We start from the raw sequence: 56,511 nt of genomic DNA, 5'->3' as shown, positions 1-56,511 counted from the left end.
GCTGCGACGGTTAGCGTGAGCTGATTCTGTTGCAGATTCTGCTTGTCATCGAGAAACGTCTGGCGCAGTTTTTCATCAGAGAAGGCTGGCGGTAACTGACACTTCTGGCGCAGATCGTCGGTTATCTGCTGCTGACGCAGTGTAAACTGCAGTGTTTCATACGGCCCGGCGGCCACAAGCATGGGGCATACTGACAGCAGCATAAACAGCGTATTGCGGATCACTTTCATGATGATCTCCTGACTGCTGAGAACAGGAAAGGCTCTTCGGCAGTTTCAGTTGAGTTTAATCGCATTGAGTGATTAGCCTGAGCACAGCACCATCGACCGTGTGCAGCAATGTCGCCACGGTTGACGCAATAATCATAGCAATACTGGCGCGACAGGGAGCTGACATGCAGCCACATTCCACTGAAATTCTTACCGCTGACTGCTGTATCGTTGGCGGTGGCCCGGCCGGCTTAATGCTGGGTTATCTGTTTGCCCGCGCAGGCCTGCGCGTAGTCGTCATCGAAAAGCACGCTGACTTTCTTCACGACTTTCGCGGAGACACCATCCACCCTTCGACGCTGGAAATAATGCATCAGCTCGGACTGCTGGAATCTTTCCTGACGCTGCCGCATCAGCGAGCCGAAAAGCTTGAGGCAGAAATTGCAGGACAAAGCATTACGATGGCCGACTTCTCACGTCTGCCGGTTCAGTGTCGTTTTATTGCCTTCATGCCGCAGTGGGATTTCCTGAACTATATGGCAGAGCAGAGTGCCCGCTATCCGGGCTTCAGCCTGCTGCAGTCGACTGCCTTCGAGTCGCTGATCGAAGAAAATGGCACGGTCAGCGGCGTGACGGCCTCACGCGGCAATCAGCAGCTGCATATTCGCTGCAAACTGGTGGTCGGTGCGGATGGTCGCCATTCGCGCGTGCGCGACGCGGCCGGGCTGATCGGACAGGAATTTGGCGCCGCGCGCGATGTCATCTGGTTCCGCTTAAGTAAGCAGCCGCAAGATCCCGAGCTGGGCATGGGGCATAAAGGGCCGAAGCAGAACTTCATCGTTATCGATCGTGGCGACTACTGGCAGTGCGGTCTGACCATTCCGAAAGGGGAGTTTGAGGCGAAACAGGCCGCCGGTCTCGACGCGTTTAAAGCAGACGTGGCGGCAGTGTCGCCTTTTGAGGCGACGCGCATGTCGGAAATCGAAAGCTGGGAGGCGTTTAAGCTGCTGTCGATACGTATCGACCGGCTGGAGAAGTGGGCGAAACCTGGCGTGCTCTGTATTGGTGATGCTGCGCATGCCATGTCGCCAATAGGCGGAGTTGGCGTTAATCTGGCGATTCAGGATGCGGTGGCGACGGCGAATCTCCTTACCGCCCCACTGAAACGCGGTAAACTGCAGCTGCGCGATCTGGAAAAAGTGCAGAAGCGTCGTCAGTTCCCCACTGTCGCCACGCAGTTTCTGCAGATTAAAATGAGCCGCAACAAAGCCAGAAGAAAACCTGCGGGCAGCAGCAAGGTTCCGGCAATTATCCGTCGCCTGCCGTTTCTGCGTTTTGTGCTGGGTCGCCTGATCGGTCTGGGCTTCAGAACAGAGTCGCCACAGGTTGCGCATATGAAGTCAGCCCGTTAAATGATTTCGACAGCGATCAGATATCGTGCGACACTGTTTCATTGTGAAAGTACTGTCAGATTGAGCCGCTATTTATCTGATAATTGGGCGCTAATTGAGCATTCTTAAGCTAAATTATTTTCGATTTTTGCGCCTGCAAAGGAGAGGTTTCAGTGCATAACGAGCAAAATGGCAGCGACGTAAAACGTCTGAGTGCGATCAAGGCACTTTTGTCGCCGGATGAAGCCCGTGACAGAGTGCTGGAGAGATTCGTGAATCTCGCCAGTCAGGTGCTGGGTATTTCAGGCAGCTTCATTTCGATTATTGACGATCATAATCAATACATAAGAGCGTCACGGAACTTCGATCTAAAACAATCGACCCGTGATGAGTCACTCTGCCGCCACGTCATTGATGGTGAGGGACATCTGGTGGTGGTTGACACCTTACTGGATGAACGCTTTGTTACGCATCCTTTTGTGGAAGGTGACCCGCATATTCGTTTCTATGCCGGTGTGGCGCTGCAAAACCTTGACGGCGCGATGCTGGGAACACTCTGCGTAACCGATACACAACCTCATCCCTTTGCGGATGAAAAACTCGCTACGCTGCGCTCACTGGCCACGCTGGTGACCTCTTTTCTGGATGCCTGGAACAATGCGGGTTTTGCCGACGTTATAACGCATCTGCCAAACCGGCCACGCCTGATTCGTGATCTGCAGCAACTGACCGTTACCGCGCCCCACAGCCGTTTTCGCCTGATTCTTATCGACTGTCTCGACATTATTCGCGCGTATGAGCTTTCCCGCGCAGTGGGCATTGCGCCGATGGAGAAATTGCTCAGGCAGATGGCGCAGGATGCCGCACAGCGGCTTAATCTGCCGGAGAACGAGACGCTTTACACATTTGCTCCTGGCCGTTTCGCCATTGTTCAGCCTTACTCAGGTCGTTATTCAGCGCATAACATGATCGATCTGTTCAAAGGCATGCGGGCCGATCTGGCGGAAAATATCACGCTCGACCTGGATGTTTTTACCGGCGAAACAGAGTTTGTACCGGGACAGATGGATGCCAACGAAACGGTGCGTCAGGCCGTCAGCGCGCTACATGAAGCGATTGATGAGAACATCAGTGCGATGTCGTTTGACGAGAGTTACGACTCGCGGCGCACCGATGATTTTATGATCATGAACGATCTGGCTCAGGCGCTGAAGAAAGATGAAGAGCTGTATCTCGCCTGGCAACCAAAGGTGTGTCTCAAAACCGGTAAAACGGTCGGGCTGGAGGCGCTGATCCGCTGGAATCACCCTGAGCGGGGTGAACTTTTCCCATCAGAATTTATTCCGTTAGCCGGTAAAACCAACCTGATCTCCGATCTGACCAACTGGGTTATCGATCACACCGTTGAGCAGCTTACGCGCTGGAATCACGAGTACGACCTGATTCCGGTCTCGATTAACGTCAGTGAACGCGACTTTGCCAGGCCCGATTTTGCCGATCAACTGGTGGCAAAATTAGCGGCAGCGCAGTTACCTAATTCGATAATGGGTATTGAGTGTCTTGAGAATGAGCTGATCACCAAAAGTGATGTGGCGATCAAAGGGCTGGAAGCGCTGAAATCGCACGGCTTTATGATCTCTCTGGATGATTTCGGCGTTGGCTACAGCAATATCAGCTACCTGCAGGATATCCCGCTGGATGTGATTAAGATTGACCGTTCGCTAATCTCGCGTATGGGCGAGGACGACGCTTCTAAAATCATCGTCAGATGCATCATCGGGATGCTGAAAGAGCTGAATTACACTGTGCTGGCCGAAGGTGTGGAAGCAGAAGCCACGCTGGGACTGCTGAAAACCTACGGCTGCGATCAGATTCAGGGCTACTTCTTTTCAAAACCGCTGCCAGCCAGCGACATCGAACACTGGCTTTATCAGAAGTCACGCTAGTCAACTCGCCCGCAGCACTCGTTGCGGGCGCGCTGATCACTCACTGCCGGTGGCGTAACGCTCAACCGGAGTGATGTGTTTGATCAGCTTGTTATCAAACAAAAACTGCTCATAAGTCTGGTAGCGTGCGCGATCCAGTTTTGCCGGATCGGTGGCGAACAGCGGCAGCGTAACCTGCCATGCCTGATGGTTTAGCGGTGTGTTCAGTTCCGGATGCGCCTGTGCAAACATCTGCCAGCTCTCTTCAGGATGAGCCTGTAACTGTGCGTTCCCCTTCTTCAGTGCCCGCAGAAACTTTTTAATTTTCTCCGAATGCGCCTCATCGCGGTTAGCAACGATAATCAGCTCGTCATAGGCCGGCACGCCATAATCCTCGACGTTAAACACCACCGGATCTTTGCCAGCCAGTTTCATCTCCAGGGCTTCAATATTGCGATAGCCGCCAATCACCGCATCAACCTGCCCGGTCATCAGGGCGCTGGTGAGCTGAAAATTGACGTTAACCAGCTTTACCTGATCGACCCTGATTCCGTCATGGCTCAGCATCGTCGCCAGCGTCGCTTCTTCAATGCCGCTGACGGAATAGCCGATGTATTTTCCTTTTAAGTCCGCTGGTTTTCTCACCGTTTTGTCCAGCGTCATCAGCGTATTCAGCGGCGTATTAATCAGCGTGCCCACCCGCATCAGCGGCAGGCCCTGGTCGGCGAAAAAATGCAGCTGCGGCTGATACGTTATCGCTAAGTCCGCCTGCTTAGCGGCCACCAGACGCGGCGGCAGCGCGGGGTCGGAAGGCGGCACAATGTTAACCTCCAGACCCTCTGTCGCAAACGCTCCGGTTTGCTGCGCCACCATAATGGGTGCATGGTCGGGATTGATATACCAGTCGAGCACCAGCGTCAGTTTTTCCATTGCCTGAGCCTGCGAGGCTATGGTGGCGCTGAACATCAGGACAATCAGGGGCGTTTTAGTCATAGGTTTTCTCATCAGTAGGGTCGTCAGTGTGGCTCGGGAGTCCAGGTAATCAGGCGGCGAAGCAGAAGATCGATGATCAGCCACAGGGTCAGTGTCATCAGCACCAGAATAAACAGGGCGGCGAAACAGAGATCGCTCTGCATGCGGGCGTTGGCATTCAGCATCACGTAGCCCAGCCCTTCAGCCGATCCAACCCATTCACCTATGATGGCGCCAATGGGCGCGACGGCGGCTGCCATCCGCAAGCCCGAACCCAGGGCGGGCAGTGCGGCTAACAGCCGGACATGGCGCAGTTGCGCTGCGCGTGAAGCGTCCATCGTGCGAGCCAGATCGAGATAGCCGGGCGTGACGCGACGCAGGCCATCAAAAAAGGCGGAGGTAACCGGAAAGAAGATCACCAGTACCGCCATTGCGACTTTGGCGCTCATGCCAAAGCCAAACCAGAGCACCAATAGCGGTGCCAGGGCAAATACCGGAATCGCCTGGCTGGTGATCACCAGCGGCATCATCCAGCGCTGTAACCACGACGAAAAGGTCATGCCCAGTGCCAGCACCGCGCCCAACAGCACGCCCAGCGCCATACCGCTGAGGATTTCAGTCAGGGTGATCAGGCTGTGATGGCCGAGATAGCCAGCGTTGTCCCACAGTGCAGTAGCAACCGCAGCGGGCGAGGGCAGCAGAAAGGCCGGAACGGAAGTGAGCGTGGCGAGCCACCACAGCGCAATTAATCCGGCTGAGAGCATGACTCCACGGCGAAGCGCGGCGAAACGTAATCTCATCCGGCCAGCCTGCTTAGCTGTTTCAGCAAGGTGGCCTGACTCTGAATCACGCTAATGTCATCTGCTGCCCGCGGTGGCTGGCCCTGCAGTGGCGGGCAGGTTTCAATGCCTGCGGATCCCATTACCAGCAGGTGATGACCGAGGCGACAGGCTTCCGCGGCATCATGAGTGATCAGCAGCACGGTATGTCCGGCCAGCACCTCTGCCGCCAGGGTCTGGATCTGCGTGCGGGTCAGTGCATCCAGTGCCGAGAAAGGCTCATCCATCAGCACAATCGGCTGACGGGTGTAGAGGGTACGCGCCAGCGCTACCCGCTGACGCATACCGCCCGAAAGTGTCGCAGGTCGCGCACGGGCACAGTGGCTCAGGCCCACCCGCGCCAGCAAATGCTGCGCCAGGTCGCGATCGGCTTTCTCACCTTTCAGACGACTGGCGAGGCAGACGTTCTGTTCCACCGTCAGCCACGGATAGAGCAAATCCTGCTGCCCCATCCAGGCGATGCGCCCGGCCAGCGGCAGACCATCGCTGCCGTTAATCTGTCCCGAAGTGGGTGGCGTCAGACCGGCAATCACCCGCATCAGGCTGCTTTTACCCACGCCGCTGGCCCCCAGTAAAGCGGTCAATGCACCGCCCGCGATTTCCAGATTAAGCTCGCTGAACAGTTGCTGCTGATTAAGCGTCAGGCAGAGCTGGCGAACGGAAATACCCGGCGGCACGGCAGCGTTCAGCCGCGTCATGAGCTGACCTGCAGACAGTCAGCATAATTAAGCCCCATCTGCCAGAATGCCGCTTCCAGTCGGGTTGCGGTGGTAAATATCTCCGACAGTGAGTTAATACGCTGTTCACCGGCGCGCTGCTGAGCCAGAGTTTCAAACAGCATCAGTGAAGAACCGACGCCCGCCAGGTAGGACTCATCACCGTAATTCTCAATCCATGCCGCGTAAGGATTCCCCCCGAAGCGGGTCGCGGGATCCTCCAGCAGCCTCAGGCCGATTTCCGCATAACCGGCGACGCATGGCATCAGCGCCGTCATCAGCTCCAGCGCATCTCCGGTGTGACCCACGTCCAGCACGTAACGGGTGTAGTTGATCGTTTCCATTGCCTCCGTTTCGCTCGCCATCGCCTCTTCGCTGATGCCCCACTGCTGGCAGTAAGCCAGATGCAGCGGCAGTTCGCTGATAATGGCGTTCAGCGATGCCGTCGCGCTGCGTAATGCAGCCGGTTCTGAGAGTTTGCTGATCAACAGACCCCATGCACGGGCGAAGTGCAGCAGAAACAGATAATCCTGGGTGAGATAGTGACGAAAAGCGGCGGGTGGCAGCGTGCCGTGTCCGAGCTGCTGCACAAAATTGTGCCTGACATAATCGTGCCATTGCGTGCCCGCCTGATGGCGCAGACGACCATAAAAGCCGGTTTCGAAAAGCGGATGTGTCATAGGATCTCCAGTAGCAGGGAGATCCGGGCATACGGTCTGGAACAGGGGATAGTGCAGGAGATAGGGCAGAAAATCTGCCGACCCGTCCCTTCGCTGGCATGACCCAGATCAGGTTCAAAGGGTTCGGCTTGCGCCATCTCAGCCCATTACAGGACACCCCTCGGAGACATTCGTTATACGATAATTATTGCCGGAGCACAACGCATGCGTGAGCGTTCTGCTCTGGCCCGGCTGATGCGGAGCAGGGCGCTCAGATATTACTTTTAAGTGACGGTGTCACTCAAGATCTGCCCCGTTACTGGCAATCACTTTCTTATACCACCAGAACGATTTCTTTCGCGTGCGCGCCAGCGTACCGTTCCCAAGATCGTCCCGATCAACATAGACAAAACCGTAGCGCTTGCTCATTTCACCGGTCGAAGCGGCCACCAGATCGATACAGCCCCAACTGGTGTAGCCGATCACCGGGACACCATCCTCTATGGCATCGCCCATGGCGCGGATATGCTCGCGCAGATAGCTGATGCGGTAGTCGTCATTGATCTCGCCATTCGCATCGATTTCATCGCGCGCGCCCAGACCATTTTCCACCAGGAAAAGCGGCTTCTGATAGCGGTCGTACATCATATTCATGGTAATGCGTAAGCCCAGTGGATCGATGCCCCAGCCCCACTCGCTACGTGGCACATGAGGGTTGGTCAGGGATTTCACCACATTGGCCGCGCTGCTGTTCTGTTCGTTCATCTCCGCCGAGGCGCAGCGAGGGGCGTAATAACTGAACGAGACAAAATCGACGCTGTTTTTCAGGATATCGGCATCGCCGTCAGCGATCTCAAGCGTGACGCCTTTTTCACGGAACACGCGCGCAGCATAAGCCGGATAAGCACCGCGTGCCTGTACATCAATAAAGAACAGGTTTTCACGATCTTTTTCCAGCGCTGCCCAGACATCTTCCGGTTTGCTGGACCACGGATAGAAGTTGCCGCCTGCCAGCATGCAGCCGACCTGATTCGTCGGATTGACTTCATGCGCGATTCGCGTGACCAGCGCGCTGGCGACCAGTTCGTGATGTGCCGCCTGATACTTCACCTGCTCCCTGTTTTCATCCGGTTCAAACACCAGACCCGCACCGGAAAACGGGCTGTGCAGCAGGATGTTGATCTCGTTGAAGGTCAGCCAGTATTTCACCAGGCCATCAAACGCCTCGAAACAGCTACGGGCATAGCGGGCAAAGAAGTCGACCATTTTACGATTGCGCCATGAGCCATATTCGGTCACCAGATGCATCGGCACATCGAAATGACAGAGCGTAACCAGCGGTTCGATATTATATTTCCGGCACTCCTCAAACACCGCGCGGTAAAAAGCGATGCCCTCCGGATTGGCCGTCAGTTCATCGCCATTGGGATAGAGGCGGCTCCAGGCAATTGATGTGCGAAACACGCTGAACCCCATTTCCGCCATCAGCGCAATATCTTCCGGATAGCGGTGATAGAAATCGATGGCATCATGGCTGGGATAAAATTCATCATCCCGCAGCGTAAAGCGCTTTTCCAGACCCAGCTTGACCGCCAGTCGGTGTGGGCCATGCGGGATCATATCGACGGTGGTTAAGCCCTTTCCGCCCTCACGAAAACCGCCTTCACTCTGATTGGCGGCTAACGCGCCGCCCCATAAAAACCCTTGCGGGAACCTTGAATCAGACATGCAATCCTCTTTTCCGGGTCAGCGTGACCCTTTCCTTTAGTGGCTATTAATCGCGTTGGTACGTTCGGTAACAGGCGCAGATTGCGCGGCGGGACTGGATTCGGATTTGGTTTCAGTTTGCGCTTCAGGAATATCTTCAAACCCTAACAGCAGCGTCAGCACAAACGACAGCACCACCGACAACACCATGACTGCGCCGACCCAGACGATACTCATGGGATTAGCCGGGTCGAAGAACTGTACGCTGGTGAAGAGGCCAGGCGAGGCCATTGAGTGGCTGGCCAGCCCGCCAATGCCCGCGACCGCGCCGCAGATAAAACCGCTGATCAGACAGGCGATCAGCGGCCGTTTCAGACGAACCGCCACGCCATACAGCGCCGGTTCAGAAATGCCGGCAATGATGGCAGACGCTGCTGCTGCCAGTGCCGTCTGGCGCAGTTCACGATTTTTGGTGCGAAACGCCACTGCCAGCGACGATCCGCCCAGCGACAGGTTGGCACCAATTTCTGACGGCATCACCATGCCCTCTTTGCCGGTTTCTGCAATGGTCTGGATGATGGTCGGCGTGAACACACGATGCATCCCGGTCATCACCAGCAGCGGCCAGATGGCACCCATAATCGCAACCGACAGCCAGCCAAGATAGCCATGGATGGTGTAGACCAGCGCCGAAATACCGCTGCCGATCCAGATGCCGATCGGACCAATCAGCACAATCGCAATAGGGGCAGCAATCAGCACAATCAGCATCGGTTTCAGGAAGTTTTTGGTAACGGCCGGAGTAATGCGATCCACGCCGCGCTCAATGTGCGACAGAATCCAGGTCATCACCAGTGCCGGGATCACCGTGTAGGTATATTTCACCGCGGTGATCGGGATGAAAGCGAACTCGACCGGCTGACCCTGTGCCGCTTTTGCCATCAGCTCAACAAAATTGGGATGCACCAGGACACCGGCGATGGCGATTGCCAGCGACATATTGGTTTTGAATTTCAGCGCCGCAGAGGCGGCCACCATAATCGGCAGGAAGAAGAATGCGCCGTCGCCAATCACGTTGAGGATCACCAGCGTTGACGAGCCTTTTTCAAACACACCCGCCATATCCAGAATCATCGCCAGCAGCTTCACCATCGACCCGCCAATAATTGCCGGGATCAGCGGCGACATGGTGCCCACCAGCGCATCCAGAATGCCCGCGCCGATGCCTCGCAGGGTAATTTTGCGTTTCACCGGTTCAGTCGTTACCGCGCCGGGCGATCCCAGTGCCAGCACCGCCTGATAAGCCTGCGAGACGTTATTCCCGATGATCACCTGGCACTGCGTGTCGTTGTGTACCACGCCCATAACGCCCCTGATCGCTTTGAGGCGGGGATAGTCGACCTGCGTTTCATTTTTCACCACAAACCGCAGGCGGGTCATGCAGTGGGTTACGGCTTCGATATTGGTGAGGCCGCCTAGCGCATCGACAATGGCGCGTGACACCTCGGCATAGTTCATGGGCATGATCGCTCTTCTCTGTAGGGTAAATCGGTTACGTTTTTATATTTTTATCGGCTGCTGACAGGCAAATAGGAAACCGGTTTCATAAAATCATGAAGTGCTTTCAGTGGGCCGACAAGAGGGTAAATCAGTCAGATTTGTTTTTTGTGAACTTCATCACCTCCGGCGGGCCGGGTATCTGCGCCAGCGGGCAGGGTAAATATTTCCAACATTGAGAGGCTTAGGTAGACTGCAGAGCGACGCAGCAAAGGAGCTTCACCATGGCAACGATTCAGGAAGTGGCAGACAGGGCGGGCGTCTCAAAAGCGACGGTGTCACGTGTATTGTCCGGCAATGGCTATGTCGGGCAGGAGAAGCGTGAAAGAGTGTTAAAGGCGATCGCGGAAACCGGCTACCGGCCCAATCTGCTGGCGCGCAACCTGGCGACTAAAACGTCGCAGACTATCGGACTGGTGATCACCAATACGCTCTACAGCGGCAGCTATTTCACTGAGTTGATGGCGCACTCCGCGCGCATGATGGAGCAGCAGGGTCGCCAGCTGATTCTGGCGGACGGCAAACACACCGCTGAGCAGGAAGAAGCGGCGATTCAGTTTTTGCTCGACCTGCGCTGTGACGGCATCATTATCTACCCGCGCTTTCTGAGTATCGACGCGCTGGATGCGATTATCTCCCGCCATAAACAGCCGATACTGGTCATCAACCGACGGCTGCGCGTCAACCAGAGCTACTGCATTTACAGCGATCAGCACGCCAGCAGCGCCACAGCGGTAACCCATCTGCTGAATCAGGGGCATCGCGACATCGCCTTTATCACCGGTTCTCTGGATTCCCCGACCGGCGTCCAACGTCTGTCAGGTTATCACGCTGCGCTGGCCGCTAAGGGGCTGGAAGCGGACGACCGCCGCGTCGTGGCGGGTAAATGGACGGCGCAGAGCGGTATGGCCGCTGTGGACCAGTTGCTGGAACGCAACGCCTCATTCACGGCGCTGGTGGCGAGTAATGATGAGATGGCGATTGGTGCCATCAAGCGGCTGACTGAATGCGGCATCGCGGTGCCCGCTCGGGTATCGGTAATAGGCTTCGATGATATCCCGCTGGCACCCTATATCACGCCGTCGTTATCCAGTATGAAACTGCCGGTGACGGAGATGATCGATGAGACGATTAACCGCCTGCTGACCATGCTGGATGGCGGTGACTGGCACAGTCAGGCGCCTTTTACGGCCAGCCTGATGCTGCGCGATTCCGTTACTCAGGGCCCGTGGTCGGCTTAATTCGCCGCAATCTGTATCACCTCAATGGCCTGTTCCCTGAGCTGCGTGACGGTCCCCGCATCCAGTGTTTCATCGGTAATCACATGGCCGACCTGGTAACCGGATGAGAGCGGATAAGGGTGAATCTGCCCGAATTTAGAGGCATCGGTCAGGGCATAGCTTTCAGCGCCTTTCGCCAGCACCGCATCCACCACGTCACAGCGCAGCATATTGCGGCCGGTGAAGCCGGTTTCCGGGTGCCAGCCATCCACACCGACAAACGCTCTGTGAAAATGCACCTGATGAATGGAGTAACGCGTCAGCGGGCCGACTACCGACTCACTGCTTTTCTGCAGCAATCCACCCAGCACAATCACTTCACAGGTGGCGTCTCGCAGAAGCTGGGCAATATAGTGGCTGACGGTGATCAGCGTCAGATCGGCACGGTCAGCCAGCGCACGCGCCAGCAGCGCATTGGTACTGCCCCCTTCGATGAATACCGATTCACCCGTCTGCACCAGGCTGGCGGCGTGCTGCGCCAGCGCCTGCTTGGTGGAATAGCGGGTGTTCATGCGGGTGCCGACATTGTCACTGTCCAGCGCCAGCGCGGAGCCATGCACCCGACGCAGCAGCCGGTCGCGTTCCAGCAGCGTGAGATCCTGACGCACCGTCACTTCAGAAACACCGGTCAGCTGCGCCAGTTCACTGACCGTTACGTTGCCCCGGCTATTAACCAGTTGAATAATCTGATGATGTCGCGGATTCATAATTGGGTTTCGTCAGGAATAAAACGTGAAGTGTATCAGGGAATCCCCCGCGCTGGTGCACAACGCGGGGTCAGAGTCAGGCTAAATCCAGTGAACGACGTCCGTTAATATTAAGATCTTCCGGCTTAAAACGTTGCTCCCACCCGGCTTCATAATCTTCCGGCGGAAAATCGCCTGGTGAACGTCCCTGCTCCAGCGCCTGCGCAACCTGGCGGGCGTAGACGCGGTTTTTATCACACATTGGCGCAGCGGGGATATACATGACATTGCCCCAGCCCTGCTGATCGTCCACCGGTGCAACGGAATGGATCACATCACAGTGCCACCACACTGAATCGCCCGCCTCCAGAGCCGGGATTGAACAGAGTCCGGCGATCAGGTGCGGATGCCACTGCTCATTAACAGGTAACACCCGACCCGGCGCGACGCCACAGAGTTCATCTTCAGGCACATCGGAAAGCAGCGGGCGCAGCAGGATATACGCCATCGCCTGCGGCACCGGCACCACATGCAGCAGCCCCTGGCCAGGGATCATATCGGAGAGTGCGGTCCAGCCCTGAAATGTGCGGAACACTGAACACTTGGTCGTGCCAGGCAGATCATACTCATCAACCTCGGTACGGTGTGCCGCATCCCAGGGATCGTAAGCGGCAAAATCACCGTGAAACAGCTTGCTGAAAACCTGCTGATAAGCGGGCAGTAACCAGCGTTCCAGCGCGCCGGAGTCGGTATGGGCACCTAATCCTTTCGACGTGGTGCCGGGCAAACGGCGACGAATGCGATCGGGATAGATCACGCTGACATCAGGATCAAACCATTGTTTGCCCTGAGAGTTAAACGTCCATAACCGGTTCAGAAAAGATTGCACATCAGCCATCGCCGTACTCTGCCGCGCTTCCATCTGCGCCTGCGACCAGTAAATCGGGTAGATTTCGGGACGTGAGGCAGCGAGCGTGCCAAAAAAGTCATCACCGGGACCGCGGTACTGCTCATCAAAACGGTTGTGATCCAGGTAGTCGAGCATCGACTTATCCCATGCCATCGCCTGATCACGCGTGAAGTGCTGCTTAATCACGACACAGCCGCGACGTTTAATCAGCGATCGGGTTTCATCCGAAACCTTCCCTTCTGTTATGTCCTGCATCGGCACGACCGGCCAGGCACTGTCGGTTCGCGCTTCGTCCGCTTTTGCCTCTGCAATCGCGGCAGTAATGTTGTCGCACACTTGCCGAAACAGGGCATCCACGTCGCCAATTTGCTGGCGTAGCTGCTGTTTCATTTTGCGGATAGCGCTTTTAACGTCATCAGGCAAAGGTGTTGCTCGGGATTCATTACGCATTTCACACTCCTCAAAGTTCGGGATTGAGTTACGAATGCAATTAAAATAATCTTCATTCGTAAAGTGCGGCTGAGGTTAACATTCTTTTAACGATAAAAAACGTGCGTTGTAACACAACTTCTGAACCGGAACGCTCTGAAAGCCGTTAGCAAAGTCACTATTTGCATTCTCATTAATCCACACAGCGAGTAAGCTTTATGAATCAAATCAATCAGCCGGCAGGACAGAACGGCGAACGTATAGGGGCAGGCGAGATGGCGGTTAAGATGATTGCGGTGGATATGGACGGCACCTTTCTGGACGATAATAAGCAGTACAACGTTCAGCGGTTTTCACGTCAGTATGCGCTGCTGAAGCAGAAGGGCATCCGTTTTGTGGTGGCCAGTGGTAATCAGTATTACCAGCTGCAGCGCTATTTTCCCGACATCAAAGATGAGATTGCTTTCGTGGCAGAAAATGGCGCCTGGGTCTCTGACTGTAATGAAGAGATTTTCTGCGGCGAGTTAGCGCAGGAGAAGGTGCATAAGATCCTCGATATTCTGGCGCATGAACCGGACATCGCGGTAGTGGTGTGCGGACGAAATGGTGCTTATATGCATTCTTCTGCCTCTGACGAGGTGATGGACCAGCTGGCAAACCACTATCACCGTCTGGAAAAGCGCGATGACCTGTATGCCATTGACGACACTATCTTCAAGTTCTCGCTGAAGCTGGAACATGAAGGGGTGGAAGCATTGCTGCAACGCCTGCATGCGCGTCTGGGCGAGCTGGAAAATATCATGCATCCGGTTTCCAGCGGCTTTGGTTTTATTGACCTCATCATTCCCGGCTGCCATAAAGCCCACGGCATCGCGCTGCTGCAGGAAAAATGGGGCATCAGTGATTGTGAAGTGCTGGCGATTGGCGACAGCGCGAATGATATCGAGATGCTGCGCCAGGCTTGCTTCAGTTTCTCAATGGCCAATGCGGCCGACGCTGTCGCCGCCGTGGCGCGCTACCAGACGCAGAGTAACAATGATGAAGGCGCGCTGAATGTGATTGCGCGCGTGCTGGCGCGCGAGTTCCCGTTCGACTAGGACGCGGTAACCTGCATAACGGGCGGCGTTTTATCCGCCACTTTCCTGATGGCTGCGCGCATGATTTTCCATTTCATCCAGCGCAGCCTGATTCTCCAGCCCCCACTGATACATCTGCTCAATCGGCTGTGCGAAGGTATGGCCCAGCGCCGTGAGGCTGTATTCCACTTTTGGCGGCACCACCTGCCACACCTGACGTGACACCAGTCCGCGTTGTTCCAGCTCACGCAGCGTCTGGATCAGCATCTTCTTCGAGATGCCCTGCAGGCTGCGCTCCAGTTCGCCCGTGCGTGCCCGATTGTCCGGCCAGTGAAAAAGCGCATGCAGCACCATTGTGCTCCACTTCACCGAAAACAGTTCCAGCAGGCGGCGCGGCGGTGAGTCCGCATAAAAGCACAGTTTTCCATCAACCCAGACCGGCATAATCACCTCACGATTTTATGGTAACCAAAAGGTAACTACTACCAAAAGGAGCTTCGTGTGTCTATAGTGTGCCGCTTTCTTTACGACCATCAGGTAAGAAGAGGCAACAGATGAAAATTAACGCGCTGGTAGCTACCCAAGCAGGTCAACCGCTCAAGTCAGGCGAGGTTGAGTTACGCGATCTGCAGGCTGATGATGTAAAAATTGAGATTCTCTACTGCGGTGTCTGCCACTCTGACCTGCATATGGCGCGCAATGAATGGGGCGTCAGCCGTTATCCGCTGGTGCCCGGTCACGAGATTGTTGGTCGTGTGGTTGCAACAGGTGACAAAGTCACTAAATTCTCTGTTGGAGAGACGGTTGGCGTTGGCGTGATGGTCGATTCCTGCCGGGAGTGTCACTTCTGCCAGCAGCAAGAAGAGCAGTACTGTGAGGCGGGTTTCACGCCAACCTATAACGGCACCGATAAATATACCGGCAACACGACGTTTGGCGGCTATGCGCAGCACGTTATCGCCGACCAGCATTTTGTGGTCACGGTGCCGGATAATCTGGCGCTGAACGCGGTGGCTCCACTGCTGTGCGCAGGCGTGACCGTCTGGTCACCCTTGCAGCACTTCAACGTCAAAGCAGGCGATCGTGTGGGTGTGGTCGGTCTTGGCGGCCTGGGCCATATGGCGGTTAAGCTGGCCAGCGCGCTGGGTGCGGAGGTAACTCTGTTTACGACCTCTCCGGCGAAAGGGGCGGATGCGCGTCGGCTGGGGGCTAAACATGTGGTGGTCTCGCGAGACGCGGCACAAATGGCCGGGTGTCAGGCGTCGCTCGATATTATCCTGGACTGTGTTGCGGCACCTCACGACCTCGATCCTTATCTCAGCACGCTGAAAACCAACGGTCAGCTGGTGCTGGTGGGGATCCCCGATCAACCGCATCCGTCACCGAATGTCACGCCAATGGTGTTCCGCCGCCTGAGTATCACGGGCACCTCAATCGGCAGCATTCAGGAGACGCAGCAGATGCTCGACTTCTGTGGTGAGCACAACATCACGGCTGACGTAGAGATGATTACCGGTGAAGAGGTGGAGACAGCCTTTGAACGCATGCTGACCAGCGATGTGAAATATCGTTTCGTTATCGATATGCAGAAAACCTGCTGGTAACGCGTTTGGCCCGCGGTGAAAGCGGGCCTTCAGGCAGCGTTCAGTAAGTTGCAGTGTAAAAGGTGGAAGTTATATATAGTTACAACATACTACTTGCTGTCAATTCGCCTTTCTATTCGTCTCGGTGCAGCAAAAGCTATATAGCGAAAACGTCTTTTAGCAACCAAAAAAATACCCGACTCACTGGCCGGGTATCTGCTTTAACGTCAGGAAAAGTCATTAATCCTGCTCTTTATCCGCGTTACTCTTTTCGGATTCGTCTTTTTCAACAGCATGAACAAAGGGTTTAAGCAGCTGGATATCCAGAATGACATAAACCATGGTGCTGATGAAAAGCGAGATGACACTGCCAAACACGCCGCTGGTGGTAAAAGTAAGATAGTTATAAATCACCAGCCAGGTCACACAGATAAACAGTGCGAGCGAAATAGAAAGATTGGGTACAGAGTAATTGCTCGTGCCACCGCCCTGAGTATGAGTGGCTTTAAACAGGTTACCGATGGCGTACTTCTCCAGCACCAGAATACTTTTTTCCCAGTTATGCTGCTTACGCGCGCTGGCGCGGGTCAGGAAGAGATAAAGAATGGAGATGAAGAAACCGGAGAAGGCGATGAGCACCGGAATCGCTTCCAGCGCATATTCGATACTCTTATGCGCCGTGCCCGTGGTGCTGAGATCCAGCGTCAGCGAGGCCCCCAGCGCAGCATATAAAAAGAGAAACAGCAGCAGAAAAGTCAGGCTGCGCTTCCAGTCGCTGTCTGCCTCTGCACTTTTTTGCTGAATGGCCAGCTGAAGCGATTGCTGAATGTGTTGTGCCTGAAGTGAGTCTGTATCAAAGGTGTCGCAGGGTGCAGCAAAGAAGTTGTGCATAAACAGCTCATCTTCTTTGTGAATAGTGATTTTCATCAGAAACCTGTGTGCGGGAAATTTTCTCTATTTTAATCAGCATGGGATGAATTAACAGTAACTTCGCCCTTAAACCCGCAGCCCATGCTGACTTAGCGGGATAACAGACCCAGAAGAGAGCCGAAAAGCGAATCCGTTGCAAAGTTCTGCGCAGCGTTACGCTCATCGTGACGCAACTGCTGATAGCGCAAAAGCGCTGCATCAGCGTTATCGGCATTGATCACGTCCCACACCACTTTGTAGCCTTCAGCTGCTAACATATTGTGCCGATCCTGGCTTTCATGATTCACGGCCCTGACTGTCTGGTCCTTCTGAAACACGCGATAATCTGGCATGCTTATTTCTCCGCAGGGTTATCCAGCGCTTTAAACTGTTTAATCGCTTCATTGATATTGTTCGTTTCGACGGTCGCAATACAGCGATCGCCGTTAAAAACTTCATAGCGGGCATTATGCAGCTGAAATAATAAATCGCGGCCACGAAAGTGTATACGTTTCTGCTTAACGCCAATCCCATGCCGCCGTAATAACGCCTGTGACAGGCGATCGGTCTCTTTAATCATTCCTTCAGCTCCTCGGCAGTACGTGGTCACTACCAGTAAACCTGATGAACATTAGTTTTATATTAAGAGATAACCTTATTTTTAACAGGGCTAAGGCGCGTCTTTCAGAGAAACTACCTGATAGCAGGGACGTGGGGGAACATGAGCCTGCAGAACGGTTGCCATTCGCTGCGTTAATGGGCCCTGAATGCGGTACACTTGACCGGACAACTTGCCACAGGACACGCCGCTATGAGCGATAAGAAGATGATTTCCATTGATCAGTTCAGTGCTGATGAACGTCTGGCCGTCGAACAAACCTATAAAGGGTTGGCTGAAAAGTACCGTCAGCGAACCGGTAAAGAGCCGGATAGTAAAAAAGATAAAGAATTCAACAGTGAAGCACGGCAGATAGTGATGGCCAGTAAGCTGGAGAAGGAGAAAGCAAAGGCCGAAAAGGAGAAGAAAAAACCGCTGCGTAAAAAGAAACCTGAGTCACTTACTGCCAGTGAAGTCAGCGATTTCAACTGGTCGGCCTCAGTCATTAAAGGCCGCAGATAATCTGCTACCGCGCGCAATAAGGCGCGCGGCAATAATCCGCCCAAACTTCTCTGTGAACAAATATGATCAGCATCTGTTGATTAAGCTGACAGGCTATAAGAATATTCTGTAAAAAAATTACCCTGATTCACTTAATGCCGATAAACTGCCGTAACCTGTCGCTGCTTCACTCCGCCTATGAATTATTATACTCCCGACGATATTCAACTGAAGCGCCGCTCGACGCGATTTGTGCGACGAATGTTTATGATGCGCCAGCTCGGCACCTTTCTCTGTTTTCTGCCTATTCTTTCGGTTCTGATGGAGATGGGAAAAAGCGCGGCACTTTGTGCTCTTCTGTTTACTAATGCGTTTATCTGGCCTTATGCTGCCTATCGAATGGCATTGCGGTCGCGCGATCCGACCGGTTTTGAGCGTAAGAATCTCACGCTGGATGCCGCTTTTGGCGGCGTCTGGGTTGCTGCGATGGCACTGAGTCCGCTGCCTTCAATTATTATCATGGCGGTACTGATCTCCGATCGCTACTCGGCAGGCGGCTGGGTTCAGCTGAAGTCCGCGCTGCAGGCATTTCTGTTTGCCTTTGTGCTGGTCTGGTCAGCGGAAAAGGCCCCCCTGGTGCTGACGTTCAGTACCCGAACCGTCTGGCTGACACTGCCGCTTGCCAGCCTGTATCTGCTGGCACTCAGCGTAGTCTCGCACAATCTGACCCTGACCCTGCGCCAGAAGAACCGCGAGCTGGAACGCATTGCGCTGATGGACCCCGGTCTGAAAATCCCTAACCGCCGTTTGTTTGAGCGCCGGCTGGAAAGTGAGTTTTTGCGCACGCAGCGAGGCGAGGGCAAAGCCTGGTTAATGCTGCTGGATGTCGACCACTTCAAACAGGTTAACGATACCTATGGCATGAAGCGGGTGACTTTCTGCTGACAGAGATTTCGGCACTGCTGCGTGACAGCGTCGGCATGAAAGATGTGCCCGCCCGCTTTGGCGGCGATGAATTGTGTGTGATCGTACGGGATGCGGATGAAACCAGCATCCTGCTGCTGGCAGAGCAAATCAGGCAGGGGATTGCCCTGTTGCGGCTGCCCGCGTCATCCACCTTTCAGTGTTCGGTGAGTATTGGGATTGCGGCAGCACGTGATGCGGCTTCAATTCATGAGTGGCTGAGATGTGCTGATGAGGCGCTTTATCAGGTGAAGCGCGCGAGCCGCAACAATGTGCAGATATGGCATTCAGGCTCGCTGAACACCCTCAGTGCAGTCAGGAGCAAATGAAGAAAGCAGCCTGAGATCGCGTCTCAGGCTGAGTGATTAAATTGCCGGGTAGTCGCCAGTGCCTTCAGGCCACGGCGTCAGCAGATCGAAACCCTCTTCAGTGACGGCGACGGTATGTTCCCATTGCGCCGAGAGCGAGCGATCTTTGGTAACGACTGTCCAGCCATCTGAAAGCACGCTGGTTCCGGCTTTACCGGCATTAATCATCGGTTCGATAGTGAAGATCATACCGGCCTTCAGGGGCATTCCTTCACCTGGGGTGCCGTAATGCAGCACCTGCGGATCGGTGTGATAAATCTCACCCACGCCGTGCCCGCAATACTCCCGTACTACAGAGAAACCGGCAGCTTCAGCAACACGCTGGATTGCCGCGCCCACATCGCCCAGCGTCGCGCCGGGACGGACAGTTTTGATCCCCGCAACCATCGATTGATAGGTGATATCGACCAGACGTTTTGCACGGACTGACGGCGTCCCGACAAAATACATTCTGCTGGTATCGCCGTACCAGCCATCTTTGATGACCGCCACATCGATATTAACGATATCGCCATCCTTGAGCTTTTTGCTGGCTGGTATACCGTGGCACACCACGTGATTGACCGACGTACAGGTCGTGCGGGTATAGCCGTGATAGCCGATGTTCGCGGGCGTTACCCTGAGTTCATTCACAATGAAGTCGTGGCAGATATCATCCAGCTCTTCGGTGGTAATGCCGGGGCGAATGTGCGGTGTAATCATCGCCAGTACCTGCGCCGCAGCCTGCCCGGCTGCGCGCGCCATCTCAATCTCCGCGGCGGTATGAATTTTAACGGTGTTCATGACACGTCTCCTTGTGTGGTGAGGCTCTCTTTATGGAGCATATTGCGGATATCAGCGCTGCCGTCCAGTTCAAGCCGGATCAGCATCTGCGCCAGTTGGTGTTGGGTCTGCTGCGGATAGAGTTCTGCCAGCATGCCGAGTTTCAGCCAGTGTTCAGCCTGTGCATTAATCGAGCGACTCATCGCCTGACTGGCGATGCGCAGATTTTCATGCATCAGGTCGGAGATTTTTACGATACCCATATGAGCCTTATATGAAACGTATATGTTTCGTATAGAGTAACGCGTGCGGGCCGATTTGCAAAGTGATGAAATGTTTACCTGCCTGGATCGGCTCTGGATCCAATAAATGCCTCCGCCAGCAGGGACGCCTTAACTGAAAACTGAGCAAGTTATTCCTCACTAAAGAGACTATTTAGCGGACATAAGTCCTGTAAAACTGCCCATAACTGGCCTCATCAGTTCCTGCATCCGCCTTTTTTAACATTGATTGTTCAGCCTGACCCTTCGAAGCCAGTGTCACACTCTAAGGCGGTGGAGGACACTGCTCAATGTCTGTTCATCCATGCGCTGGCCTGACGCCTGACAATAATTACAAGCCAGCTTTCACATACTTCCTGACATCCTTCTTTTCGTTTTGCTGACATACATTTTATTGCTGATTAATTAAACTGCATGCTGAGAATGAACGTTCATTACAGGATTTTTATGAGAAACTTTCAGCGCAGTATCATCGCCGGACTTGTGATGATTGTGGCGGCCTGCGATCAAAACAGTCAGCAGCCAAATGGAAACATGACCACAGAAGTCGGTGTGAAAACATTGCAAACCGAATCTGTGACGCTGGATAGTCAGCTGGCCGGACGCGTAACGGGCAGTATGACGTCAGATGTCAGGCCCCAGGTGGATGGCATCATCCAGAAACGCCTGTTTAGAGAGGGTGATGAAGTTAAAGCCGGGCAGATTCTTTACCAGATCGATCCCGCCAGCTATCAGGCCAGTTACGATCAGGCCCTGGCACAGCTGAAGAATGCTCAGGCGCTGGTGAAAAGCAGTAAATTAAAAGCCGAACGCTATGCTGCGCTGGTTAAAGAGAATGGTGTGTCACGGCAGGATGCTGATGATGCCCAGGCAACGTATCAGCAGAACGTCGCTTCTGTCGACCAGTATCGCGCTGCCGTGGAAAGTGCCCGTATCAGTCTGAACTACACCCAAATCAAAGCACCGATCAGTGGTCGTATTGGGATCTCATCGGTGACGCCAGGTGCACTGGTCACCGCCAGCCAGACTTCTGCACTGGCAACGATACGCGCGCTCGATCCCATCTACGTCGATCTCACCCAATCCAGTGTGCAACTGCTGAAACTGAAGCGCCAGCAGGCGTCGCTGCAGCAAAGTGCCGATGCCGTTCCCGTGACGGTGAATCTGGAAGATGGTACTGCCTATGAGCATCCCGGAAAGCTGGAGCTGACCGAAGTCTCAGTGGATGAAGCCACGGGTACAGTAACGCTGCGCGCGATCTTCCCGAATCCGCAACATGAACTTCTGCCTGGCATGTACGTTCGCGCCAGCGTCACCAATGGCGTACAGAGCGATGCAATTCTGACACCGCAGCAGGGAATTACCCGGGATGCGAAGGGCAACGCCACTGCGCTGGTGGTGGATAACGAGAGCAAAGTAGAAAGCCGGGACGTCGTAGCCGACCGCGTGATTGGCAACAAATGGCTGATTACCTCGGGACTGAACCGCGGTGACAAGCTGATTGTGGAAGGCACCGCTAAAGTTCAGCCGGGCATGCGCGTCAAGGCAGTCGAAGTGACGCCAGACGCGAAAGCCGCAACCGGCGAGGGCAAATGATATGCTGGCTCAGTTCTTTATTCGTCGTCCGGTTTTCGCCTGGGTAATCGCCCTGTGCATCATGATGTTCGGCATCCTGAGCATTAACAGCCTGCCGGTGGCGCAATATCCGGATGTGGCACCGCCGCAAATCAGTATTCAGGCCACCTATACCGGTGCTTCTGCTGAAACGCTGGAGAGCAGCGTGACTCAGGTCATTGAGCAGCAGCTTACCGGGCTGGATGGGTTGCTCTATTTCGATGCCACCAGCACTGCTTCCACCGGCCAGGTCAAAATCAACGTCACTTTCCAGCAGGGAACCGACCCGGATATTGCGCAGGTTCAGGTGCAGAACAAGGTTCAGCAGGCCGAGAGCCGCCTGCCGACCGCAGTCACGTCACAGGGTGTGACCGTTCAGAAAGCGCAGAGTGACTTTTTGCTGATCCTGGCGCTGTACGATAAAACCAATAAAAGCAGCTCATCAGATGTCGCCGACTATATGGTGAGTAACATGGAAGACAGCCTGGCGCGTGTGCCGGGAGTAGGCAGCGTTCAGGTATTCGGTGCTGAATATGCGATGCGTATCTGGCTCGATCCCGCCAGGCTGACTTCCTTTTCTCTGATGCCTTCCGACGTCACAACGGCACTTGAGAGTCAGAACACGCAGGTCTCCTCGGGGCAGTTAGGGGCACAACCCGCCAGCAAAGAACAACAGCTGGTGGCGACGGTCCGTTCACGATCCCGACTGCAAACCCCCGAGCAGTTCCGCAATATCGTGCTGAAAAGCCAGGCGGATGGGTCAGTAGTACGACTGAGTGATGTCGCACGCGTTGAGATGGGTAATGAAGATTACAGTTCTAACGTTCTGGCCAACGGTCATCCTGCATCCGGTATTGCCGTGCAGCTGGCGTCAGGTGCCAATGCGCTCTCAACCGCCGAGCAGGTTAAAGCGAAAATTAATGAGTTTCGCAGCACTATGCCTGCGGGCTATGAGATCGCTTATCCGCTCGACAGCACCGATTTCGTTAAAATCTCCATTGAAGAAGTGGTGAAAACGCTCATCGAAGCGGTGATTTTAGTGGTCATCGTGATGTTTGTTTTCCTGCAAAACATCCGTACTACGCTCATCCCGGCGATTGCTGTTCCGGTCGTGCTGCTGGGCACCTTTGGCGTGCTGTCCCTCTTTGGCTACTCGATTAATACCCTCACTATGTTCGGGATGGTGCTTGCCATCGGCTTACTGGTTGATGACGCGATCGTCGTAGTTGAAAACGTCGAACGTGTGATGCGTGAGGAGGGCTTACCCCCGCGTCAGGCGACGGAAAAATCGATGAAGGAGATTACCGGTGCGTTGATTGGTATCGCGATGGTGCTCTCAGCCGTGTTCCTGCCTATGACCTTTTTCAGCGGCTCAACGGGTGTGATCTATCGTCAGTTTTCAATCACCATTGTTTCATCGATGGTGCTGTCGGTGATTGTGGCGCTGACGCTGACGCCCGCACTCTGTGCCACCCTGCTTAAACCGCATAATCACGAAAGCGGCAGCACGGGCTTCTTCGGCTGGTTTAATCGCAGCTATGAAAAAATCCAGGCACGCTATCAGAATGGTGTTGGTCATGTTGTGAACAGTTCAGTTCGTTATCTGCTTCTATATGGCGTGCTGTTGATCGGCTGTGCAGTGCTTTATATGCGCCTGCCCACGGGCTTCCTGCCTACTGAAGACCAGGGGTATATCATGGTGCAGTATCAGCTTGCTCCCGGCGCCACGGAAAACCGGACAAGTGACGTGCGTCGTCAGGTTCAGCACTACTTTGCCACCCAGGAGAAAGATAACGTCAACGTCAGCATGCTGGTCAACGGCTTCAGTTTTGCGGGTAATGGTCAGAACGCCGGTATTGGCTTTATCGCGCTGAAGAACTGGAGTGAACGGGAAGGCAGCGAAAACAGTGCTGATGCCATTGCAGGCCGCGCGATGAAGGCGCTGTCGGGCATCCGCGATGCGCAAATTTTTGTACTCACGCCCCCGCCGGTTTCCGGGCTGGGTCAGTCGAATGGCTTCACCTTTGAACTGCAGGCGCGCGGGGCGACCAGTCGCGACGAACTGCTTAAGTTGCGCGATCAGCTGATTGCCGAGGCCAATAAGGATCCCGACCTCAGTGCCGTTCGCGCCAACTCACTGCCGAGCCTGCCACAGCTGGACGTCGACATTGATGACGCTAAAGCCCAGTCGCTGGGTCTGACGATCAGCGATATTAACAGCACCTTAAGTGCGGCGATTGGAGGGAGCTACGTCAATGACTTCACCGACCGTGGTCGTGTGAAAAAAGTCTACATACAGGGGGAACAGCAGTTCCGCAGCAAGCCGGAAGATATTGATCAGTGGTATGTGCGCGGAACGGACAGCAGCAGTAACACTACGATGGTGCCGTTCTCATCCTTTGCCTCGATGAAATGGGCGTATGGTCCGGATGTCCTGTCACGTTATAACGGTCTGGCGTCTTACGAAATTCAGGGTTCGCCGGCCTCCGGCAAAAGTTCGGGGGATGCTATCACCGCGATGGAAAAGCTGGTGGCGAAGTTACCCGCAGGAAACACCTTTGCATGGAGTGGCCTCTCGTATCAGGAAAAACTCTCTGGCAATCAGGCAATGTCGCTCTATGGCATCTCACTGATTGTGGTGTTCCTGTGCCTTGCTGCTTTGTATGAGAGCTGGTCAATACCCTTTTCGGTCATGATGGTGGTGCCATTAGGCGTGATCGGTGCCCTTCTGGCGACGACGCTGCGCGGACTTGAAAACGACGTTTATTTCCAGGTCGCGTTGCTCACTATCATCGGACTCTCGGCGAAGAACGCCATTCTGATCGTGGAATTTGCTGAAGAGCAATATCGCAAAGGAGAGAGTCTGGTCAGGGCCGCGACGCATGCAGCAACGATGCGTTTGCGTCCCATCATCATGACATCGCTGGCCTTTACCGCAGGGGTGCTGCCGCTGGCTATCTCGACAGGCGCGGGCGCGAACAGTCGTATCGCCATTGGTACCGGCATTATTGGCGGGACCTTAACCGCGACGCTGCTGGCCATCTTCTTTGTTCCGCTGTTCTTTGTGCTGGTCCGCCGTCTGTTTCCGGCCAGACTGCATGAGGAAACACAGTCTTCAGAATCCGCAGTAAGGGTAAGAGAATAATGACAATATCTGCAAAATGTTTAGCGGTGTTTTTGCCCTGCTTCCTTGCGGGATGTGTTTCGCTCGATCCGCATTATGCACGCCCAGATAATGCCGTAGTTGCCGCAACCCCGAGCGGTGAGGCTTACCGCGGCCTGCAACAGAACGCGATTAATTATCGCGATGTGGGCTGGCAGGATTACGTGCAGGATCCCCGGCTTCGTCAGGTTGTCGCAATGGCTCTGGACAATAGCCGCGACCTGCGGGAAGTTGTGGCAAGTGTGAAGTCTGCACATGCACAATATGGTGAGCAGCGGGCTAATCTCTTCCCCACGCTCAGCGCCGATGTGAGTGGAACCCGCTCTCGCGCGCTGACAGGAGAGGGTAATCAGACTGCATTGGGCAACAGTTACTCGGCAGAAGGGAGCGTAAGTTCATTTGAACTGGATCTGTTTGGCAAAAATCAAAGCCTGTCACGCCAGCAGTATGAAACCTATCTCGGCACGCTGGAAGGGGCGCGAAGTACGCGCCTGACCTTACTCTATAACACGGTGGATTACTGGTTACAGCTGGCGGCCGACCGCAGCAATCTTGAGATTGCGAAAGAGACAGCAGAGAGTACGCGGCAATCACTGGAGGTGACACGCAAACGTCTGCAAAATGGCGTGGCTTCAATGGTGGATGTCGCTTCAGCAGAAACCACCTGGCAGTCTGCACTGTCAGATGTAGCCAGCTATACCACCAGCGTGGCGCAGGATAAGAATGCCCTGGACCTGGTTGTGGGTAAAAGCGTGCCTGATAATCTGCTGCCGCAAAACATCGAATCTGTTGGTCAGGCATTGCGTGACGTGCCGGCGGGTGTTTCATCTGAAGCCCTGATTAATCGTCCTGATGTCTTACAGGCTGAGCATAACCTGAAGGCAGCAAATGCCAATATCGGTGCGGCGCGTGCAAATTTCTTCCCGAGCATCTCACTGACGGCGAGCGGTGGCGTCGGCAGTTCCGATCTCTCTTCACTGTTTAAAAACGGAGCAGGGATCTGGTCTTTTGCGCCCAGCATCTCGCTGCCGATCTTTAAAGGTGGCTACAACGTTTCTTACCTGAACTACACCAAAGCGCAAAAAGAGTATTATGTGGCAGCGTATGAAAAGGCGGTGCAAACCGCTTTTCAGGAAGTCGCAGATGCTCTGGCTCGTAAGGGCACCATCACAGATCAGCTGAACAGCCAGCGCAACAATGTTGCTGCTTCACAGACATACTATCATCTGGCCGATCTGCGTTATCAGAATGGGGTGGACACGTATCTGAATGCGTTAACCGCTCAGCGTACGCTCTATACCGCCAGAACCAGTCTGGTCAGCGCTGAGCAGGCGTACTATCAAAATCTGAACACGTTTTACAAGGTGATGGGCGGCGGCACGGCGTTGCAGGAGTCGCAACTGAAAATGTAAAAAAGGGTGCGCATTCAGGCGGGAATGCGCACCCATGTTAAAGCGTAATCTCAGCGTAAATTTCAGGAGATGAGAAGGTGAAATCATCATATCTGATGTCTGAATTTCCGGCTGATATGTTCTCGCACCCCTGCCTCGGTTATCATTGGAGAATTAATATCAGGGCTAGTGTGACGTCAGTTAACAGGAGGTTATTTGAGCAGGTCAGACAGTAAGGATTTCCTGCAGCAGCGACAGCAGCAGATCATTTCGGCAGCGAAAAACTGTTTCAGTCGCTCTGGCTTTCATGGTGCCAGCATGGCTGACATAAGCCATGAGTCAGGTCTGGGTGCCGGGCAGATTTATCGCTATTACAGTAGCAAAGAATCAATTGTCAGTGAGACGATAAAAAGTATCGCAGAAAACTGGCGAATGTTTTTACTGAAAAATCTTCAGCTACAAACCAGCGTCTCAAATATTATCAATACGGAATCCGACTTCTGGCGGGACTGGTCTTTCAGGGATCGTTGTTTACTGCTGGAAATGTATTCAGAGGCATCACGTAATAAATCAGTTCGCGCGTTGCTTGCACATGAAGAACAATTGCTTTTTACAGAGCTGGAAGAGGTTTTTAAGCGGCAGATGCCAGCAGCGACCCCTGAAGAGCGTAGTGACCGTATTCAGTTTTTGCTGATGCTGGTGGATGGTGTGGCCTGTCGTACGTTTGGCGACAAACACCTTAATCAGCAGGAGTTAGCGCGGATTAACACCCTTCTCGCCGGCCATCTTTTCTCGTGAGTCAGGCGACACCGTTCTGATTAATGTCATGACTGATGACATCCAGGAATGACATCACGCGGCCATCGATTTCACGCTGTTTCATATAACGGCGAATAATCATACCGTCTATGATCAGTGACATAATATACAGGCGTGTCTGGATAATCTCAGCATCCAGCGACGGATTAAGCACCTGCTCCTGAGTAATAAAGTTCTCTTTCAAAGTCCGCCAGGCATCGTAAATAATCTGACGGATCCGCTCATTACGTGTGGCTTCTGCAGATATATCAATGAGCAGTACAATGCTTTTTTCAACGTCGACTGACACAACGCCGTGCGCAGAATGGGCGACGTTACCTGCATGAGCAAGATTGTCGAGAGCCTTTTTGAGTGAATCAATCATCCGTTGCACCACGTTTTTAATCAGTGCTTCGATAATCGCTTCTTTATTTTTATAATATTTATAAATCAGACCGACGCTGACATTTGCCTGTCGGGCTATATTCTGAACCGATGTCTGATAAAAGCCTTTCTGTCGCATGCAGTATTCTGCTGCCTCAAGAATTTCCTCGCTACGATTCATAATAACACTCACATTATAAAAATATTACTCTACCTCCTTTCACTTAGCATGGCTATACGTCGACGTTCCCGACTCCCGCATAGCCTGCCGCTATCCGTATGTGCACGTTACGCGCAGAGCCTGATAATCAGCAGGAATCGGCCATTGCGGCGATGCGATCAACACGGCATTAGCCAGGTCTGTTTCAGGTATTTATCCCGCAAAAGCGAATGCCGGAGATGAATGTGATTTAGCGGTGACCACTCTGGTGCAGTCGCTCACTCCGGTACGCTCTCCATTCTTCCCAGCATTTTTCAGGATTGATATCAAAGTATCCGCGGCATTCCGCCATTGTAAAAGCAACATCACGCGCTACTTCAATACAGGTGGCACTATCTTTGATGCTGCTGACTTCCTCCTCTGTAAGCGGGCTTCCTTTCTCATTCTCTTTGTTCAGCAAGAGTGGAATGAGGGCAGGTATATAAACGAGGCTCATTATTTATTTTCCTGATGGTTAAATATCACGCTGTTACTAATAACCGAAATCACATAGCTCCTTAATGACGGGCTGTACATTGCAGTTGCTCAGTAACACCGATCCAACGTCGTTCTTCGGTCGACAGGCTCAGCAAGCAATAATTACTTCCAGGGCAGAGAGGCAAATTTGGGTAATCTGGCTGGCCATCAGCAAAGCTGAACGCCTCGTAGCCCGGGTTATTCGGTTCTCTTCATTTCCTTTACTACATTCTCGACAGCTGGCGCGATATCTTCAGCCAGAAAGTGAATATTTTGATCATGACTTAATCAACGCCGGACTATCCTTATGCCAGGAGGTGCCTATGTGTGGACGGTTTGCGCAGTACAGTAGCCGGGACGATTACTTCGACTCTCTGGGACTGAAGCCCGATGAAATCATTTATGATCCGGAGCCGATAGGGCGTTTCAACGTTGCGCCAGGCACCAACGTGCTGCTGCTCAATGAGCGGGACGATGAATTTCACCTGGACCCGGTTTACTGGGGCTACGGTCCTGAGTGGTGGAATAAGCAGCCGCTAATCAACGCCCGAAGTGAAACAACCCCAACCGGGCGTATGTTTAAGCCGCTATGGGAGCAGGGACGCGCCATTGTTCCTGCCGATGGCTGGTATGAGTGGAAGCGTGAGGGTGACAGGAAACAGCCATACTTGATTCATCACAAAGAAAAGGAACCGCTGTTTTTTGCCGCTATTGGCCGGGCGCCTTACGGTAAGGACTATGGACAGGAGGGATTTGTTATCGTCACTGCGGCGAGCAACAAAGGCATGGTCGATATTCATGACCGCCGGCCACTGGTTTTACGGGCGGACGCGGTTCGGGAGTGGCTCAGTGTTGAAACCTCATCACAGCGGGCGCAGGACATTGCCCATGAAGCCGTATTACCCGAGAAGGATTTCACCTGGCACCCTGTTTCAGCCAAAGTCGGGAACATCCATAATCAGGGCGAGACGCTTATTAAAGAGATAAATCCTGAAGGCACCTGAAGCGCAGGTCAGATATGCACAACGCAATCTGCGATATTGAGCGTTAGTGATTGTCATCACCCAGAAAAACGTTCAGCTTAATGACGTTTTCGATCGCTCATCTTCACACCAAACACACAAAAGCCCAGCAAATCTTTAGCCTCATCTTCCACCCGGGTCACCATGACCAGATCGGACGACCCGTCGGGCAGCACAACCTCATAAGGTGGATAAGGGAGTCCTTTCAATCTGAATTCCTGCAGCCAGAGTAGTTTTTCCGCCTGTGACGGAATAACTTCATAAATATATTTATGGATAAGATCCTGCGGAGCCCAGCCGACCCGTTCGGCAAACGTGTCGCTGGCATCAACAATCACTAATTCCGGATTAAGAAAGCAAATGGACGTGCCGGGAATCGCATACATGGATGAAATCTGATGTGCTCGCTGATCGAGGGAAAGACGCGCAACCCGCCGCAGAGATCCTTTATCCGGTATTGCCTTGAGCATCTGACAGCTCTCTGCTCCTGACACCGGTTTTCCGAACAAATAGCCCTGCGCATAGAGGCAACCTATCCCCCTTAGCATTTCAGCCTGTTCTTCGGTTTCTACGCCTTCCGCGATCACATCCATATCAAGGCTCCGGCCCAGACCGGCGACGCTGGAGATGATTTTGCGGCTGTCCTTTTTGTGCAGCATGGATCGAATAAAACTGCTGTCAATTTTAAGCGTGTTAACCGGTAACTGAATCAGCCAGGCGAGGCTGGAATAGCCTGTTCCAAAATCATCCATTGCAATTGTACAGCCCATACCCGACAACGCTTCAATCTCTGTCCGGGCGGTATTGATATCATTTAACAGGGCTGTTTCAGTAATCTCAATCTTTAGCCTTGCAAGATTAAACTGAAATTCACGGGCTGTATTACTTATAATTTCAGTAAGATACCTGCCATTAAGCTGTGAAGGAGAAACGTTCATTGATAAAAACTGCTGTTCTGGCCATGTGGCAGCAACTTTGAAACCCTGTGCCATAAGGCTGAGCATCAGTTCGTCGAGCAGACCATTTCGCTCCATAGCCGGAATGAAGTCTGCAGGAGGCGTAACGATACCCTCCGGGGATATGTGCCGCGCAAGCATCTCAAACCCCATCACGCGCAAATCTTCCAGAGAAACTATAGGCTGAAAAAACGGGTGAAACTCGCCCAGCTTAATACGCTGCTGCAAAAGTTTGCGCGTTTCATCATTCTTGACACCAGGTTTCATTTCATTCCCGTAAATACATGATTTTCAGCCTGTTAACGATAATGTCTCTGCAACTCAGGCTTTATAAACTCAGCGAACTCTGTCGACGGTCGCATACTATTTTAATCTTTTTTCAGCATAATCATTATGATAACCAGTTTCATATGCTGGCTTACTGTTTAATTCGGCAATATTTTATTACATTCGCTGTGTGTTCATATCTTATGCTGGCGAGTAAGACTACTTACTCACTATCGTTATCGGCCTGGAATTACTTTTCATTACATCGTAATAGCATGACACCGACGCGGGTATTGACCCACATTCAAAATGGTCGCTTAGCTTATAGCAGATGAATAAGATTTAGTGGGAAAAAGTTACCTGTAATCATTTTGATCATAAATAGGGTAAATAACGATGCAGGCTGACAGTGAATATTAGAAAAGGTAATGAGTTCCAAAATCGTAAAAAAGATAAAGGTTTTAATCATTGAAGTTTCAATGTGTGCACAACTGTCAAATAATGAGGTTTCTTAATGACCATTCATATCGTCATCCCGGATGATTATCAGTTTGCCACTCAAAAACTGGATTTTCTCCACAGTAATAACAACTTTCACTGCGCTGCACTGGGCGATCTCAGCAGAGACCCGATGGCAGATGAAAAGCTGTCATCGGCTGAATCATTAATACTTATCCGCGAAAGGACTGTCATTGACGAGGCGTTTCTGCAACGCACGCCACATCTCAAATTGATCAGTCAGACGGGTAAGCTGGCGAGAAATGTCGATATTGATGCCTGTACACGTGCGGGAGTTGCTCTTGTTGAAGGGAGTGGCTCCCCGGTTGCACCTGCTGAGCTGACCTGGTTGTTAATCATGGCCTCCCGCCGAAAATTTGTCTCGTCGGTCAATGCAATGGCCGAAGGGCACTGGCAAACAGAAATCGGATCTGCGGTTCACAATCAGGTCATCGGCATTCTGGGCTATGGAAAAATTGGTAAACGTCTTGCTTCCTATGCCGCCGTTTTTGGCATGCAGGTGCAGGTATGGGGAAGTCTCCGTGCGCAGGAAGAGGCACGAGCAGACGGATGGACGGTCCCCGAAAGCCGTGAGCAATTTTTCGCCACCAGCGATGTGTTAACCGTGCACCAGCGACTGGTGGCTGCGACGCAAGGCAACATCACGCCAGCCGATCTCGCGCTGATGAAAACTGATGCGTTATTTGTGAATACCAGCCGGGCTGAACTGGTTTATGACGGCGCGTTGCAGAATGCCCTGACACAGGGGCGGCCTGGATTTGCGGCACTGGATGTTTACGAAGAGGAACCGCTTTACAACACCCGGCATCCTTACCTGCAGATGCCGAATGTACTGTGTACACCACATCTGGGATATGTTGAAAAGGCCAGCTATGCGCTCTATTTCAGAACGGCATTTGATAATGTTGTGCGTTATTTTAGCGGTGACAGATCGCATGTGATTAATGGCTGAAGCTTTAATGCATGAGATTAGCTTTAATAACTTCTGTCCGGTGAACATTATCCCGTATTGAGCTGATTACTTCCTGTTTCTGCTCCATACCTGACTCTGGCTGTCGGCAGTTGCAACAAAAAGCGTATATGCTTTCATTGGTCCTTATGATGAGGAGTATTACTAATGAGAACGCCTGATTATCCCTCGCAGGATTCAGATAAATGGGCACAGGTAGACGCCTGGTTTTCTAAAAAACTCGCACCACAAGAACCTGAGCTGATTAATGCTCTTCATAACAACGTTAAGCAGGGTTTACCGACACACGATGTCTCTGCTTTACAGGGAAAAATGCTGTCCATCTTCATCCAGATGTCACGCGCTGTGCGCGTTCTGGAAATTGGCACGCTTGGCGGCTACAGCACCCTATGGATGGCCAGGGCTTTGCCGCCACATGGACGCGTAACAACGATTGAGTTCAATAAACATCATGCACAAGTGGCCCGCCAGAATATAAGCAATGCCGGGCTGACTGAACGCGTGATGCTGCACACGGGTACTGCACTGGATATCCTGCCCACTCTTAAAGGCCCCTTTGACCTGATTTTTATCGACGCCGATAAGGTGAATAATCCACATTATCTGGAATGGGCAATCAGATTATCACGTGCAGGTAGCGTTATTGTGGGTGACAACACGATGCGCGGCGGCAGCATTATTGATTCTGAAAGTGATGATCCAAATGTCAGTGGCCTGCGAAATTTTATTGAGATGATCTCTGAGGATAAGCGACTTGATGCCACGGCGATTCAGACCGTGGGTGAAAAGGGCTGGGATGGGTTCGTGCTGGCTTTCGTCAGGACGGCATAGTTCATCTCCGGAAAAATCAAAGTCATCACAAGCTCATAATATTTACTTTCCTGACCAGCCTTTACCTGACGCTATTCTTAGTGATGCAGTTTAATGATATTAAAGGAATTCGCTCTTCACTCCAGGCCCGCCAGATAGCAGCCCGCCAGAATTAAAAGGCGCCTGAGCGCCTTCACTTCACACGCCTTTGCGATAAGGATCTTTAACCAATGCTACGGCAAGCGCGCCAGCCAATAACACGGCGGAAACCGCCAGCAGCGCCCACATAAACTCACCGCTTGACTGCCGGATGTAGCCAATAAGGGACGGCCCGACAAAACCGCCCAGATTTCCGACAGAGACAATCATTGCTAATCCGCCTGCGGCTGCGCGTCCTGTCAGAAAACCGGAAGGCAGCGCCCAGAATGAAGCCTGGAAAGCCAGAATGCCGCTTACGGTGAAACAGAGCGCAATCATCTTGATAACCGGTTGATCCACGATGGCACTCGACGCCAGTGCAACAGCAGCAATAACCAACCCCGCGCTGATCCACCGAATGCGGTTGCCGGATGCATTGGCCCGCTGTGCCCAGAGCAGCATCCCGACCGCGCCACAGATATAAGGTAACGCGGTCAGGAAACCGGTGGCGGTATGACTGACGCCCATCTGCTTAATGATCTGCGGCATCCAGAGGCCCACGCCGATAGAACCGACAATGCCGCAGAAGTTAATAAAGGCCAGCAGGTAAAGCAGGGGATTACGCAGCGCATCGCGCATGCTGGAACCGTGCGCCTTCTCAATTTTCTGCTGCTCATTCTCCAGTCGCCTGGTCAGCAATGTTTTTTCCGCATCAGTTAACCAGTTTGCCTTTGCCGGACGGTCAGTCAGATAGAACAGGCAGATAATGCCCAGGATAACCGCCGGGAAACCTTCCAGCACCAGCAACCACTGCCAGTTACGGATGTGCTCATGCCCGGTGATTTGCATCAACATCCCGGATAATGGCGCGCCGATGATATTCGCTACAGGGATACCCACTAAAAAGGCTGCCGTAATTTTTGCGCGCCAGGTTCCGGGAAACCAGTAGGTGAAGAACAGATAGATACCGGGTGTAAATCCGGCTTCGGCCACCCCCAGACAAAAACGGGCAAAGGCGAAGCTTGTGGGCCCGGTGACGAAGGCGGTCGCCATGGAGATGATTCCCCATGAGATCATGATGCGGGCGATCCAGATACGTGCGCCCACCTTTTGCATGATGAGGTTACTTGGCACCTCAAACAGGAAATAGCCAATAAAAAACATCCCGGCTCCGAACCCGAACTGCTCAGCTGTAATCCCCAGATCGGCATTCATGCCGAGAGCAGCGAAGCTGACGTTGGTGCGATCCAGATAACTCACAACATAACAGATGAAAATAAACGGCAGGATACGACGGAACGCTTTACTTACGGCCCGTTCACTTTGGTCAAAATCGATTTGATTCATTGCATCATGGGGTTCAGACCCGGCTTCCGTCTTAACAGGTGAGTCAGCGCTTACAGATTGCAGATTCATGGGTGCCTCCGCTGCGTTCAGAAACGCAGAATTATTCTCAAAGAAATTCGGTGGAAATAAAGGGCAATGGGTGACCGGGTGTTTTCATCGGGCAGGTAAGAATGCTGCCGCTGACCGATTCGGTAATAAAAAGCTGATGCAGGCTTTCACCACCAAAGCAGAGGTTGGTCGTGGAGCGCCCGGCGGGGCTGGTGAGAATTTCTGCGGGCTCAGCCAGATCGTTAAGCAGCCAGATGCGACCCAGACCAGGGTTGGCTATCAGCAACTCGCCATTGGCGTTCATAGCCAGTCCATCAGGGCCGCTGGGACCGTGTGAGGTAAAATACTGACTGACTTTGCTGACTGAACCATCACGCTGAAGCGGTACGCGCCAGATGGCATTGCCGCGCGTCATCGCGACGTAAAGTACTTTTTCGTCCGGGGACAGAACCAGTCCATTCGGGCTTGGGCAGTTATCCAGCAGCATATCCAGCCGTCCGTTCTGGCTCAGCCGGTAAACACGACCGGTGGGATCGTGTAGTCCTGTTTGCCCCTGGTCGGTGAAATAGAGGTTCCCCTGGCTGTCGGTGGTTAAATCGTTAACACCACGGAAACTCTCGCTATTACGGCGAGCCAGCCATGGCGACACGCTGTGGGTTTTGAGGCAGAGTTTCATGATCCCATGACGATAATCCGTAATCAAAAGCGTATCCGGATCGGCGAGTTTCATGCCATTAGGTTCGCCGTCATATTGCACGACGAGCGCCCAGTTGCCTGTCATATCAACCCGGAATATGCGGCCATAGGGAATATCGGTCAGATACAGACAGCCTGAAGGATGCCAGACCGGCCCTTCAAGGAACGAGTCGGTAAGCTGTCCCCCGCGATTCGCGACGGCCCAGACATTGTTGCTATCCGGTAAGCGAAAACGGTCAGGCAGGCGGGTAAAAACTGATGTCTGCCTGACCTCGGCCTGTGTCAGGTACATCATAAAATAGCGGCCCTTTCATCTGGTCCATTACTCACGTTCACCAGTGAAGGCATACTTCCTTTCATGCCATCGCCCGATAGTCCGAAAGAGCCATAAATTCTGCTTTTTTGGCCAGACTTATCAATAATTGCGACCTGATATTCTTTGTTATGACGGTCGTAATCAGTGCGTTTATGCATAACACAATAATTGTTTAAGGGTTTTTTATAAGCAGACATAGCAATTCTCACGTTTTGTTTTACTTGATACAACCATGTTGTACATGATGAAATTACTATATCTGCCTGCTTCATGAGGGTGCCAGTGTTGCGAGATTGTTTGTGATGTAAATTCGATGTGACTCACAATTCCGTGAAAGTGGTCCAGATGAAACGAGAAGGCGCAGTTTTGGAAAGCGAGACAGAAATATGCAATATAAGCCTGCGGCTTTGATTAACGACTTTAAGGCTGGATCACCTTTTGAATTAATCAAGGTTTCCAGCGTCGTGAGCTTAGCGGGGTTCAGTTTGATGAAAGCTTTAGCCTGCCGGGTCAAACGGAAATAATCTGCCAGAAGAATAACGTTATGCCTGTGGACTTAAGCCCACAGGCTCAATTGTTATCTCGTTAACAACGGTGGAATGGACGGGACTTCGGGCGCTTTATCAATATCACTTTGTGTCATACGAAATGCTTCAGGATAGTGTTCTCGCTCTGTTCTTCTTGCCGGCTCGGTATTACGCCAGGTATATAAACAGTGCTGACATTGATAAACAATCCATACGTCTTTCACTGGTGAGGTCGCCATGGTTTCAATGTGCTCATCAGCACAACGTGGACAGATCATAACTTCTCCTTAATGACGATTGCTTAACAGGGCTGTCAGTTTCTCAACCCAGGCGGCGGTTTCAGGCAGATCTTTGACCGGCTGGCTATAGTGGCCGCGATTATCCGGTGAGACGGGTGTCGTTGCATCTATCACCAGCTTATCGGTGATGCCTGCCGGGCTTGAACCGGGATCTAATTCCAGAACTGACATGTTTGGCAGTTGTACCAGATCACCCGCAGGGTTGACCTTAGAAGAGAGCGCCCACATCACCTGAGACAAATTAAAGGGATCAACGTCCTCATCGACCATGATGACCATCTTTACGTAGCCCAGGCCGTGTGGAGTTGTCATTGCACGCACGCCGACTGCACGGGCAAAACCGCCATAACGTTTTTTGGTTGAGATAATGGCTAACAGACCGTGTGTGTACATGGCGTTGACAGCCTGTACCTCAGGAAATTCAGCTTTCAGCTGCTGATACAATGGCACGCAGGTGGCTGGCCCAATCAGAAAGTCGATTTCAGTCCACGGCATACCAAGATAGAGTGACTCAAAAATGGGTTTGGTGCGGTATGAAACTTTATCAATGCGAACTACCGTCATATTACGGCCACCTGAGTAGTGGCCGGTGAACTCCCCAAAAGGACCTTCTATTTCGCGTTTACGCCCTTCGATTACCCCTTCAAGAATGACTTCCGAACCCCATGGAACATCGAAACCTGTGAGAGGTGCCTTTGCAATCGGATAAGGCTTTTCACGCAGAGCGCCTGCCATCTCATATTCAGACTGGTCGTATTTAAGTGGTGTGGCGCCCATCAGCGTAATGATGGGATCATTGCCCAGAGTAATGGCGACGGGCAGATCTTCGCCTCTCTCTTCGGCTTTATGCAGGTGCAGGGCGATGTCATGCATCGGGACGGGCTGTAGCCCAAGCTTACGCCTGCCTTTAACCTCCATGCGGTAAATGCCGACGTTTTGCTTACCGAAATGCTGAGGATCAAGCGGATCGCGTGACACAACGCACGCTTTATCCAGATAGAAGCCTCCATCACCGTCGTTAAGTCTAAAGAGCGGTAGAATGTCGAACAGATTGATCTCATCGCCATCCACCGTATTCTCGGACCAGGGAGCATTTTCACGTCTCTCAGGTGCTATGGGAAAGGTGTCCCAGCGCTGAATAAATGTCTCTATCTGCTGCCTGACGGGGGTATTCGGAGGAAGCCCCAGCGAAATGGCATGGTTTTGCCATGAGCCTATGGTGTTCATCACCACATGGGCATGACGAAAGCCTTTTATTCTTTTGAAAGAAAGTGCGGGCGCACCGTCACCGATCCTGCCGGTTGCATTTGCCGCAGCCGCGATATCAGGTTCAGGTAATACTTCCTCATCAATTTCAAGAAGCTGCCCCTGTTCATCCAGAGCCTTCAGAAAACTACGCAGGTCATCAAAAGCCATTTTTTTCTCCCTGATGATGGATATGTGAGGATTGTTTAATACCTTCCCAGCGACGAGCTCTCGGTGAGGCGAGGCCAAACTGATCGAGGACACGCGCTACCACGTGGTCAATCACGTCGTCGATCACTGCCGGGTGGTTATAAAAAGCGGGCATGGGCGGGATCATTGAAACGCCCAGGCGTGAAAGTGCGAGCATATTTTCAAGATGGATCGTGCTGAGTGGCGTTTCCCGGGGGACCAGAACCAGTTTTCTGCCTTCTTTGATCGTGACATCAGCGGCTCGACCGATCAGTCCTTCAGCGTAGCCAGACCGGATACCGGCTAATGACTTCATACTGCAGGGAATGATGATCATCCCGTCAGTATGAAAAGAGCCGGATGAAAGGGTCGCGGCCTGATCGGCGGGTCCGTGTACAAAGTCAGCCATATCCATAACTTCGCGTGCTGAATAGGGCGTTTCGAGTTCAACCGTGGTTTTTGCCCATTTGCTTAAAATCAGGTGGGTTTCAACGTCTTCGATCTCCTGCAGGATTTTGAGTAATGCGACGCCCAAAGGTGCACCGGTTGCGCCTGTCATGCCGATGATCAATCTCATAAGATGTACCTCAGTTATTGTTCGTATACGAACGAATTAAACCGTACACTTGCGACGGTCGCGGCGCAACAAGTTTATAGCGTGACTATTTCAAAGCTAATTATGCAGTATCCTGTGCCAATGATTTTTCATCTCTTAATGTTATGATTTAACATCGAGCGACCAGCAGCGGAGAAGAACGGGAATGAAAGGCGTATGAACAATGATTTAGGCAACCTGTTTTTTCATCTTTCCCGGCAGCTTCTTCAGGAACATACAGCTATGTGGCAGCAGAACCTGCCGGATCTCACTAAACAGCAGTTTGCAGTGCTGTGCGCAGTATCAGCCAAACCAGGCATTGAGCAGATGGAATTAATGGAAGCAGCGCTGAGTTCGAAGGCGACGCTGGCAGAATTGCTGGTTCGCATGGAAAAAAAAGCACTCATCAGGCGTGAGGAAGGCGAGAAAGACAGACGCCGGAGATTTATTACGTTAACTGCAGCGGGCGAAAAAATTTTGATCAAGGCGATGCCCCTCGCCGATAAAGTCGACTCGCATTTCCTTAATCGACTGGGGCAAAATCAGCAGAGTGAGCTGGTTTACCTGATGAAAACTTTGCTTAAGCAGAGCAATAAATAACCCCATTAAAATTTCTGAAGATACTACCGCTACAGGAGCGCTCCGCTCACATCGAAAAATATGATGCATCCGTTTGTGATCCGAGCCGGGACAGGAAATAACTGCACAATCTTCATTATTTACTGGTCTACTCAATACAAGAAGAGGATTCAGGAGAATGCGGGTGGTCAGGTTTTTGTGAGGTGGTATTACGGATATGGATTGCTTAGCGTTTAATTAAAAGTGAAAAGAAATTTTCATCTTTCTGTGTTTTATTTCAAAACTATCCGGCTACTCATTTTCTCAAAACAGTGCGGGGACTGGGAGATGCATGATTGCCATCCTGGACTAAAAACTGCATGGCTAACGGTTATTAAGCGGCTGGTTTTCAACGACCTGATCGATAACTGATGCTACAGCGAGAAATTGTTTTGCAGCGTTTTTACACTTCATCAGTCTCTTTTTACGCCATTTTTACGGGCCTCCCGGTTTAATTAACGGCACCGGGCGCTTGTGCGCCTCTTATTGGAAAGCCGTGAATGAAATGCATCAATAAGCCCTGGTCCATACCGGGCTGCCGCGAGGCGGCATTAGCCGATCTTGCTGAGCAGCAGCGCCTTCGCCTTATTTCGCCCCGCAAGTGGTTCCGGGATGCTATTGAGGCCAGTACCGATCCGTCACTGCTGAACTATCGTCTGATTGCGCAATGGCTGGGTACAACGATACCCGACAGCCGCGCGCTGATTCTGGCCCTCAACAACAGCCTCTGCTTCGGGCTTTATCGTAATGGCCGACAAATCGGTTTTGCGCGGGTTGTCACTGACATGGCTGAAACCTGGGTAATCCGGAATCTGTTTATCTCGCCGGAGTATCGCTTTGTCGGGCTTGGATCATGGCTGCTGCACTGCTGTCTTTCTCATCCTGGCGCCAGAGGCTGCCGCCGTATTATTGCCATGGGTGAACCCGTGCCGGATTTTTTTGAGCGTAACGGATTCATCGCCTTTCCCTCACTGCCTGGCGTCTGGGTGACGACTCTGCACGATGGGATTAATGATTCAATCTGCGCCAGAAGCGCCAGCAGGCATTAAGCGGACAGGGCGCGCATTCATGAGCGGTTTTCTCCAGTTTATCCTCCGACCTCAGCTTAACAGCCGCAGGCTGCCAGGCTTGATCGCCTGTCCACAGCCTTCAATCAGGGAACACACCATGTCAGGCCTTATCCTTGTTTCTCATAACCAATCGCAACGCTCGACGCTTACTGCAGTTTATGACGGGATACTCTCCCGGCTGGGCGGCTTCTGGATTAGCTGGAATGGTGAAAGCACGGTTATCTCTCAGGATGCGTCAAGAGCCTATGTTGCGAAGCAGCACGATCAGTATGAAACCGTGACCTTCCCCTATACGCCGGGCGAGCTTAATGAGGGATACCATAATTACATTCATAAAGGGCTCTGGCCTGTTTTCCACCAGCGTCCGGATATGGCCCGTTTTTCCACCAATGGCTTTCAGGAATATAAAAACATTAATAAAGCCTATGCGCGGGCCATCTGTGAAAATGCCACACCAGACGATGTTATCTGGATTCAGGATTATCACCTGCTGGGCTGTGCCCGCTATATCCGCGAAGAGGGCCTGCCCAATTCAGTCGGCATCTTTCTGCATCAGCCTTTCCCGGCTGGCAGAATGTTTGAAACCATACCCGAGTGGCGCTGGTTTACAGAGTCGCTGCTGTGTTGTGACCTGATTGGCTTTCAGACCGCGCAGGATATGAATAACTTCCTCGTCTGGCTGGAGAGCGGATTCCGGCTGGAGCGACTGGAAGCGGACAGCTTTCGTATTCATGGCCGGATCATCAACTTTGGTGTGTTCCCGGTCGGGATCGACCTCGACGACGTTGAGTCTCTGCGAGAGAGTAACAGCTGCGCCTTTATGGAAATTCAGTGTCGCGAAAGTCTGCCCGAAAATAGCGTGCTGAGCGGCGGTCATCTTGATGAGAGTTCAGGACTGCCTTATCGAATCAGCACGCTGGAGGTGCTGCTGCGGAGGCATGATTGTTACCAGAAAAATATCACGCTGTTGCAGCTTGCGCCGCCGGCAGCCGGACACGCACATGATGCGTTACAACTCGGTCACGCTCTGGAAGCGCTATGTGGAGAACTTAATGGTGTGCATGGCACCATGAACTGGTATCCGGTGAACTATCTGACTCACGCTTACAGCCGGGAAGAGCAGGCCGGTATCTATCGTGCCTCACGCGTTGCGCTGGTCACGCCGCTCATGGCGGGCATGAGCCTGATGGCCAAAATGTACGTCGCACTGCAGGACCCGAAAAATCCCGGGGTGCTAATCCTGTCGCAGTTTGCCGGTGCCGCCGGGCAGATGGACGGTGCCATCATCGTCAATCCTTATGATCCTGATGCTATGGCCAGTGCGGTCCATCGCGCCCTGCAGATGCCGTTACACGAACGGCGCTGTCTGCACGCCCGTCTGATGAAAGGCCTGCATATGCACAACAGCCATCACTGGGCTGCGTCATTTTTGCGGATGCTGAACAACGTGCCTGCTGACCCGGAAGCGTTGCCGCCGCAGGCGACTTTTCCACGACTGAGTAGTAGCCGCGCGAGATACTGAGTTGTCAGATTTCATAAAAACCGGCACTTCAGTAACCCGATCTTTGGACGTCAAAAAGTGAGCGTCACCGATGGCAGCCAAAAGGTGATGTCCTTAGATCGGTTCCTGAAATAAAAGTGACCTGTTTGTTAATCCGTTTCAGGCAAAGCTGCTCATCGCATTGCGATGCAGGAACGCCATTTTGCTCAGCGTTTTCAGGCGGACATCCCTGTCGCAGATTGCAAAGCAGGTGAAAGAGTCGCGTGATTTCAGACAATTTACGCGGTTACGACTTGACTGAACCGCCTCTGGCGCCAGGCCTGAAAGCGTGCTTTTTCGCACGCCAGGCGATGACAAACGCAACAGCCATAAAGGCCAGAAGCGCCCAGGGGATTGATTCAGCACCGGCATTATTGAGCAGCAGCCCGCCAGCGACGCCACCGCTGGCAATGGCCAGATTCCATGCGGTCGTTACCATCGCCTGAACGACATCGACATGATTGCCCGCCGAGTCGGCGGCGGCGGTCTGCATCTGGGTTGACGCGCCGCCAAACGACCATCCCCAGACGATGACGGCCAGAAACACAACGACCTGTTCCCGCATGCCTGCTGCAAGCACCCCAGAGACAACCGTCAGGGCCGCAAGGCTGAGCAGAACCAGATTGCGCAGATGGCGATCTACCAGCATTCCGGTAATCCAGATGCCGATAAGTGCCGCAATGCCAAAAACCAGCAGGATAAGCCCCACGTTTGCAGCCAGTCCCGACAGCTGCAGGAACGGGCCGATAAAGGTGTAAAGAATGTTGTGTGCCGTCATCCATAGAAAGATAACCGCCAGAATGGGTGTGACGCCGGGCATCAGGAAAACTTTCCACACAGGAAGGCGACGGCCAGTCTGTTGCCCCGGCAGGTCAGGCACCGCAATCCATGTCCAGATAAACAGAATCACGGCCAGGGCTGCCATAATCCCAAACGGCACTCTCCATCCCATCAGGCTGCCCAGCCATGCGCCTGCCGGTGTACCCAGTGAAAGAGCAACAGGAATACCCATCATAGCAATAGCCAGTGCGCGCCCCTGCAACGCAGCAGGAACGAGGCGGCGTGCATAGCCCGCCAGGATCCCCCATGCCAGTCCGGCTGCCACACCCGACATAAAACGGGCCGCCATCGTCAGCCAGTAACTGGATGACAGGGTGGTAATGGTGTTGAAAATCAAAAAAGTGCCGACGGCAAGCAGCAGCACTTTTTTACGCCACCATCCACTGGTCAGCACCGTTAACGGGATCGCCGCAAGCAGCGATCCCAGCGCATAAATACTGACCAGCTGGCCCGCCATCACCTGGGTAATACCCAGGCCTTCTCCGATTTCCGGAAGCAGACCTGCCGGCAGCGTCTCTGTCAGGATGGCAATAAAGCCTGTCATGGCAAAGGCCAGCAGGGAAGCCAGAGGCAGACCCCGCTGGATTGTGGTTTCACTGAATTCTGAAGTGGTGTGCACGTGAGCCTCTTTTAAATCATTGATAGCGTGAAAACCTTGTGGCAAAAGATTTTCTGATTAATGTATCGATTGGTATATATATGAAACTATAGACCGGCATAAGCCTTGTCAAGCACATATGTATCGATTAGTATTTATATCTGACATGTACAAACAGGAGCGGATATGGCTCAGATGGGACGTCCACGGACATTTGATCGTGATGAGGCCATTCGTCAGGCGATGACCCTTTTCTGGCAATATGGCTACGAGTCCACCTCGCTTGCCATGCTCAAGTCGAACCTTGGTAACGGCATTACTGCACCGAGTTTTTATGCAGCGTTTGGTTCAAAAGAGGCGCTGTTTGAAGAAGTAGTGGAATGCTATGCGTCGACTTACGGCCAGGTTAACGATTGCCTGTGGGATGACACGCCTGAACCTCGTGAAGCTGTCGAACTGGCATTGCGCCGTTCGGCAAAAATGCAGACAGAACCGGGACATCCCAGCGGCTGCCTGATTGCGTTGTCCGTAAATACCTGTTCACCCGCGAATGATCACATCCGTAAAATTCTGGCGGTGCAACGCGAACGGACAAGGGCGGGATTTTTGCGATGCGTCACAAGAGCGAAAGAGGCGGGACAGCTGGCTACCGATACAAACGTGCGGGCGCTGGCCATCACTCTCCACAGTTTTGAACTCGGCCTGTCAACGGAAGCCCGGGATGGGGCAAGCGGTAAAGAGCTGGATGCGGCGGTATCAGCCGTGATGAAAGTCTGGGATGCAAATATCCCTGATGCGAAGAATTGATGAGTAAGATCGTTTTCAGCACACAGCGCAAGTATTAAAGGTGCAGCGATGCAGATGCGTAAAGCCGATTGCCCTGACTATGGAAAAGCATCCTGATGACAATCAGATTTATCGCTGACGCCAAAACGTGGGCGAAAAACATTAAACGGGATGTACACGCGGTATGGCTTGCCGCCCGCGATCCCCGGACGCCGTTGCTGGCTAAAGTGCTGGCGTTGATTGTCGCTGCCTATGCCGTTTCCCCCATTGATTTGATCCCCGACTTCATTCCCATCATCGGCTACCTCGATGACCTGATCATCGTGCCATTGGGCATCATGCTGGTGGTGGGTCTTATTCCAGCAGAAGTCATGCGTGAGCATCGGGAAACCGCAGCGCAGGCCAGCAGACGTCCGGTCAGTCGCATAACGGCAGGCGTGTTTATCGTGATATGGGTGATGTGCGCCGTGCTACTGGTCAGGGCATTTATCTGAAGCGGAGTGAAGCAGGTAAAAGAGCATTAAAACAGGTTGAGATGTCTGGCAATAAGGCGCGGGGGTTAAAGCACGTGAAAATATCACCTGCGGCAGTGTAAGGCGGAAAAGACGGATATCTCTGAAAAGCAACGTTGAGGTGTAATGCGTGGATGCGTGCTGTCAGGCCTGTCACTGCATACTATAGCAAGCCCGCACCGCACGGGCTTTAGCCTGCTTTACAATCCCACCAGCGTAATATGTTTCTTCATCGTCAGGGCTTTATATAACGCGTTCGCCAGGTTGCCTGACGCTATTTCAGGATGAGCGCCGTCTGAATCGGTCCAGAACGATTTAATACGCAACAGGGTATTAATGCTGGTGACGCGCTCCATCTCCAGCACAGCCAGCACAGGGTAGCGCATTTCGCCGAGTTGCTCTGTTGTATCTGCTTCTATCACCGCGGCGCGGGACGCCTGACTGTCAAAGATAACGTGGCATCGTGCGCCGTTCAGATTGAGTATGTCGATAACTTCGTAAAGGCACTCAACAGCCTCTGCACTGTAGGTTGCGGGCACATTAAACATAGCAAATCCCTCTGACGCAAAATGTAGTGAGCAGCCAGCATAGGCGAACTCTAATGAGAGGAGAAGTTACTGTTTTTGCATGAGAAATGTAGAGTTCTAAGGTTACGATAACGCGCGTTACTTTTACTCTTATTTAGGGTGGCACTAAAGTTAAGCGAAGCGCAGGCGGGTCATGGCGGCAGGGCGCGGATTTGACTTAAAGAAACATTCTCACAGGGCCGGCTAACCGTTCCAGTGCGGAGTGTATTTATAGCAGCACACAGCGCGTCAGCTGCGTGCTTTCGTCATTTTACAGGATGAATATTAGGTTAAGTTTAAGATTTATCGCTGTGTTAAATCATAAACTTCTTATACCCACAGCGCTGAATGCTAAAGAAGTCATGAACTAAAAGCCTGATATGCTTCCGCCATTCACTGGATAATCTTCCGCATGAAAATGCTCAGTGGGTCTGCAAGGTAAGGGGGGAAAGGGTCACAAACCTCATATCCGCATCTGCGATAGAGTGCTATAGCAGGTTGTTGATGAATGCCCGTTTCCAGTCGTAACTGATGGCAACGATTCTCTCGCGCAAGCTGCTCCAGAGACCCGACGATAAGTTCTCCCAGCTTACGGCCTCTGAACTCAGGGCGGATATAAACGCGCTTAATTTCACCAAAGCCAGCTTCCTGAAAGAGCACAGCACCACAGCCCGCTGGAACACCTTCTTTATCTCTGACCATCAGACAACGGAGGTTTTCATCACTGACGGTTGATAAGTCCAGCGAATGATTACTCTCGGCGGGATAAAGTTCTGCTAAAAAAATATCGAGTTCATTCACCAGACAACCTAATTCAGAATCACTTTTGTTTACTTCCGAAATGTAAAACATTGATCACCCGTGATTTATCTTCCAGATTGTCAATCTATCACGACCTTTCAGTATTATTGAATGCCTTTGACTGAATCGTGCCCTGCAGGTTTTTGTTAAAATGTGCCAGCGCTATTCAGCCTCAAACCGCAGGCTTCGCTGTGCCAGCATGCTGACTCTGCGTTGCGTTCAGTTTGAGGCAGATTAGCCTGCATCAGCCTCAGTGTTTAAGCGGCATGGCCTGTCATAACGATCCAGTAAACTCCTAATAAACATCTAATAATTAACTGGTATAGTGACGCAAAAAAATAGTGACGGAAGTTTATCTATGCTGAAGAAATATCGGGGTTCGCAAATTCTTTTCCACTGGCTGACGGTCTTACTGATTATCGTCGCCTACGCTACCATCGAGCTGCGCTGGATGGCAGAGAAGGGAACCTGGCAGCGAAATGCGGTGATGATCACCCACTTTTCCGCAGGCTTCTGCGTCATGATCCTGATGATAGCCCGCCTCTGGCTGCGCACCCGTTCTGTAACGCCGCCTATTACGCCGCCCGTGGCGCGCTGGCAGACGGGTCTTTCACATCTGGTGCACACGCTGATTTATGCGCTGTTTGTGGTCTTACCGGTTCTCGGGTTGAGCTCGCGTTACCTGCGTGGAAAAGAGTGGGCCCTGTTTGGGATCAATATGCCTGTGGCGACATCGCCCGATCCCGCTACTGCCAGTATGCTGATTGACTGGCACGAAACGCTGGCCCCGCTCGGATACTGGTTAATTGGTCTGCATGCGCTGGCGGCGCTGTTCCATCACTATTTTATGAAAGATGACACGCTGCGCAGGATGATGCCGTAACTGCGTCTGCTGAAATCTCGGAGCGGGACGATCGTAAACGGTCCGGCACTCAGGTGTCGGATGAACAGGAATATTGAGGACAATCATGCTCTGGCTGATATCGAAATATGCCATCACGGCTTTTATGGTCGTGCTGATTTCAGAAGCGGCTAAGCGTAGCGATCGACTGGGCGGTTTACTTGCCGCCTTACCGCTGGTCACCGTGCTGGTGCTTATCTGGATGAAGGTGGAAGGGCAGACGCAGGAAAAAATCAGTGCTCATGCCTGGTACACCTTCTGGTATGTGGTGCCGACACTGCCCATGTTTATTCTGTTCCCCTTTCTCTATCAGCGCACCGGCTTCTGGCTGACGCTGCTCATCTCCTGCGCTATCACTATCCTGCTTTTCACACTCTGGGCGCTGCTTCTGAAACGCTTTGGTATCGTGCTGATGTAGCGCTATGCCGCTAAGGTAAGCACGACGACCTCATGAGAGTCGGCAATAAAAAAACCGCCTCGCCAGGCGGTTAAAATCATCTTACCCTCCACTACGCGGGCCGGACTCTGGCCTTCGTCGGATGCCCGTCACGCCCGTCATCATGGGTATGGTCCGGGTCAGGCTCGATGATAACAATATAATCTTTGCCAACTCCGTCGCGCGTTAATGTCACTAAATCGCCGGCAACGGGTTTGGAATCAAAATCATGTTCCTCTTCAACGCCCGTATCTTCGAATATCACACCGAATTTCATATTTCCGTCCTCTTTGTGATGAGCCGCGCCGTTAACCCGGTTTTATGCTGACGCTTACCTGATGAATTCTAGCCTGGACTGAAAATGCCACCTGGCTCAGTGGATTAGCGGGTTCCGATTTGGGATGTAATAACTGGCGGATGCCAGGAGACGCGCGGCCATCGGACGGTCGCATTAATCAATCATTAATGCCGATGGCTTGGCGCTTTTTCGCTGTGGCTAATTTGCCAGACTCTCTCTATGATGGATTTTTTCCCGGGTGATTATCGGGAGCGATCAATGACTTAGGGAAGAACCCTCGCGATGACCTTGTTAAATGACCTCGATTTACGTCAGCTGGAAGCTTTCTCGGCCGTAATTTCTGCGGGCAGCGTCACTGCGGCGGCCAAAGCGCTGAACCGCTCGCAGCCTGCCGTTTCCCGCCTGATTCAGGAATTAGAGCAGTCGCTGGGTTACCCGCTGTTTATTCGCAATGGCCCGCGTATTCATCCGTCAGAAGAGGCGTTGCAGCTGCATCAGTATGTGCAAAAAGCGCTGCTGTCATTGCAACAGATTCGCTTACGCGCGCAGGAGATCGCGCATCAGCAGCATCGCCCACTCAGCATTGCTGCGACGCCCGCGCTGGCTGCCGGTCTGTTGCCGCAGGCGCTGGCCGCGCTGAATCTCCAAAATAAAGTGCAAATCATCAGTGAATCCGCCGTACAGACAGCGCATGCGGTGATCACCGCAGAGGCTGACATCGGCTTATGCAGCTTGCCGCTGGAGCATCATGCGGTCGAGCTGCACTGGATTGGGCAGTCGCAGTGCGTGGTTGCGCTGCCCGAAGACGATGAGCTGGCGGCGAACAGTGAGCTATCGCTGAGCCAGCTGGCAGGCCGCCGTTTAATTGCACCCTGGAGTCCGCAGCGCTTACGTGGACGCTATGAAAAAGCGCTGAAAAAGGTCAAAGCACCGCTGCTGGAAACCATCGAGACCAACTCATCGGCGAATATTCTGGGCTGCGTGCGGGCCGGATTAGGCGTGGCGATCCTCGAGCCTGTCACGGGCTGGGGGATGCCGCTGGCCGGTGTCGCGATCCGCCCGATTCAGGAAGACATACCTTACTTTTTTGGCGTTATCACCCCCCAGGGCCGACAGATCTCCAGCGCCGCGCAGGCGCTGGTGGACGCGCTCGCGGAGGCCGCCGCGCAACTGTTACCCGGATTTGAACGTCTGGCAGCCAGTGAACATCCGCGAATTATGCGCATCATCAACCAGGAGTGATACCGGCATACAGGTCACCGTCACTCTTAAGAGAGATCCCCGTCAGTCTCGCTGGATTTTGTGAGCCAGGTATTAAGGCCCGACCGGACACGCCGCGATAAAAACCTTCATTTTCAACGCTTATAACGTATCTGGCATAAGATATAAGAAATCCATTGGTTAAACCCTGAGCACAATTCTTGACTCCGATCCGGGGCAGGAGGATTATGCGAAAACTTAGCTCTTACTATGCGTTTTGATGATTGTTAGCCGCCTATTATGTATTTAAAGGATAATAGGAAAGGCACGTTCACCGGCGCGTTTTAACCGTTTTCGCTCGCTCTCAGGCGATCGCTGACACCAGGGAAATTGCTCTATGACGTATGCCGCCAAAGGTCTTGCCGCGCTCGAAGCTCAGCTTCAGCAGGATCTGGAATTTCTGGAACTGCCCGCTAAATCATGGGTACCGGAACACACCTTCCAGACTGCGCCTGTGCGCGACGTAGTGGTGATTGGTGCGGGCATGTGCGGTCTGGCAGCGCTGGCGAAATTACAGCTCACCGGCATCAGCAATATCGTGGCCTATGACGCTGCACCCGCAGGGCTGGAAGGGCCGTGGATTACCTTTGCGCGCATGGAAACACTGCGCTCGCCGAAATCGCTGCACGGTCCGGCACTGGGTCTGGCACAACTGACCTTCCGTGCGTGGTTCACGGCGCAGTGGGGCAATGAAGCATGGCAGGCGCTGGACAAGATCCCGAAAGCGCAGTGGATGGATTACCTGATCTGGTATCGCCGGGTGCTGAATTTGCCGGTGCAGAACAACGTGCGTGTCAGCAATATCGCGCAGGCCGGAGATTTCATTGCGCTGGATCTGGACGGTGCCGAAACCGGACGTGTTTACACACGTCGTCTGGTACTGGCCACCGGACGTTCAGGGCTTGGCGGTTTTGCTGTACCGGATTTCCTGCAAGGCATTGACCGCCAGTTCTGGGCTCACTCCGCCGATGACATCGATTTTGCGGCATTGCAGGGCAAACGCGTTGCGGTGATTGGTGCCGGGGCCTCGTCGATGGATAACGCGGCGACCGCACTGGAGCAGGGCGCGAGCGCGGTAGATCTGCTGATTCGTCGTAAAGAGATGCCGCGAATTAACAAGATGACCGGCATCGGCAGCCAGGGCGTGGTGCACGGCATGCATCAGTTGCCGGATGCGTGGAAATGGAAATTTGTCGATTACACCGCCGCGACACAAACCCCGCCGCCGCGTTCCTCAACCCTGCGCGTGTCCCGTCATGATAATGCGCGTTTCTTCCTCGACTGCGGCATTAACGCCGTTAAGCAGGAAGCCGATGGCCTGCTGATCGAAACCACCCAGGGCGCACTGCGCTATGACTTCCTGATCGCCGCCACCGGCTTTACCAACGATTTTCACGGCCGCCCGGAGTTTGCTGCCATCGCGCCGCATATCCGTAGCTGGGCCGACGGTCGCTATCAGCCGGAGATGGGGCCTGCGCGTCACAGCCTGCTGGAAGCGCCGGATCTCGGCCCTTCTTTTGAGTTTCGCGAATTAACACCGGGTGCCTGCCCGATGCTGGCACACATCCACTGCTTTAACGATGCTGCGATGCTGACGCACGGCAAAGTCTCCGGCGACATTCCGGCAGTGAGCGCAGGTGCCGATCGTCTGGTGCGCGGCATTGCTGCCTCGCTGTTTGCTGAAGATGTCGATCAGCACTTCGCCAGCTTACAAGCCTTTGACACCCCTGAATTGCAGGGCGATGAATGGGTGGATTCAACCCCGCTACTAAAACAGGAGAACACGCTGTGAGCGACGCTATTGATCAGGCCGCCGGATTAACACCAGAAGAGGCGTTGTATCAGACACGTCGCCTGCGTCCCGAATTTGTGGAAGGCGCAGAAGCGTGCCGTCTGTCCGTGCTGACACCGGTAGATGAACAGGGTTTACCTGCGGATCTGCGCCTGGCGCTGGCCCGGCGCATGGCGGTACTGAACAGCGACGTGCCGCTGCAGCGCGATTATCAGGCACAACTGGCGGCGTTAAATCCGTCAGAAGCGCTGCTCGCACTCGCTGCGGGTGACGTTGTGAATGAAGAGCCACTGGCCACGCTTGCACGCCACACCGACCTGGTGACACAGCAACCGATTCAGGCGACCGAACAGCATATTCGTCTGCTGGAACAGGCCGGATTAACCAATCCGCAGATTGTTGCGCTCTCGGAACTGATTGCCTTTGTTAACTTCCAGACGCGCGTTGCGGCTGGCTTACGTCTGATGAGGTCCGCATGATTCCGTCGGTTAATCTCAAGCCACTGCACTGGCATCCCTACATCACGCCAGTGGATGTTGAACAGGCGACACCGGCGCAGCTTGATGCGATGAAAGTGACGCCGTCCAACAAGAAAATCTCAGAGTACGTCCGCACGCTGGTCCACGATCCGGAGAGCTATACCGCACGCACCGGATTGTTCAACGCCATTATGTACGTCGAAGGTGGCCTGGACCGTGCGGATCGTGAGCTGGGCGCGCTCGGTGCTTCAATCGTTAATGGCTGCCGCTACTGTGCGGTGGTGCATGCGCGCCGTCATGCCCAACTGGCTGACAGCGACACCGTGGTCAGTGCCATCTATTTCGATCGGGCGGATGTATTAGGGGAGCGCGACGCGGCTATCTATCACTTTGCAAATCGTTTGTCCGTCACGCCGTCGGAAGCCACGCCGGACGATGTCGCCGCGCTGCGCGCCGTTGGGATGAACGATCAGGAAATTATCGACCTGATTCATGCTATCGCCATTTTTGGCTGGGCCAACCGTCTGATGCATGTGCTCGGCCATGCTGACCTGAATAAATAAGGGCTGCACCGGATGTTAGAACTCAACAATATTACGCTCGCTTACGGCAGCAACCCGATTCTGAAAGGCGTCGATCTGTCGGTAAAGCGCGGCGATGTGGTATCGATTATCGGGCCAAGTGGCACCGGCAAAACCACGTTACTGCGCTGCATTAACTATCTGGCGAAGCCATCCGCGGGGACGATTCAGCTCGATCAGATTCGCATGGACTATCAGTCCCCCGACAAAGCTGCGATTCAGGCAATCCGTCTGCGTACTGCCATGGTATTTCAGCAGTTCAACGTGTTTAAGAACATGACGGTGCTGGAAAATGTGATGGATCCGCTGATCGTTATCCAGCGTAAAACTAAGCAGCAGGCGCGCGACATCGCCGTGCAGGAGCTGGAGCGCGTAGGACTGGGGGCAAAACGCGATCACTATCCGTCGCAGCTCTCTGGCGGCCAGTTACAGCGTACCGGTATCGCCCGTGCTCTGGCGGTGCGGCCGGATGTAATGCTGTTTGATGAACCGACCTCATCGCTCGATCCCGAGCTGGTGGGTGAAGTGCTTAAAGTGATTAAAGATGTGGCGTCATCCGGCATTACCTCGCTGCTGGTGACGCACGAAATGCAGTTCGCGAAAAGCATTTCGAATCGCATCGTGTTTATGGATCAGGGTGTGGTCGCGGCGCAAGGAACGCCTGCAGAGATGTTTGATAACCCGGCGCTGCCACGCCTTGCCCAGTTCCTCAACTCAGAAAAAGTATTCTAATAAATAAAGGAATCAGAGACATGCCTGCAATTAAAACTACATTACGTCGCCTGGCCGCGCCTGGCATCATCGCGCTGGCCCTGATCAGCGGTAACAGCTTTGCTGATGCCGTACGTACCATCAAAATCGCCACCGCAGCAGAATCAAAACCGCTGTCATGGGGCGCAATCGGCCATGAGCCGGAGGGCTACGAGCCGGATGTGCTGAAAGCCATCAACGCGAAACTGCCACAGTATAAATTTGTGATGGAAGGCGCGGCGGACATCGCTCAGGAAACCGGTCTGGTGACCGGCAAGTACGACATGGCGACGGGCGGATACTATAAAGCGCCTGCGCGCAGCAAACAGTTCCTGATCCCGGATGCACCGATGGGTGCCAGCCTGATGAAGATTTACAGCCGCAGCGACAGCAATATCAATGGCATGAAAGACCTGGTCGGTAAAAACATCGTGCCGGTAACCGCAGGCGGTGGCGTGTATAAGTTTGTCACCCAGTGGCAGCAGGAGAACCCGACTGACAAAATCACCATTAAAGCCTCCAGCGCAGGCGTACCTTACCCGGATCGTCTGAAAGAAGTGCAGAACGGTAAATATGACGCGCTGATCCTGCCTTCAAATCTGGGCGAGCAGACGGTCATCGACAACCAGAAGCTGGCGATCAAAGCCAGTGAGCCGGTGGCGATTAACAACACCTATGTGCTGATCCACCGCTCTGCTGAAAACCAGGCACTGAATGATGACATCGCAAAAACCCTCAAAGAGCTTAAGGCGGACGGTACGCTGGATAAGCTGGCGCAGAAGTGGTTTGGCGAAGACGTTACGAAGTACATGAAGTAACAGATTCACTGCGCCCGGCGCTGAACCGGGCGCATGCTGTCCTTTTTAGCAGGAGTGTTTCACCGTGAATCTATCCTCCATGATTCCAGAACTGCTGTCGGCGCTGCCTCTGACGCTCGGCATCATGTTTGTGGCGATGATTGTCGGGTTCTTTCTGGCGCTCATCGCGACGTTTTTCCGCGTGCGCCGTATTCCCGTGATCAGCCAGCTGGCCGATCTCTACGTTTCCTATGCGCGCAGCGTGCCCGTAGTGCTGCAGCTGTTTGTCGCCTTTTACGGTATGCCACTGATTACCGATAACTTTGGCTTCAGCGACTTCTTCACGGCCAACGTGGCGGCGATGATTGGTCTGAGCCTGTATCACGGCGGTTATCTGTCTGAAGTGATGCGCCCGGCGTACCTGGCGGTTGAGCGGGGTCAGCACGACGCCACCAACAGCCTGGGCTACAGCTTCCGCCAGAAAATGCTGCGCGTTATCGGCCCACAGGCGGTGCACTTTGCGCTGCCGGGTTACGGCAATGCCATTATCTATCTGATTCATAACGTGGCGCTGGTGATGTATATCGGGGCGGCCGATGTGATGGCGACCGCGCACCTGATCATGGAGCGCGATTACAACCAGTATCAGTTCGGCACCTATCTGGTGCTGGCCGTGCTCTATTCACTGCTGTGCGGTGTGGCGTGGCTGGTTATCCGCTTCTTTGAACAACGTCATGCGAAGTACAGCTCTAAGTCTGCGCCACGCGTGAAGTTCACCACCAGCGTCTGAGTGAGGAAGAAAAACCATGTTTGATGCTGAGGTTTTGCTGCCGGACTTCTGGAGCATTCTGGATGCCGTGCCGGTGACGCTGTTGATGGCGGTAACGGTGTTTATCTGTTCGACACTGTTGGGCGGCCTGTTCGCGTTTATTGAGCATCGCCGCATTCCGGTGCTGCGCCAGTTGGTAATCACTTACAAAATCGCCTTTAAAGGCGTGCCGATGGTGGTGGTGATTTTCCTCGCCTATTACGGCCTGCCACCGGCGCTGCACTTTGTTGCCACGCTGATTGGCGTTGAGGTTAATGCCCATTCACTGCCGAACTGGGTGATCATCATTGTCGCGCTGAGCGCCTGTGTCGCAGCTTTCCAGGCTGAAGTGTGGAAAGGGGCGCTGAATTCGTTCGACAGCGGTCAATCGGATGCCGCCCTGTCACTCGGCTACAGCGGGGGTCAGCTGTTTCGTCGGGTCATGTTCCCGCAGATTATCGTGGCGGCGATCCCCGATCTGGCGAATGCCTTTATGGTGATCATGAAAGCCCTGTCACTGGCGTTTGCCATTGAAGTGGTGGATATCTTTGCCCAGGCACAATTAACGGCGGCACTGAACTTCTACTACCTCGAAGCCTTCCTGATTGCAGTGGTGTTCTACATGGTGATTGCTTATGTGGTTACTAAGATTGCCGACAGGATTGAGGCTGCGCTGCGCGTGCGCACCTGAATGATCAGGGCATTGTCATGAATGGGCCGTTCCATGTGACTTTTGCCGATCGATTCAGGATCAGCTGAACGATCCCGTCCCTCTATAAGAATCCGGCAAAGTCCTGTTGCCGGATTTTTTATGCCGCTCACTCAGGCTACTGGGTGACCCAGGAATAGTAGCCTGCGCGTTGTTACAGACGATGGACTGATTAAAGATGACCGATGAGAAACTCAGGCTCATAAAAAACAGGGAAATTTACCGATCTGGCAATAAAACAGACTTTGTGAATTTCATGATGAATAGCCATTGCTGAGTCGGGATCACTACCCGCTGCTAAGGTGATTTCAGGTCTCAGAATTGCCGAAACAAAGCGACCCGCGCCGCCTGGTAAAATTTCACCTGTCGCTATCGGTGAATCTTCATATTTCATAACCGTGATCCCGGCATCTGACGCAAGATGCAGATACCAGAGCATGTGACAGGCAGAAAGAGAGGAGATCAGGAGGTCTTCTGGATTCATTTTAGTGGCATCGCCACCCAGTAACGGATCATTGGAGCAGTGGATAATGTCTTTGCCGGTTATAGCGATGTCCCATGTCCTCGCATAGGCCTTATAGCCTGATGTGCCCGTACCCAGGTTACCGGTCCAGGATATACGCGATGTATAATGATGTTCCATGTTCCGCCTCTCTTATTGATGATAAAAATGGACTCTCTGGATGAGGTGTTTCAGGAAAGCGAGTCAGTTCATACCTGTAAGCCAGGTTTACTCAATGCATGACTGTGTTGCTGACGTCAGCGATAACGCAGCGCTGCAATGACTTCCGCCAGCGCCGGTGCCTGCTGATGTCGGCTGGCATAATAAAGATGATATCCCGGAAACTGCGGCCACCAGGGTTCAAGCACCGGAATAAGCTTACCCGATGTAATATGCGGCTGTGCCAGATCCAGCGGGATATAAGCAAATCCCAGACCGTCCAGGGCCGCCTGCATCATAAGATAGGTGTTGTTAAAAACGGTCTGACCCGTCACCCGCACCGTTATCGGTTTCCCTTCCTGTTCAAAATCCCAGGCGTAGAGCCCTCCGTGTGTCGGAAGCCTCAGGTTGATGCACTGATGTGCCGTTAAATCAGCGGGCACCGCAGGCAAGGGTCTTCCCTGCAGGTATTCCGGTGAAGCCACCACAGCCATGTAAAAGTCCGGGCCAATCCTCACGGCGATCATGTCTTTATCGACGATATCACCCAGCCGGACGCCGGCATCAAACTGCTGCGCCACAATATCCGTCAGCGAATAATCGACACTCAGTTCTATCTGGATGTCCGGAAAGCGTTTCAGCAAAGGCTGTAGCCGGGGCCAGAGGATGGAATCGATAGCGTGATCGTGCGCGGTGATGCGTACGGTTCCTGCCGGCTTCTCACTCAGGGCGCGCAGAGCCACCAGCTCGCTGTCGAGTGTGCTCAGCATCGGCTGCAGGGTGCTAAACAGGCGTACCCCAGCCTGTGTAAGCGACACGCTGCGCGTGGTGCGCGTCAGCAGTCTGACTCCCAGCCGTGCTTCCAGCGCCGTTATGGCATGACTCAGCCCGGAGCGTGACATGCCAAGCTGAGCGGCCGCTCGGGTAAAGTTTTTCTCCCGCGCCACGATCGTGAAAGCGCGAAGGTCGTTCAGATTTTCAGCTGTCATTGTTGCATACCATGCACATAAGCATTCAGATTTACCTGGCTTATCAACCAATCCAGCCAGGCCTACACTTAAAAAGTGCCGGGTGTGATGGCCGCACCCGGCTTTTCCCGTTCTGAAAAACGGAGCCTGCATGAAGAGACTTGCCGTTGCTGCAGTGTTCCTGGCACTGTCTGTTTCAGTCACCTACGCAAAGGAGATCACCCCGATGATTACGATTATGCAAAGCGGAGCAAAACCCTCCGTCAAAGGTTCGTCAGACTATTTCACCGGAACGGTTCGTATCGATTCACCCTTTCAGGGCACTGAGCCTGCGCGTATCGGCGGGGCTACCGTGACGTTCGAGCCTTCTGCCCGCACGGCCTGGCATACGCATCCGCTGGGTCAGACGCTGATCGTGACGGCTGGCGCTGGCCTGGTGCAGGAGTGGG

The 56,511-nt window shown here is 53.2% G+C and carries 58 protein-coding genes, 2 pseudogenes and 1 riboswitch (1 of these 61 only partly in view); of the genes and pseudogenes, 30 read left to right on the top strand and 30 right to left on the bottom strand.

Annotated features, from left to right (window positions below):
- Positions 1-230, bottom strand: the 5' portion of a protein-coding gene (locus tag FA92_RS19585; RefSeq protein WP_033784811.1) for a YicS family protein. It extends 79 nt beyond the left edge of the window; only the first 230 of its 309 coding nucleotides appear in the window; its start codon is at positions 228-230; its stop codon lies beyond the left edge, outside the window.
- 164 nt (positions 231-394) lie between these two features.
- Between FA92_RS19585 and FA92_RS19580 the strand changes: the two genes are divergently transcribed.
- Positions 395-1,621, top strand: coding sequence for an FAD-dependent oxidoreductase (locus FA92_RS19580; RefSeq protein WP_033784808.1), 1,227 nt, complete (start codon positions 395-397; stop codon positions 1,619-1,621).
- A gap of 152 nt (positions 1,622-1,773) precedes the next feature.
- Positions 1,774-3,546: a sensor domain-containing phosphodiesterase gene (locus FA92_RS19575; protein WP_033784807.1), complete on the top strand. Its 1,773-nt coding sequence runs from the start codon at positions 1,774-1,776 to the stop codon at positions 3,544-3,546.
- A gap of 36 nt (positions 3,547-3,582) precedes the next feature.
- On the opposite strand, the gene FA92_RS19570 is transcribed toward FA92_RS19575, so the two are convergent.
- The 6 genes from FA92_RS19570 to ascF all read right to left on the bottom strand — a co-directional run bounded on the left by FA92_RS19570 (position 3,583) and on the right by ascF (position 9,942).
- Positions 3,583-4,518 (bottom strand): ABC transporter substrate-binding protein, encoded by a 936-nt coding sequence (locus FA92_RS19570; RefSeq protein WP_033784806.1) that lies wholly within the window; start codon positions 4,516-4,518, stop codon positions 3,583-3,585.
- A gap of 23 nt (positions 4,519-4,541) precedes the next feature.
- On the bottom strand, positions 4,542-5,297 hold the full coding sequence (locus FA92_RS19565; protein ID WP_033784805.1) for an ABC transporter permease: 756 nt from the start codon (positions 5,295-5,297) through the stop codon (positions 4,542-4,544).
- Positions 5,294-6,034 carry an ABC transporter ATP-binding protein gene (locus tag FA92_RS19560; protein ID WP_033784804.1) on the bottom strand — a complete coding sequence of 247 codons (741 nt, stop codon included), beginning with the start codon at positions 6,032-6,034 and terminating at the stop codon, positions 5,294-5,296. Before FA92_RS19560 ends, FA92_RS19565 begins: the two co-directional genes overlap by 4 nt.
- On the bottom strand, positions 6,031-6,732 hold the full coding sequence (gene tenA / locus FA92_RS19555; protein WP_013196407.1) for a thiaminase II: 702 nt from the start codon (positions 6,730-6,732) through the stop codon (positions 6,031-6,033). Before tenA ends, FA92_RS19560 begins: the two co-directional genes overlap by 4 nt.
- Positions 6,733-6,800: 68 nt before the next feature.
- Positions 6,801-6,903: riboswitch (TPP riboswitch) on the bottom strand.
- 105 nt (positions 6,904-7,008) lie between these two features.
- Positions 7,009-8,439 (bottom strand): 6-phospho-beta-glucosidase, encoded by a 1,431-nt coding sequence (locus tag FA92_RS19550; RefSeq protein WP_033784803.1) that lies wholly within the window; start codon positions 8,437-8,439, stop codon positions 7,009-7,011.
- A gap of 36 nt (positions 8,440-8,475) precedes the next feature.
- On the bottom strand, positions 8,476-9,942 hold the full coding sequence (gene ascF, locus FA92_RS19545; protein ID WP_033784801.1) for a PTS cellobiose/arbutin/salicin transporter subunit IIBC: 1,467 nt from the start codon (positions 9,940-9,942) through the stop codon (positions 8,476-8,478).
- Between the two features lie 257 nt (positions 9,943-10,199).
- Here ascF and FA92_RS19540 point away from each other — a divergent pair, with 257 nt between their 5' ends.
- On the top strand, positions 10,200-11,216 hold the full coding sequence (locus FA92_RS19540) for a LacI family DNA-binding transcriptional regulator (RefSeq protein WP_033784799.1): 1,017 nt from the start codon (positions 10,200-10,202) through the stop codon (positions 11,214-11,216).
- Here the strand turns inward: FA92_RS19540 and FA92_RS19535 are convergent.
- Together FA92_RS19535 and FA92_RS19530 are read right to left on the bottom strand one after the other, a co-directional pair.
- Positions 11,213-11,962, bottom strand: coding sequence for a DNA-binding transcriptional regulator YciT (locus FA92_RS19535; protein WP_033784798.1), 750 nt, complete (start codon positions 11,960-11,962; stop codon positions 11,213-11,215). The genes FA92_RS19540 and FA92_RS19535 overlap by 4 nt on opposite strands.
- A gap of 76 nt (positions 11,963-12,038) precedes the next feature.
- A complete protein-coding gene (locus FA92_RS19530) occupies positions 12,039-13,301 on the bottom strand; it encodes a DUF1479 domain-containing protein (protein WP_033784797.1) in 1,263 nt (420 codons plus the stop codon).
- A 254-nt stretch (positions 13,302-13,555) separates the two neighbouring features.
- Between FA92_RS19530 and FA92_RS19525 the strand changes: the two genes are divergently transcribed.
- Complete coding sequence (locus tag FA92_RS19525) at positions 13,556-14,377, top strand: Cof-type HAD-IIB family hydrolase (RefSeq protein WP_135910691.1); 822 nt, start codon at positions 13,556-13,558, stop codon at positions 14,375-14,377.
- Positions 14,378-14,407: 30 nt separating this feature from the next.
- On the opposite strand, the gene FA92_RS19520 is transcribed toward FA92_RS19525, so the two are convergent.
- A complete protein-coding gene (locus FA92_RS19520; RefSeq protein ID WP_013196399.1) occupies positions 14,408-14,800 on the bottom strand; it encodes a helix-turn-helix domain-containing protein in 393 nt (130 codons plus the stop codon).
- A 110-nt stretch (positions 14,801-14,910) separates the two neighbouring features.
- Between FA92_RS19520 and FA92_RS19515 the strand changes: the two genes are divergently transcribed.
- The gene (locus FA92_RS19515; RefSeq protein ID WP_033784796.1) at positions 14,911-15,960 is read left to right on the top strand and encodes an NAD(P)-dependent alcohol dehydrogenase; all 1,050 of its coding nucleotides are present in this window, start codon (positions 14,911-14,913) and stop codon (positions 15,958-15,960) included.
- Between the two features lie 219 nt (positions 15,961-16,179).
- Here FA92_RS19515 and FA92_RS19510 read toward each other — a convergent pair whose 3' ends face one another.
- The 3 genes from FA92_RS19510 to FA92_RS19500 form a co-directional block, all read right to left on the bottom strand.
- Positions 16,180-16,866 (bottom strand): hypothetical protein, encoded by a 687-nt coding sequence (locus FA92_RS19510; RefSeq protein ID WP_033784795.1) that lies wholly within the window; start codon positions 16,864-16,866, stop codon positions 16,180-16,182.
- A gap of 92 nt (positions 16,867-16,958) precedes the next feature.
- Positions 16,959-17,126 (bottom strand): hypothetical protein, encoded by a 168-nt coding sequence (locus FA92_RS19505; protein WP_239780555.1) that lies wholly within the window; start codon positions 17,124-17,126, stop codon positions 16,959-16,961.
- A 77-nt stretch (positions 17,127-17,203) separates the two neighbouring features.
- A complete protein-coding gene (locus tag FA92_RS19500; protein ID WP_013196395.1) occupies positions 17,204-17,428 on the bottom strand; it encodes a hypothetical protein in 225 nt (74 codons plus the stop codon).
- 231 nt (positions 17,429-17,659) lie between these two features.
- Between FA92_RS19500 and FA92_RS19495 the strand changes: the two genes are divergently transcribed.
- Entirely contained in the window at positions 17,660-17,968 is a 309-nt protein-coding gene (locus FA92_RS19495; RefSeq protein WP_033784793.1) for a hypothetical protein, read from the top strand.
- A gap of 177 nt (positions 17,969-18,145) precedes the next feature.
- Positions 18,146-19,239: pseudogene (locus FA92_RS19490) on the top strand (diguanylate cyclase).
- Positions 19,240-19,275: 36 nt separating this feature from the next.
- Here FA92_RS19490 and map read toward each other — a convergent pair.
- Together map and FA92_RS19480 are read right to left on the bottom strand one after the other, a co-directional pair.
- Positions 19,276-20,061, bottom strand: coding sequence for a type I methionyl aminopeptidase (gene map / locus FA92_RS19485; RefSeq protein ID WP_033784792.1), 786 nt, complete (start codon positions 20,059-20,061; stop codon positions 19,276-19,278).
- Positions 20,058-20,303 carry a ParD-like family protein gene (locus FA92_RS19480; RefSeq protein WP_013196391.1) on the bottom strand — a complete coding sequence of 82 codons (246 nt, stop codon included), beginning with the start codon at positions 20,301-20,303 and terminating at the stop codon, positions 20,058-20,060. The genes map and FA92_RS19480 overlap by 4 nt, the downstream gene beginning before the upstream one ends.
- 465 nt (positions 20,304-20,768) lie before the next feature.
- Here FA92_RS19480 and FA92_RS19475 point away from each other — a divergent pair, with 465 nt between their 5' ends.
- From FA92_RS19475 to FA92_RS19460, 4 genes are all read left to right on the top strand, one after another.
- Entirely contained in the window at positions 20,769-21,917 is a 1,149-nt protein-coding gene (locus FA92_RS19475) for an efflux RND transporter periplasmic adaptor subunit (protein ID WP_033784791.1), read from the top strand.
- 1 nt (position 21,918) lies between these two features.
- Entirely contained in the window at positions 21,919-25,080 is a 3,162-nt protein-coding gene (locus FA92_RS19470; protein WP_033784790.1) for an efflux RND transporter permease subunit, read from the top strand.
- Positions 25,080-26,510 carry an efflux transporter outer membrane subunit gene (locus FA92_RS19465; RefSeq protein ID WP_033784789.1) on the top strand — a complete coding sequence of 477 codons (1,431 nt, stop codon included), beginning with the start codon at positions 25,080-25,082 and terminating at the stop codon, positions 26,508-26,510. Before FA92_RS19470 ends, FA92_RS19465 begins: the two co-directional genes overlap by 1 nt.
- A 195-nt stretch (positions 26,511-26,705) precedes the next feature.
- Positions 26,706-27,287, top strand: a complete 582-nt coding sequence (locus FA92_RS19460) for a TetR/AcrR family transcriptional regulator (protein WP_033784787.1) — start codon at positions 26,706-26,708, stop codon at positions 27,285-27,287.
- Between the two features lies 1 nt (position 27,288).
- Here the strand turns inward: FA92_RS19460 and FA92_RS19455 are convergent, their stop codons facing one another.
- Both FA92_RS19455 and FA92_RS19450 read right to left on the bottom strand, forming a co-directional pair.
- A complete protein-coding gene (locus FA92_RS19455) occupies positions 27,289-27,864 on the bottom strand; it encodes a TetR/AcrR family transcriptional regulator (RefSeq protein WP_239780554.1) in 576 nt (191 codons plus the stop codon).
- Positions 27,865-28,081: 217 nt separating this feature from the next.
- Positions 28,082-28,327 (bottom strand): hypothetical protein, encoded by a 246-nt coding sequence (locus FA92_RS19450; protein ID WP_033784784.1) that lies wholly within the window; start codon positions 28,325-28,327, stop codon positions 28,082-28,084.
- A 343-nt stretch (positions 28,328-28,670) separates the two neighbouring features.
- Between FA92_RS19450 and FA92_RS19445 the strand changes: the two genes are divergently transcribed.
- Positions 28,671-29,351, top strand: coding sequence for an SOS response-associated peptidase family protein (locus FA92_RS19445; RefSeq protein ID WP_033784783.1), 681 nt, complete (start codon positions 28,671-28,673; stop codon positions 29,349-29,351).
- Between the two features lie 77 nt (positions 29,352-29,428).
- Here FA92_RS19445 and FA92_RS19440 read toward each other — a convergent pair whose 3' ends face one another.
- Positions 29,429-30,592, bottom strand: coding sequence for an EAL domain-containing protein (locus FA92_RS19440; protein WP_033784781.1), 1,164 nt, complete (start codon positions 30,590-30,592; stop codon positions 29,429-29,431).
- Positions 30,593-31,106: 514 nt separating this feature from the next.
- On the opposite strand from FA92_RS19440, the gene FA92_RS19435 reads away from it, so the two are divergent.
- Both FA92_RS19435 and FA92_RS19430 read left to right on the top strand, forming a co-directional pair.
- Positions 31,107-32,063 (top strand): D-2-hydroxyacid dehydrogenase family protein, encoded by a 957-nt coding sequence (locus FA92_RS19435; RefSeq protein ID WP_033784778.1) that lies wholly within the window; start codon positions 31,107-31,109, stop codon positions 32,061-32,063.
- Between the two features lie 165 nt (positions 32,064-32,228).
- A complete protein-coding gene (locus FA92_RS19430) occupies positions 32,229-32,912 on the top strand; it encodes an O-methyltransferase (RefSeq protein ID WP_033784777.1) in 684 nt (227 codons plus the stop codon).
- Between the two features lie 177 nt (positions 32,913-33,089).
- Here FA92_RS19430 and FA92_RS19425 read toward each other — a convergent pair whose 3' ends face one another.
- From FA92_RS19425 to FA92_RS19405, 6 genes are all read right to left on the bottom strand, one after another.
- Positions 33,090-34,445, bottom strand: coding sequence for an MFS transporter (locus FA92_RS19425; RefSeq protein ID WP_033784776.1), 1,356 nt, complete (start codon positions 34,443-34,445; stop codon positions 33,090-33,092).
- Positions 34,446-34,482: 37 nt separating this feature from the next.
- Complete coding sequence (locus FA92_RS19420) at positions 34,483-35,415, bottom strand: SMP-30/gluconolactonase/LRE family protein (protein ID WP_033784775.1); 933 nt, start codon at positions 35,413-35,415, stop codon at positions 34,483-34,485.
- A complete protein-coding gene (locus FA92_RS19415; protein ID WP_156105727.1) occupies positions 35,412-35,708 on the bottom strand; it encodes a hypothetical protein in 297 nt (98 codons plus the stop codon). Before FA92_RS19415 ends, FA92_RS19420 begins: the two co-directional genes overlap by 4 nt.
- Positions 35,709-36,013: 305 nt before the next feature.
- Positions 36,014-36,241, bottom strand: coding sequence for a non-oxidative hydroxyarylic acid decarboxylases subunit D (locus FA92_RS22845; protein ID WP_072009006.1), 228 nt, complete (start codon positions 36,239-36,241; stop codon positions 36,014-36,016).
- Positions 36,242-36,250: 9 nt separating this feature from the next.
- Entirely contained in the window at positions 36,251-37,678 is a 1,428-nt protein-coding gene (locus tag FA92_RS19410) for a non-oxidative hydroxyarylic acid decarboxylases subunit C (protein ID WP_033784772.1), read from the bottom strand.
- On the bottom strand, positions 37,668-38,273 hold the full coding sequence (locus tag FA92_RS19405) for a non-oxidative hydroxyarylic acid decarboxylases subunit B (protein WP_033784770.1): 606 nt from the start codon (positions 38,271-38,273) through the stop codon (positions 37,668-37,670). The genes FA92_RS19410 and FA92_RS19405 overlap by 11 nt, the downstream gene beginning before the upstream one ends.
- Before the next feature lie 195 nt (positions 38,274-38,468).
- On the opposite strand from FA92_RS19405, the gene FA92_RS19400 reads away from it, so the two are divergent.
- The 3 genes from FA92_RS19400 (at position 38,469) to FA92_RS19390 (ending at position 41,501) form a co-directional block, all read left to right on the top strand.
- A complete protein-coding gene (locus FA92_RS19400) occupies positions 38,469-38,891 on the top strand; it encodes a MarR family transcriptional regulator (protein ID WP_033784769.1) in 423 nt (140 codons plus the stop codon).
- Between the two features lie 518 nt (positions 38,892-39,409).
- The gene (locus FA92_RS19395) at positions 39,410-39,958 is read left to right on the top strand and encodes a GNAT family N-acetyltransferase (RefSeq protein ID WP_033784768.1); all 549 of its coding nucleotides are present in this window, start codon (positions 39,410-39,412) and stop codon (positions 39,956-39,958) included.
- A gap of 118 nt (positions 39,959-40,076) precedes the next feature.
- Positions 40,077-41,501 (top strand): trehalose-6-phosphate synthase, encoded by a 1,425-nt coding sequence (locus FA92_RS19390; RefSeq protein WP_033784767.1) that lies wholly within the window; start codon positions 40,077-40,079, stop codon positions 41,499-41,501.
- A gap of 265 nt (positions 41,502-41,766) precedes the next feature.
- On the opposite strand, the gene FA92_RS19385 is transcribed toward FA92_RS19390, so the two are convergent.
- Positions 41,767-42,978 carry an MFS transporter gene (locus tag FA92_RS19385; protein ID WP_033785152.1) on the bottom strand — a complete coding sequence of 404 codons (1,212 nt, stop codon included), beginning with the start codon at positions 42,976-42,978 and terminating at the stop codon, positions 41,767-41,769.
- A 165-nt stretch (positions 42,979-43,143) separates the two neighbouring features.
- Between FA92_RS19385 and FA92_RS19380 the strand changes: the two genes are divergently transcribed.
- Entirely contained in the window at positions 43,144-43,764 is a 621-nt protein-coding gene (locus tag FA92_RS19380) for a TetR/AcrR family transcriptional regulator (RefSeq protein ID WP_033784765.1), read from the top strand.
- 95 nt (positions 43,765-43,859) lie between these two features.
- Complete coding sequence (locus FA92_RS19375) at positions 43,860-44,237, top strand: YkvA family protein (protein ID WP_033784762.1); 378 nt, start codon at positions 43,860-43,862, stop codon at positions 44,235-44,237.
- A 218-nt stretch (positions 44,238-44,455) separates the two neighbouring features.
- Here FA92_RS19375 and FA92_RS19370 read toward each other — a convergent pair whose 3' ends face one another.
- Together FA92_RS19370 and FA92_RS19365 are read right to left on the bottom strand one after the other, a co-directional pair.
- Positions 44,456-44,803 (bottom strand): hypothetical protein, encoded by a 348-nt coding sequence (locus FA92_RS19370; RefSeq protein WP_013196359.1) that lies wholly within the window; start codon positions 44,801-44,803, stop codon positions 44,456-44,458.
- Between the two features lie 411 nt (positions 44,804-45,214).
- Positions 45,215-45,673, bottom strand: coding sequence for a GNAT family N-acetyltransferase (locus FA92_RS19365; RefSeq protein WP_033784759.1), 459 nt, complete (start codon positions 45,671-45,673; stop codon positions 45,215-45,217).
- 307 nt (positions 45,674-45,980) lie between these two features.
- On the opposite strand from FA92_RS19365, the gene cybB reads away from it, so the two are divergent.
- The gene (gene cybB, locus FA92_RS19360; protein WP_033784755.1) at positions 45,981-46,505 is read left to right on the top strand and encodes a cytochrome b561; all 525 of its coding nucleotides are present in this window, start codon (positions 45,981-45,983) and stop codon (positions 46,503-46,505) included.
- Between the two features lie 85 nt (positions 46,506-46,590).
- Positions 46,591-46,941 (top strand): DUF3147 family protein, encoded by a 351-nt coding sequence (locus tag FA92_RS19355; RefSeq protein ID WP_013196356.1) that lies wholly within the window; start codon positions 46,591-46,593, stop codon positions 46,939-46,941.
- A gap of 91 nt (positions 46,942-47,032) precedes the next feature.
- Here FA92_RS19355 and FA92_RS19350 read toward each other — a convergent pair whose 3' ends face one another.
- Positions 47,033-47,236 (bottom strand): hypothetical protein, encoded by a 204-nt coding sequence (locus tag FA92_RS19350; protein ID WP_013196355.1) that lies wholly within the window; start codon positions 47,234-47,236, stop codon positions 47,033-47,035.
- Between the two features lie 303 nt (positions 47,237-47,539).
- Here FA92_RS19350 and FA92_RS19345 point away from each other — a divergent pair, with 303 nt between their 5' ends.
- The 8 genes from FA92_RS19345 (at position 47,540) to FA92_RS19310 (ending at position 54,415) form a co-directional block, all read left to right on the top strand.
- Entirely contained in the window at positions 47,540-48,499 is a 960-nt protein-coding gene (locus tag FA92_RS19345) for a LysR family transcriptional regulator (protein WP_033784754.1), read from the top strand.
- A gap of 355 nt (positions 48,500-48,854) precedes the next feature.
- The gene (locus FA92_RS19340) at positions 48,855-50,309 is read left to right on the top strand and encodes an NAD(P)/FAD-dependent oxidoreductase (protein ID WP_033784753.1); all 1,455 of its coding nucleotides are present in this window, start codon (positions 48,855-48,857) and stop codon (positions 50,307-50,309) included.
- Complete coding sequence (locus tag FA92_RS19335; RefSeq protein WP_033784752.1) at positions 50,306-50,788, top strand: hypothetical protein; 483 nt, start codon at positions 50,306-50,308, stop codon at positions 50,786-50,788. Before FA92_RS19340 ends, FA92_RS19335 begins: the two co-directional genes overlap by 4 nt.
- Positions 50,785-51,351 (top strand): peroxidase-related enzyme, encoded by a 567-nt coding sequence (locus tag FA92_RS19330; protein WP_033784751.1) that lies wholly within the window; start codon positions 50,785-50,787, stop codon positions 51,349-51,351. The genes FA92_RS19335 and FA92_RS19330 overlap by 4 nt, the downstream gene beginning before the upstream one ends.
- A 12-nt stretch (positions 51,352-51,363) precedes the next feature.
- A complete protein-coding gene (locus FA92_RS19325) occupies positions 51,364-52,101 on the top strand; it encodes an amino acid ABC transporter ATP-binding protein (RefSeq protein ID WP_013196350.1) in 738 nt (245 codons plus the stop codon).
- 20 nt (positions 52,102-52,121) lie between these two features.
- A complete protein-coding gene (locus FA92_RS19320; RefSeq protein WP_033784750.1) occupies positions 52,122-52,937 on the top strand; it encodes a transporter substrate-binding domain-containing protein in 816 nt (271 codons plus the stop codon).
- A 79-nt stretch (positions 52,938-53,016) separates the two neighbouring features.
- The gene (locus FA92_RS19315; RefSeq protein ID WP_197061524.1) at positions 53,017-53,706 is read left to right on the top strand and encodes an amino acid ABC transporter permease; all 690 of its coding nucleotides are present in this window, start codon (positions 53,017-53,019) and stop codon (positions 53,704-53,706) included.
- Positions 53,707-53,722: 16 nt separating this feature from the next.
- On the top strand, positions 53,723-54,415 hold the full coding sequence (locus FA92_RS19310; RefSeq protein ID WP_013196347.1) for an amino acid ABC transporter permease: 693 nt from the start codon (positions 53,723-53,725) through the stop codon (positions 54,413-54,415).
- A 190-nt stretch (positions 54,416-54,605) separates the two neighbouring features.
- Here FA92_RS19310 and FA92_RS19305 read toward each other — a convergent pair whose 3' ends face one another.
- Both FA92_RS19305 and FA92_RS19300 read right to left on the bottom strand, forming a co-directional pair.
- Complete coding sequence (locus FA92_RS19305) at positions 54,606-55,076, bottom strand: OsmC family protein (protein WP_033784746.1); 471 nt, start codon at positions 55,074-55,076, stop codon at positions 54,606-54,608.
- A gap of 116 nt (positions 55,077-55,192) precedes the next feature.
- The gene (locus FA92_RS19300; RefSeq protein WP_033784744.1) at positions 55,193-56,083 is read right to left on the bottom strand and encodes a LysR family transcriptional regulator; all 891 of its coding nucleotides are present in this window, start codon (positions 56,081-56,083) and stop codon (positions 55,193-55,195) included.
- Positions 56,084-56,213: 130 nt separating this feature from the next.
- Here FA92_RS19300 and FA92_RS19295 point away from each other — a divergent pair.
- Positions 56,214-56,511 (top strand): annotated as a pseudogene (locus FA92_RS19295) (cupin domain-containing protein); the annotation flags it as partial.

The organism is Pantoea sp. 9140 (assembly GCF_000745295.1).
GTDB lineage: Bacteria > Pseudomonadota > Gammaproteobacteria > Enterobacterales > Enterobacteriaceae > Pantoea > Pantoea vagans.
This window is presented reverse-complemented; position numbering and strand designations above follow the sequence as displayed.

Coding starts and splice junctions, on each gene's coding strand:
- FA92_RS19580 (WP_033784808.1), top strand. CDS start 395: ATGCAGCCACATTCCACTGAAATTCTTACCGCTGACTGCTGTATCGTT.
- FA92_RS19570 (WP_033784806.1), bottom strand. CDS start 4,518: ATGACTAAAACGCCCCTGATTGTCCTGATGTTCAGCGCCACCATAGCC.
- FA92_RS19565 (WP_033784805.1), bottom strand. CDS start 5,297: ATGAGATTACGTTTCGCCGCGCTTCGCCGTGGAGTCATGCTCTCAGCC.
- FA92_RS19560 (WP_033784804.1), bottom strand. CDS start 6,034: ATGACGCGGCTGAACGCTGCCGTGCCGCCGGGTATTTCCGTTCGCCAG.
- tenA (WP_013196407.1), bottom strand. CDS start 6,732: ATGACACATCCGCTTTTCGAAACCGGCTTTTATGGTCGTCTGCGCCAT.
- FA92_RS19550 (WP_033784803.1), bottom strand. CDS start 8,439: ATGTCTGATTCAAGGTTCCCGCAAGGGTTTTTATGGGGCGGCGCGTTA.
- ascF (WP_033784801.1), bottom strand. CDS start 9,942: ATGCCCATGAACTATGCCGAGGTGTCACGCGCCATTGTCGATGCGCTA.
- FA92_RS19540 (WP_033784799.1), top strand. CDS start 10,200: ATGGCAACGATTCAGGAAGTGGCAGACAGGGCGGGCGTCTCAAAAGCG.
- FA92_RS19535 (WP_033784798.1), bottom strand. CDS start 11,962: ATGAATCCGCGACATCATCAGATTATTCAACTGGTTAATAGCCGGGGC.
- FA92_RS19530 (WP_033784797.1), bottom strand. CDS start 13,301: ATGCGTAATGAATCCCGAGCAACACCTTTGCCTGATGACGTTAAAAGC.
- FA92_RS19525 (WP_135910691.1), top strand. CDS start 13,556: ATGGCGGTTAAGATGATTGCGGTGGATATGGACGGCACCTTTCTGGAC.
- FA92_RS19520 (WP_013196399.1), bottom strand. CDS start 14,800: ATGCCGGTCTGGGTTGATGGAAAACTGTGCTTTTATGCGGACTCACCG.
- FA92_RS19515 (WP_033784796.1), top strand. CDS start 14,911: ATGAAAATTAACGCGCTGGTAGCTACCCAAGCAGGTCAACCGCTCAAG.
- FA92_RS19510 (WP_033784795.1), bottom strand. CDS start 16,866: ATGAAAATCACTATTCACAAAGAAGATGAGCTGTTTATGCACAACTTC.
- FA92_RS19505 (WP_239780555.1), bottom strand. CDS start 17,126: ATGTTAGCAGCTGAAGGCTACAAAGTGGTGTGGGACGTGATCAATGCC.
- FA92_RS19500 (WP_013196395.1), bottom strand. CDS start 17,428: ATGATTAAAGAGACCGATCGCCTGTCACAGGCGTTATTACGGCGGCAT.
- FA92_RS19495 (WP_033784793.1), top strand. CDS start 17,660: ATGAGCGATAAGAAGATGATTTCCATTGATCAGTTCAGTGCTGATGAA.
- map (WP_033784792.1), bottom strand. CDS start 20,061: ATGAACACCGTTAAAATTCATACCGCCGCGGAGATTGAGATGGCGCGC.
- FA92_RS19480 (WP_013196391.1), bottom strand. CDS start 20,303: ATGGGTATCGTAAAAATCTCCGACCTGATGCATGAAAATCTGCGCATC.
- FA92_RS19475 (WP_033784791.1), top strand. CDS start 20,769: ATGAGAAACTTTCAGCGCAGTATCATCGCCGGACTTGTGATGATTGTG.
- FA92_RS19470 (WP_033784790.1), top strand. CDS start 21,919: ATGCTGGCTCAGTTCTTTATTCGTCGTCCGGTTTTCGCCTGGGTAATC.
- FA92_RS19465 (WP_033784789.1), top strand. CDS start 25,080: ATGACAATATCTGCAAAATGTTTAGCGGTGTTTTTGCCCTGCTTCCTT.
- FA92_RS19450 (WP_033784784.1), bottom strand. CDS start 28,327: ATGAGCCTCGTTTATATACCTGCCCTCATTCCACTCTTGCTGAACAAA.
- FA92_RS19445 (WP_033784783.1), top strand. CDS start 28,671: ATGTGTGGACGGTTTGCGCAGTACAGTAGCCGGGACGATTACTTCGAC.
- FA92_RS19440 (WP_033784781.1), bottom strand. CDS start 30,592: ATGAAACCTGGTGTCAAGAATGATGAAACGCGCAAACTTTTGCAGCAG.
- FA92_RS19435 (WP_033784778.1), top strand. CDS start 31,107: ATGACCATTCATATCGTCATCCCGGATGATTATCAGTTTGCCACTCAA.
- FA92_RS19430 (WP_033784777.1), top strand. CDS start 32,229: ATGAGAACGCCTGATTATCCCTCGCAGGATTCAGATAAATGGGCACAG.
- FA92_RS19425 (WP_033784776.1), bottom strand. CDS start 34,445: ATGAATCTGCAATCTGTAAGCGCTGACTCACCTGTTAAGACGGAAGCC.
- FA92_RS19420 (WP_033784775.1), bottom strand. CDS start 35,415: ATGATGTACCTGACACAGGCCGAGGTCAGGCAGACATCAGTTTTTACC.
- FA92_RS19415 (WP_156105727.1), bottom strand. CDS start 35,708: ATGAAGCAGGCAGATATAGTAATTTCATCATGTACAACATGGTTGTAT.
- FA92_RS22845 (WP_072009006.1), bottom strand. CDS start 36,241: ATGATCTGTCCACGTTGTGCTGATGAGCACATTGAAACCATGGCGACC.
- FA92_RS19410 (WP_033784772.1), bottom strand. CDS start 37,678: ATGGCTTTTGATGACCTGCGTAGTTTTCTGAAGGCTCTGGATGAACAG.
- FA92_RS19405 (WP_033784770.1), bottom strand. CDS start 38,273: ATGAGATTGATCATCGGCATGACAGGCGCAACCGGTGCACCTTTGGGC.
- FA92_RS19400 (WP_033784769.1), top strand. CDS start 38,469: ATGAACAATGATTTAGGCAACCTGTTTTTTCATCTTTCCCGGCAGCTT.
- FA92_RS19395 (WP_033784768.1), top strand. CDS start 39,410: ATGAAATGCATCAATAAGCCCTGGTCCATACCGGGCTGCCGCGAGGCG.
- FA92_RS19390 (WP_033784767.1), top strand. CDS start 40,077: ATGTCAGGCCTTATCCTTGTTTCTCATAACCAATCGCAACGCTCGACG.
- FA92_RS19380 (WP_033784765.1), top strand. CDS start 43,144: ATGGCTCAGATGGGACGTCCACGGACATTTGATCGTGATGAGGCCATT.
- FA92_RS19375 (WP_033784762.1), top strand. CDS start 43,860: ATGACAATCAGATTTATCGCTGACGCCAAAACGTGGGCGAAAAACATT.
- FA92_RS19370 (WP_013196359.1), bottom strand. CDS start 44,803: ATGTTTAATGTGCCCGCAACCTACAGTGCAGAGGCTGTTGAGTGCCTT.
- FA92_RS19365 (WP_033784759.1), bottom strand. CDS start 45,673: ATGTTTTACATTTCGGAAGTAAACAAAAGTGATTCTGAATTAGGTTGT.
- cybB (WP_033784755.1), top strand. CDS start 45,981: ATGCTGAAGAAATATCGGGGTTCGCAAATTCTTTTCCACTGGCTGACG.
- FA92_RS19355 (WP_013196356.1), top strand. CDS start 46,591: ATGCTCTGGCTGATATCGAAATATGCCATCACGGCTTTTATGGTCGTG.
- FA92_RS19350 (WP_013196355.1), bottom strand. CDS start 47,236: ATGAAATTCGGTGTGATATTCGAAGATACGGGCGTTGAAGAGGAACAT.
- FA92_RS19345 (WP_033784754.1), top strand. CDS start 47,540: ATGACCTTGTTAAATGACCTCGATTTACGTCAGCTGGAAGCTTTCTCG.
- FA92_RS19340 (WP_033784753.1), top strand. CDS start 48,855: ATGACGTATGCCGCCAAAGGTCTTGCCGCGCTCGAAGCTCAGCTTCAG.
- FA92_RS19330 (WP_033784751.1), top strand. CDS start 50,785: ATGATTCCGTCGGTTAATCTCAAGCCACTGCACTGGCATCCCTACATC.
- FA92_RS19325 (WP_013196350.1), top strand. CDS start 51,364: ATGTTAGAACTCAACAATATTACGCTCGCTTACGGCAGCAACCCGATT.
- FA92_RS19320 (WP_033784750.1), top strand. CDS start 52,122: ATGCCTGCAATTAAAACTACATTACGTCGCCTGGCCGCGCCTGGCATC.
- FA92_RS19315 (WP_197061524.1), top strand. CDS start 53,017: ATGATTCCAGAACTGCTGTCGGCGCTGCCTCTGACGCTCGGCATCATG.
- FA92_RS19310 (WP_013196347.1), top strand. CDS start 53,723: ATGTTTGATGCTGAGGTTTTGCTGCCGGACTTCTGGAGCATTCTGGAT.
- FA92_RS19305 (WP_033784746.1), bottom strand. CDS start 55,076: ATGGAACATCATTATACATCGCGTATATCCTGGACCGGTAACCTGGGT.
- FA92_RS19300 (WP_033784744.1), bottom strand. CDS start 56,083: ATGACAGCTGAAAATCTGAACGACCTTCGCGCTTTCACGATCGTGGCG.